Annotated in this window: 51 protein-coding genes (2 of these 51 cut by a window edge); 16 read left to right on the top strand and 35 right to left on the bottom strand. The window is 45.6% G+C overall.

Features of this window, described 5'->3' with window-relative positions; genetic code table 11:
• The 3 genes from ACYVD3_RS26820 to rpoB form a co-directional block, all read right to left on the bottom strand.
• Positions 1-66: the 5' end (the start) of a carbohydrate ABC transporter permease gene (locus tag ACYVD3_RS26820; RefSeq protein WP_460645563.1), read on the bottom strand. The gene continues 810 nt to the left of window position 1, outside the view; only the first 66 of its 876 coding nucleotides appear in the window; it begins with the start codon at positions 64-66; its stop codon lies beyond the left edge, outside the window.
• A gap of 193 nt (positions 67-259) precedes the next feature.
• Positions 260-3,922: a DNA-directed RNA polymerase subunit beta' gene (rpoC, locus tag ACYVD3_RS26815; RefSeq protein ID WP_460645562.1), complete on the bottom strand. Its 3,663-nt coding sequence runs from the start codon at positions 3,920-3,922 to the stop codon at positions 260-262.
• Between the two features lie 18 nt (positions 3,923-3,940).
• The gene (gene rpoB, locus ACYVD3_RS26810) at positions 3,941-7,843 is read right to left on the bottom strand and encodes a DNA-directed RNA polymerase subunit beta (protein WP_460645561.1); all 3,903 of its coding nucleotides are present in this window, start codon (positions 7,841-7,843) and stop codon (positions 3,941-3,943) included.
• Positions 7,844-8,052: 209 nt separating this feature from the next.
• On the opposite strand from rpoB, the gene ACYVD3_RS26805 reads away from it, so the two are divergent.
• The 3 genes from ACYVD3_RS26805 (at position 8,053) to ACYVD3_RS26795 (ending at position 10,121) form a co-directional block, all read left to right on the top strand.
• On the top strand, positions 8,053-8,502 hold the full coding sequence (locus ACYVD3_RS26805) for a hypothetical protein (RefSeq protein ID WP_460645560.1): 450 nt from the start codon (positions 8,053-8,055) through the stop codon (positions 8,500-8,502).
• A 541-nt stretch (positions 8,503-9,043) separates the two neighbouring features.
• Entirely contained in the window at positions 9,044-9,664 is a 621-nt protein-coding gene (locus ACYVD3_RS26800) for a superoxide dismutase (RefSeq protein WP_460645559.1), read from the top strand.
• 16 nt (positions 9,665-9,680) lie between these two features.
• Entirely contained in the window at positions 9,681-10,121 is a 441-nt protein-coding gene (locus ACYVD3_RS26795) for a Dps family protein (RefSeq protein ID WP_460645558.1), read from the top strand.
• Positions 10,122-10,285: 164 nt separating this feature from the next.
• On the opposite strand, the gene ACYVD3_RS26790 is transcribed toward ACYVD3_RS26795, so the two are convergent.
• Positions 10,286-11,986, bottom strand: a complete 1,701-nt coding sequence (locus tag ACYVD3_RS26790; RefSeq protein WP_460645557.1) for a cell wall-binding protein — start codon at positions 11,984-11,986, stop codon at positions 10,286-10,288.
• Positions 11,987-12,216: 230 nt separating this feature from the next.
• On the opposite strand from ACYVD3_RS26790, the gene ACYVD3_RS26785 reads away from it, so the two are divergent.
• The 3 genes from ACYVD3_RS26785 (at position 12,217) to ACYVD3_RS26775 (ending at position 15,226) form a co-directional block, all read left to right on the top strand.
• Positions 12,217-13,080 carry a tyrosine-type recombinase/integrase gene (locus tag ACYVD3_RS26785; RefSeq protein ID WP_460645556.1) on the top strand — a complete coding sequence of 288 codons (864 nt, stop codon included), beginning with the start codon at positions 12,217-12,219 and terminating at the stop codon, positions 13,078-13,080.
• A 6-nt stretch (positions 13,081-13,086) separates the two neighbouring features.
• Positions 13,087-13,932 (top strand): tyrosine-type recombinase/integrase, encoded by an 846-nt coding sequence (locus tag ACYVD3_RS26780; RefSeq protein ID WP_460645555.1) that lies wholly within the window; start codon positions 13,087-13,089, stop codon positions 13,930-13,932.
• Between the two features lie 73 nt (positions 13,933-14,005).
• On the top strand, positions 14,006-15,226 hold the full coding sequence (locus tag ACYVD3_RS26775) for an AAA family ATPase (protein WP_460645554.1): 1,221 nt from the start codon (positions 14,006-14,008) through the stop codon (positions 15,224-15,226).
• Between the two features lie 40 nt (positions 15,227-15,266).
• On the opposite strand, the gene ACYVD3_RS26770 is transcribed toward ACYVD3_RS26775, so the two are convergent.
• The 3 genes from ACYVD3_RS26770 to ACYVD3_RS26760 all read right to left on the bottom strand — a co-directional run bounded on the left by ACYVD3_RS26770 (position 15,267) and on the right by ACYVD3_RS26760 (position 17,882).
• On the bottom strand, positions 15,267-15,713 hold the full coding sequence (locus ACYVD3_RS26770; RefSeq protein WP_460645553.1) for a YwiB family protein: 447 nt from the start codon (positions 15,711-15,713) through the stop codon (positions 15,267-15,269).
• Positions 15,714-15,726: 13 nt separating this feature from the next.
• On the bottom strand, positions 15,727-16,545 hold the full coding sequence (gene murI, locus ACYVD3_RS26765; protein WP_460645590.1) for a glutamate racemase: 819 nt from the start codon (positions 16,543-16,545) through the stop codon (positions 15,727-15,729).
• 272 nt (positions 16,546-16,817) lie between these two features.
• On the bottom strand, positions 16,818-17,882 hold the full coding sequence (locus tag ACYVD3_RS26760; protein WP_460645552.1) for a D-alanine--D-alanine ligase family protein: 1,065 nt from the start codon (positions 17,880-17,882) through the stop codon (positions 16,818-16,820).
• 97 nt (positions 17,883-17,979) lie between these two features.
• Between ACYVD3_RS26760 and spoIIR the strand changes: the two genes are divergently transcribed.
• On the top strand, positions 17,980-18,627 hold the full coding sequence (spoIIR, locus tag ACYVD3_RS26755) for a stage II sporulation protein R (protein ID WP_460645551.1): 648 nt from the start codon (positions 17,980-17,982) through the stop codon (positions 18,625-18,627).
• On the opposite strand, the gene ACYVD3_RS26750 is transcribed toward spoIIR, so the two are convergent.
• From ACYVD3_RS26750 to ispE, 8 genes are all read right to left on the bottom strand, one after another.
• A complete protein-coding gene (locus tag ACYVD3_RS26750) occupies positions 18,608-19,804 on the bottom strand; it encodes a TolC family protein (RefSeq protein ID WP_460645550.1) in 1,197 nt (398 codons plus the stop codon). The genes spoIIR and ACYVD3_RS26750 overlap by 20 nt on opposite strands.
• Before the next feature lie 3 nt (positions 19,805-19,807).
• Complete coding sequence (locus ACYVD3_RS26745) at positions 19,808-20,959, bottom strand: TolC family protein (protein WP_460645549.1); 1,152 nt, start codon at positions 20,957-20,959, stop codon at positions 19,808-19,810.
• Between the two features lie 133 nt (positions 20,960-21,092).
• Entirely contained in the window at positions 21,093-24,134 is a 3,042-nt protein-coding gene (locus ACYVD3_RS26740; RefSeq protein WP_460645548.1) for an efflux RND transporter permease subunit, read from the bottom strand.
• Positions 24,135-24,146: 12 nt separating this feature from the next.
• On the bottom strand, positions 24,147-25,289 hold the full coding sequence (locus tag ACYVD3_RS26735; RefSeq protein WP_460645547.1) for an efflux RND transporter periplasmic adaptor subunit: 1,143 nt from the start codon (positions 25,287-25,289) through the stop codon (positions 24,147-24,149).
• A gap of 23 nt (positions 25,290-25,312) precedes the next feature.
• Positions 25,313-25,936: a TetR/AcrR family transcriptional regulator gene (locus ACYVD3_RS26730; RefSeq protein WP_460645546.1), complete on the bottom strand. Its 624-nt coding sequence runs from the start codon at positions 25,934-25,936 to the stop codon at positions 25,313-25,315.
• Positions 25,937-26,074: 138 nt separating this feature from the next.
• Complete coding sequence (locus ACYVD3_RS26725; protein ID WP_460645545.1) at positions 26,075-26,266, bottom strand: hypothetical protein; 192 nt, start codon at positions 26,264-26,266, stop codon at positions 26,075-26,077.
• 16 nt (positions 26,267-26,282) lie between these two features.
• Positions 26,283-26,957 (bottom strand): GntR family transcriptional regulator, encoded by a 675-nt coding sequence (locus ACYVD3_RS26720; protein WP_460645544.1) that lies wholly within the window; start codon positions 26,955-26,957, stop codon positions 26,283-26,285.
• Positions 26,947-27,852 (bottom strand): 4-(cytidine 5'-diphospho)-2-C-methyl-D-erythritol kinase, encoded by a 906-nt coding sequence (gene ispE, locus ACYVD3_RS26715; protein ID WP_460645543.1) that lies wholly within the window; start codon positions 27,850-27,852, stop codon positions 26,947-26,949. The genes ACYVD3_RS26720 and ispE overlap by 11 nt, the downstream gene beginning before the upstream one ends.
• Positions 27,853-28,132: 280 nt before the next feature.
• On the opposite strand from ispE, the gene ACYVD3_RS26710 reads away from it, so the two are divergent.
• Both ACYVD3_RS26710 and ACYVD3_RS26705 read left to right on the top strand, forming a co-directional pair.
• Positions 28,133-28,471 (top strand): P-II family nitrogen regulator, encoded by a 339-nt coding sequence (locus ACYVD3_RS26710; RefSeq protein ID WP_460645542.1) that lies wholly within the window; start codon positions 28,133-28,135, stop codon positions 28,469-28,471.
• A gap of 149 nt (positions 28,472-28,620) precedes the next feature.
• Positions 28,621-29,832 carry an ammonium transporter gene (locus ACYVD3_RS26705; RefSeq protein ID WP_460645541.1) on the top strand — a complete coding sequence of 404 codons (1,212 nt, stop codon included), beginning with the start codon at positions 28,621-28,623 and terminating at the stop codon, positions 29,830-29,832.
• A gap of 245 nt (positions 29,833-30,077) precedes the next feature.
• Here ACYVD3_RS26705 and ACYVD3_RS26700 read toward each other — a convergent pair whose 3' ends face one another.
• The 8 genes from ACYVD3_RS26700 to ACYVD3_RS26665 all read right to left on the bottom strand — a co-directional run bounded on the left by ACYVD3_RS26700 (position 30,078) and on the right by ACYVD3_RS26665 (position 40,504).
• Positions 30,078-32,021: a right-handed parallel beta-helix repeat-containing protein gene (locus ACYVD3_RS26700; protein ID WP_460645540.1), complete on the bottom strand. Its 1,944-nt coding sequence runs from the start codon at positions 32,019-32,021 to the stop codon at positions 30,078-30,080.
• Between the two features lie 30 nt (positions 32,022-32,051).
• A complete protein-coding gene (locus ACYVD3_RS26695) occupies positions 32,052-33,623 on the bottom strand; it encodes a response regulator transcription factor (RefSeq protein ID WP_460645539.1) in 1,572 nt (523 codons plus the stop codon).
• Positions 33,616-35,382 (bottom strand): sensor histidine kinase, encoded by a 1,767-nt coding sequence (locus ACYVD3_RS26690; protein ID WP_460645538.1) that lies wholly within the window; start codon positions 35,380-35,382, stop codon positions 33,616-33,618. Before ACYVD3_RS26690 ends, ACYVD3_RS26695 begins: the two co-directional genes overlap by 8 nt.
• A gap of 116 nt (positions 35,383-35,498) precedes the next feature.
• Positions 35,499-36,350 carry a carbohydrate ABC transporter permease gene (locus ACYVD3_RS26685; RefSeq protein WP_460645537.1) on the bottom strand — a complete coding sequence of 284 codons (852 nt, stop codon included), beginning with the start codon at positions 36,348-36,350 and terminating at the stop codon, positions 35,499-35,501.
• Positions 36,347-37,267: a carbohydrate ABC transporter permease gene (locus ACYVD3_RS26680; RefSeq protein WP_460645536.1), complete on the bottom strand. Its 921-nt coding sequence runs from the start codon at positions 37,265-37,267 to the stop codon at positions 36,347-36,349. The genes ACYVD3_RS26685 and ACYVD3_RS26680 overlap by 4 nt, the downstream gene beginning before the upstream one ends.
• Before the next feature lie 113 nt (positions 37,268-37,380).
• Positions 37,381-38,757 (bottom strand): extracellular solute-binding protein, encoded by a 1,377-nt coding sequence (locus ACYVD3_RS26675; RefSeq protein ID WP_460645535.1) that lies wholly within the window; start codon positions 38,755-38,757, stop codon positions 37,381-37,383.
• A gap of 223 nt (positions 38,758-38,980) precedes the next feature.
• Positions 38,981-39,559 (bottom strand): GTP pyrophosphokinase, encoded by a 579-nt coding sequence (locus tag ACYVD3_RS26670; protein ID WP_460645534.1) that lies wholly within the window; start codon positions 39,557-39,559, stop codon positions 38,981-38,983.
• 162 nt (positions 39,560-39,721) lie between these two features.
• Complete coding sequence (locus tag ACYVD3_RS26665; protein ID WP_460645533.1) at positions 39,722-40,504, bottom strand: YesL family protein; 783 nt, start codon at positions 40,502-40,504, stop codon at positions 39,722-39,724.
• Positions 40,505-40,760: 256 nt separating this feature from the next.
• Between ACYVD3_RS26665 and ACYVD3_RS26660 the strand changes: the two genes are divergently transcribed.
• Entirely contained in the window at positions 40,761-41,462 is a 702-nt protein-coding gene (locus ACYVD3_RS26660; RefSeq protein ID WP_460645532.1) for a hypothetical protein, read from the top strand.
• On the opposite strand, the gene ACYVD3_RS26655 is transcribed toward ACYVD3_RS26660, so the two are convergent.
• The 7 genes from ACYVD3_RS26655 to ACYVD3_RS26625 all read right to left on the bottom strand — a co-directional run bounded on the left by ACYVD3_RS26655 (position 41,398) and on the right by ACYVD3_RS26625 (position 50,221).
• Positions 41,398-42,147, bottom strand: a complete 750-nt coding sequence (locus ACYVD3_RS26655) for a GNAT family N-acetyltransferase (protein ID WP_460645531.1) — start codon at positions 42,145-42,147, stop codon at positions 41,398-41,400. The genes ACYVD3_RS26660 and ACYVD3_RS26655 overlap by 65 nt on opposite strands.
• A gap of 4 nt (positions 42,148-42,151) precedes the next feature.
• Positions 42,152-42,670: a peptidylprolyl isomerase gene (locus ACYVD3_RS26650; protein WP_460645530.1), complete on the bottom strand. Its 519-nt coding sequence runs from the start codon at positions 42,668-42,670 to the stop codon at positions 42,152-42,154.
• A 436-nt stretch (positions 42,671-43,106) separates the two neighbouring features.
• The gene (locus ACYVD3_RS26645) at positions 43,107-44,072 is read right to left on the bottom strand and encodes a choloylglycine hydrolase family protein (protein ID WP_460645529.1); all 966 of its coding nucleotides are present in this window, start codon (positions 44,070-44,072) and stop codon (positions 43,107-43,109) included.
• Positions 44,073-44,266: 194 nt separating this feature from the next.
• Positions 44,267-46,309: a thioredoxin domain-containing protein gene (locus ACYVD3_RS26640; RefSeq protein ID WP_460645528.1), complete on the bottom strand. Its 2,043-nt coding sequence runs from the start codon at positions 46,307-46,309 to the stop codon at positions 44,267-44,269.
• A 116-nt stretch (positions 46,310-46,425) separates the two neighbouring features.
• Positions 46,426-47,262 (bottom strand): ABC transporter permease, encoded by an 837-nt coding sequence (locus ACYVD3_RS26635; RefSeq protein ID WP_460645527.1) that lies wholly within the window; start codon positions 47,260-47,262, stop codon positions 46,426-46,428.
• Position 47,263: 1 nt separating this feature from the next.
• A complete protein-coding gene (locus ACYVD3_RS26630; RefSeq protein WP_460645526.1) occupies positions 47,264-48,184 on the bottom strand; it encodes an ABC transporter ATP-binding protein in 921 nt (306 codons plus the stop codon).
• A gap of 876 nt (positions 48,185-49,060) precedes the next feature.
• The gene (locus tag ACYVD3_RS26625) at positions 49,061-50,221 is read right to left on the bottom strand and encodes an MFS transporter (RefSeq protein WP_460645525.1); all 1,161 of its coding nucleotides are present in this window, start codon (positions 50,219-50,221) and stop codon (positions 49,061-49,063) included.
• A 173-nt stretch (positions 50,222-50,394) separates the two neighbouring features.
• On the opposite strand from ACYVD3_RS26625, the gene ACYVD3_RS26620 reads away from it, so the two are divergent.
• Positions 50,395-51,282, top strand: coding sequence for a helix-turn-helix domain-containing protein (locus tag ACYVD3_RS26620; RefSeq protein ID WP_460645524.1), 888 nt, complete (start codon positions 50,395-50,397; stop codon positions 51,280-51,282).
• A gap of 111 nt (positions 51,283-51,393) precedes the next feature.
• Here the strand turns inward: ACYVD3_RS26620 and def are convergent, their stop codons facing one another.
• Together def and ACYVD3_RS26610 are read right to left on the bottom strand one after the other, a co-directional pair.
• Positions 51,394-51,849, bottom strand: coding sequence for a peptide deformylase (gene def / locus ACYVD3_RS26615; RefSeq protein WP_460645523.1), 456 nt, complete (start codon positions 51,847-51,849; stop codon positions 51,394-51,396).
• Positions 51,821-52,084, bottom strand: a complete 264-nt coding sequence (locus ACYVD3_RS26610; RefSeq protein WP_460645522.1) for a helix-turn-helix transcriptional regulator — start codon at positions 52,082-52,084, stop codon at positions 51,821-51,823. The genes def and ACYVD3_RS26610 overlap by 29 nt, the downstream gene beginning before the upstream one ends.
• Positions 52,085-52,522: 438 nt before the next feature.
• On the opposite strand from ACYVD3_RS26610, the gene ACYVD3_RS26605 reads away from it, so the two are divergent.
• The gene (locus ACYVD3_RS26605; protein WP_460645521.1) at positions 52,523-52,999 is read left to right on the top strand and encodes a nucleotidyltransferase domain-containing protein; all 477 of its coding nucleotides are present in this window, start codon (positions 52,523-52,525) and stop codon (positions 52,997-52,999) included.
• A gap of 177 nt (positions 53,000-53,176) precedes the next feature.
• Here the strand turns inward: ACYVD3_RS26605 and ACYVD3_RS26600 are convergent, their stop codons facing one another.
• Complete coding sequence (locus tag ACYVD3_RS26600; protein ID WP_460645520.1) at positions 53,177-53,770, bottom strand: ATP-dependent Clp protease proteolytic subunit; 594 nt, start codon at positions 53,768-53,770, stop codon at positions 53,177-53,179.
• A 19-nt stretch (positions 53,771-53,789) separates the two neighbouring features.
• The gene (locus ACYVD3_RS26595) at positions 53,790-54,179 is read right to left on the bottom strand and encodes a helix-turn-helix transcriptional regulator (RefSeq protein ID WP_460645519.1); all 390 of its coding nucleotides are present in this window, start codon (positions 54,177-54,179) and stop codon (positions 53,790-53,792) included.
• 214 nt (positions 54,180-54,393) lie between these two features.
• Between ACYVD3_RS26595 and ACYVD3_RS26590 the strand changes: the two genes are divergently transcribed.
• The 3 genes from ACYVD3_RS26590 (at position 54,394) to ACYVD3_RS26580 (ending at position 55,855) form a co-directional block, all read left to right on the top strand.
• On the top strand, positions 54,394-54,588 hold the full coding sequence (locus ACYVD3_RS26590; protein WP_460645518.1) for a hypothetical protein: 195 nt from the start codon (positions 54,394-54,396) through the stop codon (positions 54,586-54,588).
• Positions 54,572-55,495 carry an AraC family transcriptional regulator gene (locus ACYVD3_RS26585; protein WP_460645517.1) on the top strand — a complete coding sequence of 308 codons (924 nt, stop codon included), beginning with the start codon at positions 54,572-54,574 and terminating at the stop codon, positions 55,493-55,495. Before ACYVD3_RS26590 ends, ACYVD3_RS26585 begins: the two co-directional genes overlap by 17 nt.
• A 120-nt stretch (positions 55,496-55,615) precedes the next feature.
• The gene (locus ACYVD3_RS26580) at positions 55,616-55,855 is read left to right on the top strand and encodes a ribonuclease HII (protein ID WP_460645516.1); all 240 of its coding nucleotides are present in this window, start codon (positions 55,616-55,618) and stop codon (positions 55,853-55,855) included.
• Positions 55,856-55,925: 70 nt separating this feature from the next.
• Here the strand turns inward: ACYVD3_RS26580 and ACYVD3_RS26575 are convergent, their stop codons facing one another.
• Entirely contained in the window at positions 55,926-57,311 is a 1,386-nt protein-coding gene (locus tag ACYVD3_RS26575; RefSeq protein WP_460645515.1) for an alanine/glycine:cation symporter family protein, read from the bottom strand.
• Positions 57,312-57,528: 217 nt separating this feature from the next.
• On the opposite strand from ACYVD3_RS26575, the gene ACYVD3_RS26570 reads away from it, so the two are divergent.
• Positions 57,529-57,671, top strand: partial view of a zinc dependent phospholipase C family protein gene (locus ACYVD3_RS26570; protein WP_460645514.1) — the start only. It continues 838 nt past the right edge of the window; 143 of the gene's 981 nt are visible here — the first part of the coding sequence; the start codon lies at positions 57,529-57,531; its stop codon lies off the right edge, out of view.

The following is a 57,671-nucleotide window of genomic DNA, read 5'->3' as shown; positions in this document are numbered from 1 at the left end:
CCCAAAAATCACCAGAGTCGGTGCCAGCAAAAGGTATGGAAACACTTTCTGTTCAAAACTTCTCATTCTTTTTACCTCCTCTTTTTCACAATTATAACATTAGCAATGAAAGAAAAACTCTATTTTTTTGTGCAAATATCACAAAATATTGTCATAGATAAAAAATCTGCAAAGCAAATTCTCTCGTCGGAATGCAACCGGCCCAACAATAAAAAAGTCCCTGGCAGTCTAATCTGCCAAGGACTTTTTATTTATCTATTTATTCTTCTATCACAGTATCATCAATATCCAGAACCTCTTCCGCCTCATCAAATCCATCGTCGGTCAGGAGAATCTCTTCATCAGGCTCTGACAAAGTGATCTCATCCTTTCCTTCGAAAGCGGCATCTGTATTCAGTCCGATGGTACGGTAACGCTTCATGCCGGTACCTGCCGGAATCGGCTTACCGATGATTACGTTCTCCTTCAGACCGATCAAGTGATCCACCTTGCCGTTGATGGCAGCTTCGGTCAGAACCTTTGTGGTCTCCTGGAAGGAGGCCGCAGATAAGAAGGAATCAGTTGCCAGAGATGCCTTTGTGATACCAAGCATAACCTGCTTTCCATCTGCCGGGTTCTTTCCCTCTGCAAGAAGGGATTCATTTAAGTCATTGTAATCCAGAACATCCATGGAGGTTCCCGGAAGCACATCGCTGTCTCCGCTTTCCTCGATCTTGATCTTCTTAAGCATCTGCCTTACGATCATTTCAACGTGCTTATCGTTGATCTCCACGCCCTGTAAGCGGTATACACGCTGAACTTCCTGGATCATATAATCCTGGACGGCGCGGACGCCCTTGATCTTTAAGATATCATGGGGGTTCACACTACCTTCTGTCAGCTCATCGCCGGCCTCAAGTACCTGGCCATCCTGAACCTTGATCCTGGATCCGTAAGGAATCAGATAGGTCTTGGAATTGCCGGTCTCGTTCTCCGTTATGATGATTTCCCGCTTTTTCTTGGTGTCCTTAATGGCCACCACGCCGCCAAACTCTGCGATAATCGCAAGGCCCTTAGGTTTACGTGCCTCAAAAAGCTCCTCTACACGGGGAAGACCCTGTGTGATATCGCCGCCGGCAACACCGCCGGTATGGAAGGTACGCATGGTAAGCTGGGTTCCAGGTTCACCGATGGACTGGGCAGCAATGATACCGACTGCTTCGCCTACCTGAACCGGCTGTCCGGTAGCCATGTTTGCGCCGTAACATTTTGCGCACACGCCCTGATGGGATCTACAGGTTAAAACGGTACGGATCTTTATGGAATCACGTCCAAGCTTCTTTAACACGTTCATAACCACAGATGCACGCTTTGGCGTACACATGTGATTTGCCTTGACAATGACTTCCCCTGTATCCGGATCAGTAATGGTCTCTGCAATGAAACGTCCGGTAATACGTTCCTGCAGGCCTTCAATGGTTTCCTGGCCGTCTGTAAAGGCCTTGATCTCCATAAACGGCGAATCCTTGCCTTCGCAGCAGTCGATCTCACGGATAATAAGATCCTGGGAAACGTCTACCAGACGTCTGGTCAGATAACCAGAGTCAGCGGTACGCAGAGCTGTATCGGAAAGTCCTTTACGGGCTCCGTGTGCGGAGATAAAGTACTCCAGTACGTCAAGACCTTCACGGAAGTTGGACTTAATAGGAAGCTCAATGGTGTGGCCGGTAGTATCGGCCATAAGTCCACGCATACCTGCAAGCTGTTTGATCTGCTTATCAGAACCACGGGCTCCGGAATCGGCCATCATATAGATGTTGTTGTATTTATCAAGTCCGGTCAGCAGGTCATGAGTCAACTGGTCATCAGTAACTTTCCATGTGTTGATTACTTCTTTATAACGCTCTTCCTCCGTAATAAGGCCCCGGCGGAAGTTCTTTGCGATCTGGTCAACCGTTGCCTGTGCGTCGGCAATGAGTTTTGGCTTGCTTTCCGGCACGGTCATGTCGGAAATGGATACGGTCATAGCCGCTTTTGTGGAGTACTTATAACCGATGGCCTTAATGTCATCTAAGGTTTCTGCAGTCTGAACCGCACCGTGGACATTGATAACCTTTTCAAGGATCTGCTTTAGCTGTTTCTTTCCTACATGGAAATCCACTTCCATCAGAAGCTCGTCGCCTGGAACAGACCTGTCAACAAAGCCAAGATCCTGAGGAACGATCTCATTGAAAATGAAACGGCCTACGGTTGATTCTACGGATCCTGTCATTGTGGTTCCATCTGCCATTTTCTTGCTCACTCTGGCCTTAATTCTGGAATGAAGGGTAACTGCCTGGTTTTCGTAAGCGAGAATGGCTTCATTAACGCTCTTAAACACCATGCCTTCTCCCTTGGCTCCCGGTCTTTCCTGGGTCAGGTAGTAGATTCCCAGAACCATATCCTGAGAAGGAACTGCCACAGGGCCGCCGTCAGATGGCTTTAACAGGTTATTGGGTGATAACAGAAGGAAACGGCATTCTGCCTGAGCTTCCACGGAAAGTGGCAGGTGGACCGCCATCTGGTCTCCGTCAAAGTCGGCGTTGAACGCGGTACAAACCAGGGGGTGAAGCTTAATGGCTTTACCTTCTACCAGGATAGGCTCAAACGCCTGGATACCAAGTCTGTGAAGGGTAGGCGCGCGGTTTAACATAACCGGATGCTCTTTGATTACATCTTCCAGCACATCCCATACCTCTGTCTGAAGACGCTCTACCATCTTTTTTGCATTTTTTATATTATGAGCGGTTCCGTTGGCAACCAGCTCCTTCATAACGAATGGCTTAAACAGCTCAATGGCCATTTCTTTGGGAAGACCGCACTGGTAAATCTTAAGCTCCGGTCCTACTACGATAACGGAACGTCCGGAATAGTCCACACGCTTTCCTAAAAGGTTCTGGCGGAAACGTCCCTGTTTTCCCTTTAACATATCGGAAAGGGACTTTAAGGCACGGTTTCCAGGTCCGGTTACCGGCCTTCCACGTCTGCCGTTGTCAATAAGGGCATCTACCGCTTCCTGAAGCATACGCTTTTCGTTGCGGACGATGATGTCCGGAGCGCCCAGCTCCAGCAGGCGGGCAAGACGGTTGTTGCGGTTTATGATTCTTCTGTACAAATCATTCAAGTCTGAAGTGGCAAAACGGCCGCCGTCAAGCTGTACCATAGGACGGATATCCGGGGGAATCACCGGAACCACCGTCATAATCATCCACTCCGGAAGGTTGCCGGAGCTGCGGAATGCCTCTACTACTTCCAGTCTCTTGATGATTCTGGCACGTTTCTGCCCTGTAGCTTCCTTTAACCCCTTCTTTAATTCCTCAGAATCCTTTTCAAGGTCAATGGAGTGCAAAAGTTCCAGAATGGCTTCCGCTCCCATTCCTACACGGAAGGAACCGTAGCCGTATTTTTCTACTTCTTCCCGGTATTCCTTTTCCGATAAGACCTGTTTGTACTGCAGTCCCGTATTACCGGCTTCCAGCACCACATAGGAGGCAAAATACAGCACCTTTTCCAGGGTCCTTGGAGAAATATCCAGAATCAGGCCCATACGGCTGGGAATCCCCTTAAAATACCAGATATGAGAAACAGGAGCTGCAAGCTGGATATGGCCCATACGTTCCCTGCGGACACTGGCTTTTGTTACTTCAACGCCGCACCGGTCACAGATAACGCCTTTGTACCGGATTTTTTTATATTTACCACAATGGCATTCCCAGTCCTTGCTGGGTCCAAAGATCCGTTCACAGAACAGACCATCTTTTTCCGGCTTTAAGGTCCTGTAGTTGATTGTCTCAGGCTTTTTCACCTCACCATGAGACCAGTCCAGGATCTTCTCCGGAGATGCCAGACCGATCTTAATGGCATCAAATGTCATTGGGTGGTAAGTTTCATTGTTTTCAGGCATGAGCGCTTCTCCCTTCTATTATTCTTCGTCTGAATCGTCAAATTCCACGTCATCGAAATCCTCAAGAGAATCGTCGACACCGTCTGCTTCCTCTACTTCCTCGACTTCCTCGACTTCCTCTATTTCCTCTTCTTCCTCAACAGTTACCAGTTCGTCATTCTTGAATTCCTGTTTCTGGTAACCTAAGTTGCTAAAGGATTCTTCTTCCCGGTAATGCTTATCGCCCTCGATGATGGACCTTAAGTCTGTTTCTTCATACTCAGTGCTTTCCGCGATCTGAACCTCTGTATTGTCATCGCGCAGCACTCTCACGTCAAGCGCCAGAGACTGAAGCTCTTTTAACAATACCTTGAAGGATTCCGGAATTCCCGGCTCAGGAATATTATCACCCTTGATGATGGCCTCGTAAGTTTTCACACGCCCTACCACATCATCGGATTTCACAGTCATGATCTCCTGCAGTGTATAGGAAGCGCCATAAGCCTCCAGAGCCCAAACCTCCATCTCTCCGAAACGCTGGCCGCCGAACTGGGCTTTACCGCCGAGAGGCTGCTGGGTAACCAGAGAGTATGGTCCTGTGGAACGGGCATGGATCTTATCGTCAACCAGATGATGCAGCTTCAGATAATGCATGTGGCCGATGGTAACCGAGCTGTCAAAAAACTCCCCGGTACGGCCATCGCGAAGGCGGACCTTACCGTCACGGTTAATGGGAACGCCCTTCCACAATTCCTTGTGATCCTGGTGATCACCCAGATACTGGATAACCTCAGGCTTCAATGTTTCGCTGTATTTCTCCTGGAAGTCTTCCCACTCCGTGTTTACGTAGTCATTGGCTACATCCAGGGTATCCATAATGTCGATCTCGTTTGCTCCGTCAAATACAGGAGTGGATACGTTAAATCCAAGAGCCCTTGCCGCCAGGCTCAAGTGGATCTCAAGCACCTGCCCGATGTTCATACGGGACGGCACGCCCAGAGGGTTTAATACGATGTCAAGAGGGCGTCCATTAGGAAGGAACGGCATATCTTCTACCGGAAGCACACGGGAAACAACACCCTTGTTTCCGTGACGTCCGGCCATCTTATCACCTACAGAGATCTTTCTCTTCTGGGCAATGTAAATGCGGACGGTCTGGTTCACACCTGGTGAAAGCTCATCGCCGTTTTCTCTTGTAAATACTTTTGCATCCACAATGATTCCATAGGCTCCGTGGGGAACCTTTAAGGAGGTATCCCGGACTTCTCTTGCCTTCTCGCCGAAGATGGCACGTAACAGCCGTTCTTCTGCGGTCAGCTCTGTCTCACCCTTGGGAGTAACCTTTCCAACCAGAATATCACCGGCACGGACTTCAGCACCGATTCTTATGATTCCTCTTTCATCAAGATCCTTTAAGGCATCCTCGCCCACGCCCGGAACATCTCTGGTGATCTCTTCCGGCCCTAACTTGGTGTCACGGGCTTCCGCCTCATATTCCTCAATGTGTACAGAGGTATAAACATCCTCTTGAACCAGCTTCTCGCTTAAAAGGACCGCATCCTCGTAGTTGTAACCTTCCCAGGTCATGAATCCGATCAGAGGATTCTTGCCAAGGGCGATCTCACCGTTCTGAGTGGACGGGCCGTCTGCAATAACCTCTCCCTTTTCCACATGGCTGTTCTTATATACGATAGGCTTCTGATTATAGCAGTTGGACTGGTTGCTTCTCTTAAATTTGGTCAGGCGGTAAACATCCCTTCCGCCGTCAGAGTCTCTCTTAATGATGATTTCATTGGAAGCGGAACGCTCCACAACGCCGGAATTTTTGGCAACCACGCAAACACCGGAGTCTACCGCTGCCTTGGATTCCATACCGGTTCCTACTACTGGTGTCTCCGTTGTTAACAAAGGCACGGCCTGACGCTGCATGTTGGATCCCATAAGCGCACGGTTGGCATCATCGTTCTCAAGGAAGGGGATCATGGCAGTTGCAACGGAAAATACCATCTTAGGAGAAACGTCCATAAGGTCAATGTTTTTCCTCTGGAACTCGGAAGTTTCTTCACGGAAACGTCCGGAAATATTCTTATGAACGAAGTGGCCTTCATCATCCAAAGGCTCATTTGCCTGAGCAACCACAAAATTGTCTTCTTCATCAGCAGTCAGGTAAACGACTTCATCAATGACCACCGGGTTCTGGGCATTGGTCTTATCCACCAGACGGTAAGGAGCTTCTACAAATCCATACTGGTTTACCCTTGCATAGGTGGCAAGAGAGTTGATCAGACCGATGTTAGGACCTTCAGGCGTCTCAATGGGGCACATACGGCCATAATGGGTATAGTGAACGTCTCGTACCTCAAATCCGGCACGGTCTCTGGAAAGACCGCCAGGTCCCAATGCGGACAGACGTCTCTTATGAGTCAGCTCTGCCAGCGGGTTGTTCTGATCCATGAACTGGGACAACTGGGAACTTCCGAAGAACTCTTTCACTGCTGCTGTGACAGGCTTGATATTGATCAGGGACTGGGGCGTGATGCCATCCATATCCTGTGTTGTCATACGTTCCCGTACCACTCTCTCCATTCTGGAAAGTCCGATGCGGTACTGGTTCTGCAAAAGCTCGCCAACGGCACGGATTCTACGGTTTCCTAAATGGTCGATATCATCAGCCGCTCCCACCTCTTCTTCTAAATGCATGTTGTAATTGATGGATGCCAGGATATCTTCCTTTGTGATGTGCTTGGGAATCAGTTCATTTACATTTCTGTGAAGGGCACTTTTAAGAGCCTCTTCATCTTCGTTTCCAGCTTCTGCCAGGATTTTTTCAAGGGCAGGATAGAATACTAATTCTGTAACACCTGCTTCCTTTGGATCAAAGCTTACAAAAGAGGACAGATCAACCATTAAGTTGGAAAGAACCTTCTGTTTGTGCTCCACTCCTTCCAGCCACACATAAGGAACCGCTGCATTCTGAATATCGGTTGCAAGCTGCTTGTCTACTGTGATTCCAGCCTCTGCCAGGATTTCGCCGGTCGTGGTATCAACCACATCCTCAGCAAGAACATGGCCTGTGATACGGTTTTTAAAATGAAGCTTTTTATTGAATTTATATCTTCCGACCTTTGCAAGATCGTATCTTCTGGGGTCAAAGAACATACTATTTAACAAACTTTCAGCACTATCAACAGATAAAGGTTCACCTGGGCGGATCTTTTTATACAACTCCAATAAGCCATCCTGGTAGTTATCGGACGTATCCTTACCAAAGCTGGCCAATAATTTCGGTTCCTCACCGAACAGTTCAATAATTTCTGCGTTAGTACCAAAGCCCAGGGCACGGATCAGAACGGTTACAGGAACCTTTCTGGTTCTGTCCACACGCACATAGAAAATATCATTGGAGTCTGTTTCATACTCCAGCCATGCACCTCTGTTTGGAATTACCGTACAGGCATAAAGCTCTTTTCCTACCTTATCGTGTTCAATACCATAATATATACCTGGGGAACGTACCAACTGGCTTACAATAACTCGCTCGGCACCGTTGATCACGAAGGAGCCGGTATCTGTCATAAGCGGAAGATCACCCATGAAGATCTCATGTTCATTAATTTCATCTTTATCTTTATTGCAAAGCCTTACCTTTACCTTTAAAGGAGCCGCATAGGTTGCATCTCTTTCCTTGCATTCTTCTATTGTGTACTTGATGTCATCCTTACATAATGTAAAGTTGACAAACTCAAGACTTAAGTGTCCCGCAAAGTCTGCAATCGGAGAGATGTCTTCAAAGACTTCCTTTAATCCTTCATCAAGGAACCACTGATAGGAATTCTTCTGAATCTCAATCAGGTTTGGCATCTCAAGCACTTCTTTTTGTCTTGAGAAGCTCATTCTCAGGCTCTTACCGGCTGGGACCGGACGCATTCTGCTTTTCTCCATTGACGTTTCACCCCTGTTTTCTTTCTAATCGTTTCTGTTTTTGGGCATAGATGTGCCTTTAAGGCACACAAATCCACAATAGTGCACATTCCATAATATCACGGCATTGTCAAGGTGTCAAGCATTTTTTACTTGTATTTTCCAAAAAAATGTGTTATACTATTGCAGATAGGCCCAATTTATAAAATGAACTATTGGAGGTATTCCCGGTGAGCACATTTTTAAACGTATTATTAGTGATTCTTTTTATCGCAGCCGTGGCTCTGGCAGTCCTTTATTTTCTTGGAAAAAGGCTGGAAAAGCGTCAGGTGGAACAGCAGCAGGCATTGGATGCTGCAGCACAGACCGTGTCCATGCTGGTAATCGATAAAAAGAAAATGAAGCTAAAGGATGCAGGGCTTCCTAAGATCGTGTATGAACAAACCCCCTGGTATATGCGCCGCACAAAGCTGCCCATTGTAAAGGCAAAGGTCGGTCCAAAGGTTATGACACTGATCGCTGACGCCAAGGTGTTTGAGGTGCTTCCGGTTAAGACAGAAGCCAAGGTTGTTGTAAGCGGTATCTACATAACCGAGATCAAGAGCCTCCGCGGCAAAGCGGTTCCTCCGGCACCAAAAAAGAAGACATTCTTGGACAGGTTTAAGAAGGGCGGAAAGTAAGATATCTGATTTCTGTATTTACCAATACATCAATACCCGTTTTTTAGAAAGTGATCTGCACTAAAAAAGATCTGAGCCCAATGCCGAAGCGCGATTAAAACCGCACTCCGGCATTTTTTATTAATGAAAAAGGATTCCCCAGGCATAAAATATGATCTGGATTCTTCCGGGAAATGAGTTTATGAAAAAAGCCTGTCCTGCCTCCTTATATATTAGGAAGAAACACCAACTAATTTACAGAATTTTCCAGAATGTATACTTGCTCTTGTCGGAAAATGTGTATCAATATTTTTCTGTTACCAAATAAAAATAGAGATCACAGTTTTCTTTTAATTCAGTTTTAATCTCATATTAATCTCAACTTTAAGACATTTTATTGATAAACATAATTATCATAGTTGTTTTCAATTAAATTTTAAAAAACCAATTGACAAAACCATATATATGATATACAATTAAGCCACAAGGTAGTTAGTTAAAACTAACCTTCTTACTAAGATAACTTTTTCAATATAAATTTAGAAACGAAAGGAGAACTACTATGTTTAATCAAATACAATTACCCTACGCATATGATGCTTTAGAACCCCATATTGATGCTCTCACAATGGAAACCCATTATTCCAAGCATCACGCAGCTTACACCAAAAATTTAAATGACGCAGCCCAGAAGGCCGGTGTTGAAGACAAAGAAATTACCGCCCTCCTCTCCTCCCTGGACAGCATTTCCGATGAAGCTCTCAGAAAGGCCATTCGAAACAATGGGGGCGGCTTCCACAACCATAACCTGTATTTTTCCACCATGAGCCCTGACGGCGGAGGACAGCCTGTTGGCCTCCTTAAAGATGAACTGGAAAAGACCTTTGGCAGCTTTTCTGACTTTCAGAATCAGTTAAGCGGCCTGGCTGCTGGCCAGTTCGGTTCCGGCTGGGGCTGGCTGTCGGCAAACCGGGATGGCAAGCTCACCCTATCCGCCAGTGCCAACCAGGACAACCCCCTTATGGAAGGCAAAGGTTTTGCCCCTATTCTGGGCATTGATGTTTGGGAACACGCCTATTACCTGAAGTATAAAAACCTTAGAGCCGACTATATTAAAGCATTCTTTAATGTAATTGACTGGAAGGCTGTTGCAGCTAATTATGAAAACGTAATGAAAGGTTAGATAAAGGAGGAATCTAATGAGCAAGAATTTATATGAAAAACTTAATGAGTATCTGGCTAACCAACAGGTCATGTATATCAAGCTCCACAACCTGCACTGGTATGTAAAAGGCCGCAGCTTCTTCACTCTCCATGGAAAGCTGGAAGAACTGTATGACCAGACCGCCGGGATAATGGATGATGTGGCGGAGCGGCTGCTGGCATTGGGCGGTTCCCCTGTCGGCAGTTTAAAGAAGGCACTGGCTCTCACTTCCGTAAAAGAACTGGAGGACGTTCCTATCTCTTCAGATGAAACCATTAAAAGCCTGATTTCAGATGTGGAATACTGGATCCGGGATACAAAGGAAATCGTTAAGCTGGCCGAAGAAGATGGCGATGGAGCAACTGCAGATCAATTTAACGGTTATCTGGCCGAATACCAGAAGCTTCTGTGGATGCTAAATTCATATATCAGTTAAATTCATATAATCTGAAAATGCCGCTTCCTGACTGTAATTTCGTCAGGAAGCGGCATTTTTTATTGAATTTCTCATAAAAACGGGGCCGCTGCCCCAGGTTGATTTCTCAACCATGGTACAACGGCCCCTGAAAGGCAACTGAAATTATTTCATTCAATGATGAATTAATCTTCTACAAATACTGCTGTGATCACTTTGTTGCTTTCTACCTTGTAGCAACGATCATCGCCATCTTTTGCTTTGCTCTTGCTCTTCTGAACATTACCAGAGGTATTAACCAGTCTATATACTACAGTTTTATTACCTTCTGTCTTGTCTGCAGCTTTAACCTCATAATACTCATCATATCCGGTTTTGTTTACTTTCTCAACTTCTACATCATCTAAGAACTTCTCTGTTGTCAGAAGCTTAATCTCTGTATATGCTCCATCGACTGTGGTAGCCTTAACTACAGAATACTTATCATCCTTATCAGCCTTTAACAACATACCTCCAAGGTAATACTTGTCATCATCTACGCCAAGTTTACCCTGTCCCTTTGTGCTTCCGGACTTGTTGAATAAGAACTGGAAAGAATCTCCGTCAATGGTAACGTTCTGCTTGCCGGTCTTCATAGCACCGTCATCGCCGCCGCCAAAATAATACAGTTTGTAATGCGCTTCCGTATAAAGATCGGATACATTATCCTTGAATTCATCTTCTGTATCAAAGTTGTAAGCAGATAAGTCATCATCACCTGCAACATCTTCAATGTCAGTTGTGCTGTTTCCAATAAACTTAATAGCAACCAGGCCATCCTTCATTACACCATAGGAATCGAATGCATATTTCTTGCCATTAATGGTCTTGATTTCAGATGCAACTAATTTCCCATCCTTATCAGAATAGTACCAGTTATTTTCATCATCATCATAATCATCTTTGCTTAAATAAGAATCAGGCACAACCTGGAACCAGCCCTTGGTTACTCTGGCGCCATCTTCAGGGTTTCCGTAATATCTGAATCCTTTGGTATATACAGCATTTCCCTGGCTGTCAGTAGCAGTGCTGTCTGTTGCTTTTGTCTCGCTAGGAGTAGCCTCCCAGTTAACCCATTCAGCATTCATACGGCCATCTGCATCAAAGCTGTACTTCTTACCATTAATGGTCTTACCTTTTTCGCTGGTCATCTTCTTACCGTTGGTCTTGAAATAGAAATAACGGGTCTGATCTTCATCGTCAAATAAATTGTCACTGGAAACACCAGGATCAACAGTGCCATCATAACTATTATCTACGATATCCAGATACTCCCACTGGCCGATTCTCTGAGCACCATCATTCTCATCGCCGCAATAGTAAATGCCGTCGCGCCACTTGTCATCACCAGTTACCCGATCTCCGCTTTCGTCAATCCAGCCGTACAGCATCTTGCCTTCATCATCAAAGACATATTTCTTTCCGTTGACAGTCTTGAAAGAAGCACTGTTTCCGGTAGTAGAGCTCTTGAAAGCTTTTCCGTTAGATCCGAAGTAGTACCAGTGATTCATGGGCTCTTCATCATCATCATCGCCGCCGTCATAATCATCGTTCTCAACGGAAACCCACTTATTGGTTGCCATAGCACCGTTCTCATCTACATAATAGTAGTTGTCACTGTATTCAACAACAACATCGGTAGCCATCTCGCCGTCTTCATTTAAGTAGAACCAGTTATCTCCTGATTTCTCCCACTTCTCTGTCTCCAAGTCGCCGCTCTTATTATAGTACACCCATGTGCCGTTTTCTTCCTGCCAGCCGGTTGCTGCGAAAGAGGACATGGAAGCGCCTAATGCAAGCAATGCTGCTGTGGATAATACAGCAACTAATTTTGTCTGCTTTCTCATAATTAATGCACTCTCCTTTTTTCTTTTTGAAATATTTTTTCGAAATTCCTAATTGCATTACGAGGTAATTATACTTCTAATATTGGAAATTATCGAAAGCAACAGGCATTTTTCAAGTATTTAATCAATATTTTTTACTGTTTTTTCGAAAATTTCTTGATTTATTTACACATTGCTTATATACTTGTGTTAACCTATTTTTGCATCATGAGACAAGGAGAAAACATAATATGACAACCCAAAATACTGTAACTTGTTCAGAAGCAGAGAGTAAGAGTCCCGTGGAGCAGAGCCTTGATGATTTCCATGACTATCTGGAATTCAACAACATGTCCTCCAATACCATTCATGTGTATTTATACGCAGTAAAACAATTTCTCGGATTATATCATGTGATCAGCCATGATAACCTCATGCTTTATAAATGTTACCTTATGGAGCATTACAAACCCCAAACTGTAAACCTAAGAATCAGGGCCCTCAATTGCTACATGGAGTCCTTAAAGCTATCTTCTACCAAAATGCTGATGATACGGATCCAGCAGAAAACATTCCTGGAAAACGTCATCAGCCAGGCGGATTACGAATATTTGAAAAAATGTCTGATTCGTTCCGGTAACATGCTGTATTACTATGTCATACGTTTTATGGCAGCCACAGGCGTCCGGGTCAGTGAACTGGTCCAGATCAAGGTGGAGCATGTAAAATGCGGATATATGGATATTTACTCCAAGGATAATAAAATAAGAAGAATCTACATACCCAAAAGCCTTCGTGTGGAGGCGCTGAAATGGCTGAACCAGATTGACCGGGTAAGCGGATACGTATTCCTAAACCGATATGGAGATCCCATTACGCCTGCCGGGATCCGGGGACAGCTAAAAAAGTTTACCATCCTCTATGATTTGGATCCCAATGTGGTTTACCCCCATTCCTTCCGCCACCGTTTTGCAAAGAATTTCATCGAAAACTGCGGAGACATTTCCATGCTTTCCGATATTTTAGGACATGAAAGCATCGAAACCACAAGAATCTATCTTCACCGAAGCAGCACAGAACAAAAACAGATCGTAAATCAAATTGTGAATTGGTAGAATATTATGGAAAATGAAGAATTACTCAATGATTTTAAGAAATATCTGAAGAAAAAGAATTTATCAAGCAATACGGTCACAGCCTATGAGGGCAGTGTCCGGCTTTTTTTCAGCATGAATAAGGAAATTTCACCGGAAAGTCTCCAGCGATATAAGAGCTACTTAATCAGCCACTATCGCCCGGCAACCGTCAACCAGCGGATCCATGCCATGAATCACTACTCGCGTTTTCTGGCGGAAACCAACGGAGAGGAATACATATTAATCGCCTCTTACCATCTTCCTTCCGTGAAAGTACAGCAAAAAACATTCATGGATTCCGTTATTTCAAATGAAGACTATGAGCTTTTAAAAGGAAAATTAAAAGAAGAAAAGAATTACTTCTGGTATTTCATTGTCCGCTTTCTGGCCGCAACGGGAGCCAGGGTCAGTGAACTGATTCAGATCAAGGTGGAGCATTTAAACCTGGGGTATCTGGACCTTTATTCCAAAGGAGGAAAGGTGCGCCGCATCTATTTCCCGGATTCCCTGTGCCAGGAGGCTCTGGAATGGTGCCATGGCCAGGACAAGCAAAGCGGTTTTCTCTTTTTAAATAAAGAAGGACGCCTGATCACTCCCAGAGGCATTAATTTTCAGCTAAAACATCTGGCTAAACGCTATGGGATCAATCCTGACACGGTTTATCCCCATTCCTTCCGCCACCGTTTTGCAAAAAACTTTTTGGCCTGCTTTAATGATATCTCACTTTTGGCCGATCTAATGGGGCATGAAAGCATTGAGACTACAAGAATCTATCTCACCCGTTCCAGCCAGGAACAGCAGCAGCTTCTTGACGAGATTATCACATGGTAGTTAACTTTTTTTGCATTCTTGTTTATTTTTACATGTTTTTACAGTATAATTTCGAAAAGGAGGATAATATACCATGATAATTTCTTTTCGCTTTAAAAACTTCCGTTCCTTTCTGGATGAAACTTATATCGATATGAAAGCGGTTAATTACAAGGAACACCCAAATCATCTGGTAAAGGCGGGTAATAAAAAACTGATTAAGACTCTGGCAGTATATGGAGCAAACTCCAGCGGGAAAACCAATCTTTTTCTCGCTTTTGCCAGCTTTCACTCTTACATCTTCTGGCAGCTTTTTTCACTGAAAGATGTTCCCAGAAGACATTTTATGTCCATCCTGCAGTGCAGCGCTTTGGACAAGATCCTTCCATTCCTGACGGAAGATGCAGATTCCACTCCCACGGAAATGGAGTTGTCCTTTATCAGCGGGCAGCAGATCTATGAATACGGCTTTTCCGTCTCCAGCAGGAAAGTTCTCACAGAAACTCTGGCAGTGGATAACCACGTGGTATTCACACGGGACGGCGATGAAATATCCATTGGACGCCAGTATGAAAAGGTCTTGCGCTCGAAGGCGGGAATGCGCCCTCTCGGAGACCGGTTATTCAGCTCCGTTCTATCGTGCCTGGATATCCCGGAGATCACAGCGGTCATGGAGCCTTTTGAAACTTTTTTTTCCAAGCAGATCGGTTATTACTGTGACTTCCTTGAGCCATTCCAGCTTGCAGGGCATCTGATCATGGATGGAAGGGCATACAAAGCCCTTGAAAACCCGGACGCTCTTAATTATGCATTGGCGCAGCTAAGAAAGCTGGGAATCCCGGCAGAGGAAATTATTATTGATAAGGGAATCCCAAAGCTTGGATACCTGATCAAATCCAGGGACACCGGCGAATACCGGATGCAGTATATGGACTACACAAAGGTATCCCTGGGTACAATGAAATACCTTCAATTATTCATACAGGTTTATCATCTGTCCCAAAGAGGCGGCGTTCTGATCATTGATAACATATCAAACGAATTCCATCCGGCTGTCACAAAGTTTTTTATAGATTCTTTTCAGCAGGAAAAAAATTCAAACATACAGCTCCTTTTCACCACCTATGATATCTCCATATTAAATAACCAGCAGTTCCGCCGGGATGAAGTAGCTTTTGTGGATATGAACGAATATCAGGAATCCAAGCTCTACACCTTAGCAGACATAAAGGTCCGGTCTGACGCCAGCTTTTCCAAGGACTATCTTTTAGGCAAATATGGTGCGATCCCTCTTTTTAAAGACTGCATTCTCTAAATGATTGAAAAAGGTATAGTGCCAACGGTACTTGCCTTTTTTAATTTAAAAGGCGGAAATCCGCTGTGGCCTTGGAGTGAATGTCCAGCATAATGTTGCATTCCGATACGTGCTGGTAATTGATATCAAGAGAATAGGCCACCCGTACTTTTAAACTGTCCTCTTCCTCATTAATCTGGATATCCTTTGTGCTGATCCCGATCATGAGCTCTCCAAAGGGCGTTGCATAGCAGGACATATTTTTTTTATCCTTTTCAAACGTCATATGAACGCTGGAGCTGCCGCGTTTGATGATATCCAGCCCCGACCGGTGGATCTTAATGGTGTTCCTGGTCACTCCACCTGTATCTTCCTGGATCTCGTCATACAGGATGTAGTGATTGCCGTTCTTCAGGAAATAATCGCCGGCCGTTATCATCTCAACGGAATTGCTGTCATCTTCTGCAATCTGCATTCCGCTGATACTGATGAGAACATCTCTTGTCATAGTCAAAACTCCTTTAGTACTCCTCAATGTTTATTTGCTTTGTCTCTTTTACCTGTCCCGGAATGATAGATGTCGCAAAGCTGGTGAACTTCTCTGCCAGGTCACTGACATAGAAACGGTATTTATCCCCATCATTGCTTTCCGGTCCGCATAAAAGGTCCTTTTCTTCCAAAACCTGTTTTAATTCCAAGGCAGTTTCATAGGCAGGATTCACCAAAATCACCTCCGGCCCCATAAGCCTTCCTACAGTGGAACGTAAAAGAGGATAATGGGTACATCCAAGGACCAGTGTGTCAATATATTTCCCTTTTAATTCACTTAAATATCTGGAAGCGATCTCATCCGTAACGGAATCATGCAAAAGCCCTTCCTCCACCAGGGGAACCAAAAGAGGGCAAGGCTTTCCGGTCACCTCAATATCCTCTCTCATTTCCTTCATCACTCTGGTGTAAACTCCGCTGCGTATAGTCCCTTCGGTTCCAATGATGCCGATCTTCCCGTTTTTCGTGGAATCGACAGCGGTCCTGGCCCCTGCATGGATCACGCCTACAATGGGAATATCCACTTCCTTTTCCACGGCCTCAAGGGCACAGGCAGTGGCGGTATTGCAGGCAATTACAATCGCCTTCACATCCTGGGTCAGCAAAAAACGGATGATTTGCCTGGTAAAGCGGATCACCGTGCTGCCGGATTTGCTGCCATAGGGCACTCTTGCCGTATCTCCAAAATATACAATCCTTTCATCCGGCATCTGACGCATGATCTCCCTGGCAACCGTAAGCCCGCCTACGCCGGAATCAAACACCCCTATGGGCGAATTTCTGTCTGCCATCACATTTCCTCTTTTCTGCCCTGCTTTCTGGGCATAAAGGTATGCCCAAGGGCGTTCCTCTTTCCCGCCCCGCTTTTTGGGCATAAAGGTATGCCCCAGGGCGTTCCTCTTTTCTGCCCTGCTTTCTGGGCATAAAGGTATGCCCCCAGGGCGTTCCTCTTTTCTGCCCTGCCTTTTGGGCATAAAGGTATTCCCCCAGGGCGTTCCTCTTTTCTGCCCCGCTTTCTGGGCATAAAGGAATGCCCTCAGGGCATTCCTCCTTCCCGTATCTTCTATATCCGGTAACGGTCCATCGCATGCTCCATAAGGCGGCCCACCAGCTCATCCTTATTCATTCCGGCGGATTCCCAAAGCATGGGATACATGCTGATGGCCGTAAATCCGGGCATGGTATTGATCTCGTTGAATACTACGCTTCCGTCCTCTTTCACGAAAAAGTCCACTCTTGCCAGGCCGTAACCGTCCACTGCCTGAAAAATAGCCTTGGCAGCTTCTCTCACCCGCTCTGCGGCTCCCTCCGGCAGCACCGGGTCTACAACCGTTCTGGAATCAGAGTTGTAATATTTGGCATCAAAATCATAAAATTCCGCTGCAGCAAGGATCTCTCCTACTCCGGAAGCTTCCACCGGCAGGTTTCCGCCTCCAAACACAGCGCATTCGATTTCCCGGCCCAGGATCATCTCTTCCACCAGGATCTTGCGGTCATGGTCTGCAGCCTCCACCAGGGCCTCTATAAGCTCCTCCCGGTCATCAGCCCGGCTCACGCCCTTGGAAGATCCTGCATTGGAGGGCTTTACAAACACAGGGTAAGAAAATTTCTTCTCCACCTTATTTACCACCGTCTCCATATCCTTTAAGTCATGGCGCATCACCGGCACATAGGCTGCCTGAGGGACCCCTAAGTCATCTACAATGATCTTTGTATATAGTTTATCCATAGAGACAGCGGAAGCCAGCACTCCGCAGCCCACATATGGTATTCTCGCCAGCTCTAAAAGCCCCTGGACGGTTCCATCCTCTCCCAGCAATCCGTGAAGCACAGGGAATATCACATCAGCCTTAAGAACCTCTGTCTTTTCCTCATCCATTAAGATGATGCCGCCCATGGTGGCATCAGGGGAAATGACAGCAGAAACGGACCCGTTTTTCCATATGCCCGTTTCAATATCTTCTTTGGTCTCCGTCTTGATCCACCGGCCCTCTTCTGTGATTCCGATCAAAGCTATATCATACTTCTCTTTATCAATATGGTTAATCACATTGGCCACCGACATACAGGATACAATATGCTCCGATGACTGGCCGCCAAATAATACAACCGCAGTTTTTCTACCCATTTTGATCTCCTTACAAATTTCTCAGCTTTACAGTGTTTATATTATAGCACATATGGTAACAATTACAAATAGATTCCAGAAAAAAGGAGGAACACCAATGAAACAAAGACGTGATTTATTTTTATGTATTACCTGTTTTCTGATTGCATTTTTACTGACCCTGTCAGGGGGAAGGCGGGAAGAGGAAGCCCTGGCCGCACGGATCGCTCCGGAAATCCTGCGCTTTCATGTATTGGCAAACAGCGACAGTTCACAAGACCAGGCCCTGAAATTAAAAGTGCGCACCATGCTGCTCAATTCAATATATGAGGAACTTGGAGAAAAAGCATCCCTTGAGGATACAAAAAGCTATGTCCGTTCCCACAAGGACAGCCTGGAAAAAAAGGCAGAACACTACATGAAAAAACTGGGATATGATTATCCTGCACATATGGAACTGACCAATTGTTACTTTCCTACCAAAACCTATGGAGACATGGTATTTCCCTGCGGTAATTATGAGGCCGTCCGGGTAAAAATAGGCGAAGGAAAAGGACGCAACTGGTGGTGCGTCCTTTATCCTCCTCTTTGTTTTACAGATTCTTCTTATGCGGTTGTACCGGATACTTCCAAGGAAATCTTAAAAAGCTCCATGGATGAATCTGATTATAAGAGGATCAACCGGGAAAGCCCGAAGATCCATATCCGTTTTAAACTGGCCGAACTGCTTTCCAAGAAGCCGGAGCCTACTGTTCCGAAGCAGTAACGATCCCCTCCACCGCCCACTGGTATGTATTATAGGCCTGATACAAGGTGTTATAAGCGCTCTGCTTTGCACCCTCTGCCTGTAAAAATGCCATCTGAGCTTGGAGATGACCCAGCTTGCTCACCATGCCAAGCTGATAGGAACGGTCTGCTTTATTCTTTTCCAGGACCGCTTTCTCATAAGCAGTACAGGCGGCGTCATAAGCCGACTTCGCCTGAAGGATTCCCTGGTAATAGGACTGCATGGCAACCGTAACATTCTGCTCTCCCTCGGAAAGACCGGCTTCCTTGCTTTTTATACCGGTTGTGGTCTGGCCGGAAGCCCCGCGGCGCTTTTCAATCAGGTCGTAATTATTTCCCACCGCCTTTGCCGTATCTGCCTCTAAGTTCAGGGAAGAAATAAGAGAAAGATCCAATTGAGGGACCCCTCCGATTTGAACCTCTGCATCCGCCGAATAACCGGTCATGAGGCATAAGGAACGTTTCAGGCCGTCAATGGTGTTGTCAAGCTGTTCCAGTGACGCCTGTGCCGACAGCACCCCTTTATTGGCTGCCAGCATATCTGCTTCCGTAGCCATACCCTGCTGAAAGCTTATGGACTGAGCCTCATAACCAGCCTTGCTGACCTCCAGCATCTTCTGGAGCATTTCCCGGTTAGCAAGGGCACTGTTATAGCCTATCATGATCTGACCTACGGCAGAAGAGAAGGTTTTTGAATAACGGTCAACGTTCTTATTAACCCCTGAATCAATCCGTTTGATCACTTTGTCCAGAGTCTCAGCACCGTCACCCAGAATCTTTGCCGTGGTTTTCAATTTCATGTATTCTGTCATACCCTCGACGCTGTCTGTAGCGCCAGAATCTTTCAGGGACTTGGCATTGTCGTTAAGATCCCGGATATATATTTTTATCTCGTCATAGACATACTGCTGATTGCTCTTCTCATTTCCGGCGGAATCAACAATGTTCTGTAAGTCAGGGTTAAAATACCTTACCCGGTCTGAAAGCTCATCAAATTCTATGGTCTGATCCTGGAGTTTGTTCCATTTCTCCTCCGTCATCCCGTCTGGCATGGAAATTCCCGTCTGTCCGGGTCCTGCTGCCCCATAAACTGGCAGCACAGCGGATAGAGCAAGAGTCACTGCCATGCAGGCAGATAAATAGCCTTTCTTTCTCATATCTTATAAACCTCCTGCCGAAGCCAGTCCGTTTACCGCATTATCATAATTCTGAACCGCCTGGAACAGAGTAAGCTCTGCTGTCTTTATGGCGATGTTTTTTGTGTCATAGGCATTTTTCTGCTTTAAATAATCCAGCCTGCTTAAAGTACCCAAGTCGAATTTCCTCTGGGCTGTATCCATATTTTTACTTTCCAGGGCAAGTTCTGCTCCTGCCTGGTCGTAAGCTGCCTTTGCCTGAAGAACAGCCCGGTAGCATTTTGTCACATCGGAGCCGATATTCTGTTCATTGTTGGCAATCGTCCGGTTCAAGGTCTGCTTAGTCACATCACCCACGGCATTTTCCAGCTTTCTCTGATTGATCTTTAAGGTATAGTTGCTGCTTAAGGCGGCTTCCTTATCTGTGTCTGGATTCATGGCCGCAATGCGTTCCATGCTCACCACCGGAATTTCCCGGATCTCAGGCATATCGTTGTACTTCCAGCCCAGCATGACGCAAAGCTTCTGTCTGGTCTCCTCTACAGAGGAAGTCATCTTCTCAATCGAAGCCTGGGTGCTCTGAACGCTTTCCAATGCTCCCAGCACATCTGCCTGGGTCGCCATGCCTGCGCTCTGTCTTACAAGCGTAGACTGGTACACTGCCTCTAAAAGCTCCAGGCTGCTTTTTGTGCTCTCCAGCTCATACTTCTGCTGAAAATAAGTGATCATGGAAGACTGGGCCGATGCCACCAGATTGGCTTCTTCCTGGTCATAGGTAAGCTGGAATACCTTTATATCCTCCACATTGGAATCCGCCGCAGCTTCCGCCCGGTTGGCACCTGCCGCATTGCTGGCATCGCTATAGGGGTCATCTCCTGTGATGTTGTTTCTGTAATCATTGGCCGCATCCCGGTAATACTGGGCATTCTGGTCACTGGTGACCCGGTCATCCTTTTTCTTGTCATTAATATCCAACTGGTTTTTCTGGACCGTCACATTATATTCACGGATCAGGCCAGCCAGTTCCTCGTATTCCATCACATTGTCCTTAAGCCTTGCCCACTCTTCAGGAGTTCTTGCAAATTCCGGGCTGCCTGCCCAGGCTGTGGCTGCCGGTCCCATGACAGCAAGCACTGCTGCAAGACAACATGCTCCGATCTGTTTCCATTTTCTCATCCTTAATCCTCCTTAACTGGGATTTTTATGCTGTATTCCTGTCATTATTTTAACATATCCTGCTAAGAACATGAAATCCACTTTCTTCCAACAGGAAACCGGATTTATGGAAAACCCGGCTCCCTGCTGCCTCTTAATCCGGCAATAAGCCCTTATCCGTTTTACCGCTCATAATGGAATAATATACCGGAAGCATGAGCAGTGACAGGATGGTGGAAGCTGTCAGACCGCCTACGTTTACCAGGGCAAGGCCCTGCATGGTTTCTCCGTTCCTTCCGATGGCCATTGCCATAGGGATCATGGATACCACTGTGGTAAGGGTCGTCATAAGGATGGGACGAAGTCTGGTAGCTCCTGCTTCAATCAGAGCCGTCCGCTTATCCATGGTGGCCCGGTACTGGTTCACCGTATCCACATATAAGATTCCGGAGTTTACTACCGTACCGATGAGCATCAGAAAGCCCAGGAGGGACGGCATGCTGATGGCAACTCCCGCAGCCGCCAGGAACCCAAAGGAACCGATTAAGCTGAAGGGAATGGTGGTCATGACCATCAGTGAGAATTTAGGCGATTCGAACTGGGCGGCCATAACGATGAAGATCAGGAATACAGCCGTAGCAATTGCCTTAAACAGACTGCCAAACTCCTCCTGCATGGACTCATCCTCACTGTTCTTTGCCCTTATAACCATATCACTTAAATATTTATTTACAATCTTTTCATCAATATCCTTATTTGCCGCTTCTTTATCCTTTGCCGTCTTGACCACATCGGTAAAGGATCCTGTTATAGTAACCAGATATTGTTTGTTCTTCCTGTTGATGGCGGAAGGACTGTCTTCATAACCGATATCAGCAATATCCGTAAGAGCCACAGAGCCGCCGGAACTGTTCGGAATCATGATTCCCTCTACCTTATCAAGAGTATCATAGGAATCCTCTGGATATTCCACTTTAATATCAACTTCCTGGCCGGCCACATCCATGGTGGATGCCTTCGAACCGCTGAGCATGCTGTTTAACAAGCCGCCCACGGTGGAAGGGGCAACACCTTCAGCCGCCGCCTTGATCGGGTCAACACGGACCTTGATAACAGGTGCCGCATTTTCTAAGTCCGAATGGACCTTGATCAGTTGGGGGCTTTGGACCAGCTCTTCCACCATCTGGTTTGAAACGCTTTTCAGTTTATCCAACTGGGAGCTTTGAAGGATTACCTCAAAATCATTCTTACTGCTCATACCGCTCATGCTGGAAGTGGACTCCACAGTAACATTACAGTCAGGAATCTGGTTCATTTCTTTTTTCCACTTATTGACCATCTGGCTGGTGGACAGCTTCCGGTCGCTTTTTAGATAAGCGGTCAGGGATCCATTCTTGGCTCCGCTGAAGCTTAAGGCGCTTCCGCCATAGCTGACCATATAGGATTTTAAATCTTCTTCGCTGGTAATGATTCCTTCCAGCTCCTTTAAGATTTTATCTGCCTCTTCCACCTTAAGTCCCGGCTTCATTTCTGCAGTAATGGTGATCGTTCCCTGATCCACCTCCGGCATCAGCTCAAAGCCCAGCCTGGCGGCAAAAACAAAGGAAGCGATCAAAAGCAGAACCGACACGATCATAACCGCTGCACGCTTATTTAACAGCTTATCTACGATCCTGCGGTAGCCGTCCTGCATGGCCTTTACAAGTCCGCCCATAGGAGAATTCTGTTTTTCAACAGGGCGGAACCGGCTGTAGCACAGAGGAACGATGGTGATGGCTGAAAGCAGAGAAGCCAGCATACAGAATACAATGGTATAGCCTAAGGGCTTAAACAACTGGCCTGTAAGACCTTCCAGGAGAGCAAGAGGAATGAATACCACACAGGTGGTAATGGTACCGCCAAGAATGGACTGCAGTACTATTCCCGTACCTTCCAGAGCCGCTTGCATATATTCCCGAAAGCCGGTGCCCTTTTGGGACCGGAAGCAGCTCTCCATAACAACGATGGAGTTATCCACCATCATTCCCACACCAAGAACAATACTGCTCATGGTGATTACGTTCAGAGAAAAGCCCATGGCCGCCATTAAAATCAGCGACACCAGAATGGATACGGGAATGGAGCTTCCTACAATGAGAGATGCCTTGAGGTCTCCAAAGAACAGGAAAATAATGATCATGGAAATGACAACCGCCATGATCATGGTATTTTTAACACTGTTAAGTGCGGATGTGATCTGGTCGCTGGTATCTTCAACAACTACGATATCCAGGTTTGGGAACTCCTTTTTTAAAGTTTCAATGGTCCTGGTCATGGACTTGGATACATCCACCGCACTGTTTTTCTGCTGTTTATTAATGGATAAGGTAATGGTATCTTCTCCATTATACCGTCCGATGGTTTCCTGACTTTCAGTGGCTGACGTAATATCGGCGATGTCCTCCATGTAAATGGTCTTTCCCCCGCCTGCCACTACAGGAACCTTTTTAAGACTTTCAACACTTCCTACTTCTACACCCGTACTGACAGACAGCTCCCTTTTACCTACTCCCGTATTTCCTGCCGGATAGGTAAAATCAGCCGCTTTGATCGCCTGGCTGATGGAATTCATGGTAAGATGATACTGGTTCATCTTTTCCGGGATCAGCCGGACGCTCACATAGCCTTTCTGGCCTCCGCTCATGCCTACGCTGGCAACGGAAGAAATCTTCTCAAATTCCGGTACGATCTTATCGTTCACATAGTTATAAAGATTGTTCTGTGACGGATCCTTAACGGCCAGAGTCACCACAGGCATTTCACTGATGTTAAATTCCATGACACTGGGAGTTTCCACGTCATCAGGAAGATCAACATTATCCATCTTCTTTTTTAAGTCTGAATATGCTTTATTCATATCCGAACCATATTCATACTCTAACACCACGATGGAAACATTCTCCTGGGAACTGGACTGGACATTCTTAATGCCGGACAGTGTTCCCACAGCCTCTTCCACCGGCCTGGTGACCAGGTCATTTACATCCTCCGGATTCGCTCCCGGATAAACGCTGCTGATTAACAGCATTGGAAAGTTCATTTCCGGCGTCAGCTCCATTTTAGAAGATAAAACAGAGGACAGACCGAATACGAGCAAACATAATACCACTAAGACGGTGGTTACGGGCCTCTTTAAAACGCCTTTAGTAATTCCCATTCTACCGCCCCCCTACTGTGCAGGACCGGAAGTTTCCGTCTCGGTTCCTTCTGCTTCTGCCGTGTCCTGTGCTGCCTGGGATTCATTTCCATTGTCACCTATAAGGGTAACCTTAGAACCCTCATACAATTCGCTGGTCCATGTGGTCACTACCTGATCACCGGCAGTAATGCCGCTTTGAACTTCTATGTACTCATTGTCTGCCAGCCCAACGGTCGCTGCATTTTTCTTAAGAACTCCATCTGCATATGTATAAATGAACGGGTTACCGCCCTCATAATAAATGCTGTCAACGGGAACCGTCAGGACATTTTCCGCCCTGCGGGAGATGACGTAAAGCTTTACGGAAGTTCCTGTTGCCAGGGAATCCCCGTTGGGAATGGAAGCCTTTACCTTGAATAAGCCGCTTGCCGGATCGATCATTGTACTCACTTCCGTAATGGCCGCTTCATGATCGGTTCCATTTTTTTCTACCCTGATGGTATCTCCTGCCTTCAATCCTCCTACAATGCGTTCCGAAACATAAAAGGTCAGGGATTTCCCTCCTTCTCCTGAAATAACACAAAGGGTGGTCTGAGGGGATACCATATCGTGAACGCTGATGTCAAAGCTTTCCACCCGGCCTGAAATAGGAGCAGTTACCTGGCTGCTTTCTGTCTGGATCTTATAAGCGATCTTGGCATTCTCATATTGGAGCCTTGCCATTTCCACCTTATCAACCAGAGACTGATAATCTGCTTCCGCCACATCGCCGGCCGCATAAAGAACCGTAATCCGGCCTAAATTCTTCTTGGCGTCCTCATAGGTGATTCTGGCGGTTTCCGTGGTGATCCGGGAGCTTTCCACCTGCTTTGTGTCGATAACACAGAGAAGCTGGCCGGCAGACACCACATCGCCGGTCTTAACCCCTACGCTTATGACCTCTCCGGCTCCAAGGGGGGTAACGTGGACAATGCTGTCCGGCTCAATGGTTCCGATCAGTTCACTGCTTAATTCAATGGTCCTGATCTCAGGTCTTTCTACTGTTACGGCAGGCGGGACTTCTGCCACAAGCTCTTCCTTCTTTCCTTCCAGTATCTTTGGAAGAGTCAGGCCTGCCACAGCCGCCACAATTACAACCGCCCCTGCAATGATGAATATTTTTTTCTTTGTCATGTTAACTCCTTAATTTAGCCATACTAAGATTGTAATGGTTGTTTACGAATTCCATATTGCAGAATTTCTAATTTTTCCCGGAAAAGTTTCTTAATTTTTTCTTCATCTTCCGGATGGTGATAATACCAGCCCATGCAATGAGCAAGTTCAAAGAAAATCATGGTTACCAGTGTTCCAAAGGTTTCAATGCTCTGGTCTTTAAAATCAGATGTATCAATGGAACGATACATCACCTCCTGCATTTCCTTCTGGCCCTGGTTGTTTTCCCTACATAAGCGGTGGGTCACGCCAAACATCTTTTCACTGTCAACAATATTCTTAACCAGCTGCAATACATTTTCCTCCGTATTGACTATGCTGTAATACAAAAACGATTCCGCAGTCTTCCACAGATCGCCGCCGTTTCTTTCCGCGCAGCTCACCCAGCCATTCTGAAACTTTTCAGCGGCATCTTCAAAAATGTATCCAAGGACATCACGCTTATCTTCAAAATAAGTATAAAAGCTCCCTCTTGATATTCCTGCGGCCTGGATTATCTTGTTAATCGAAGCCTTTTCAAACGGCACCCGTGTGAACTCTCCCACTGCGGCGTCTCGGATTATTTTCTTTTTTGCTGCCGGAAGATGATAAAACCGCTCCGTTGGCATTTTTTCACCTCTCCTTTCTGCTTTCTTCATGTGAGTCCATGGAAACACATCAAGGTGACAATATGCCATTTATTATAATGACACGTTGTCACCTTGTCAAGAAAGGTTATATTTATTTAATAATTTTTCCCGTTCTGTTTATTTTTTGCTGTCTAGAAGCTCCTTTAAGGCTTCATCACTTTCCTCGATCCACAAATCCTCTTCCTCTTCATCAAGGCCGAGAAACCGGGCAAGGCCTTCGGGCATGCTGCTGTTATTCCATTCTTCAATAAAATCGTCAATGGCTTCAAATTCTATCTCACCGGCCAGATACTTCTCCTTAAATGCCATAAGCTGCCTCTCCTTCTTATTCCTGTTCCTTGATATTTTTTGATACTGTGATCTCCTGATTGTCAATATGCTCCCGCATGGCTTCCTTTGCTTCCTGAACCTTCCGCTGCCTGACCGCCCTTAAAATGTTGTCATGCTCCAGCAGAAGGATCTGGCGTTTGTCCTCATCCTTGATGTATTCCAGACGGTAACGGTACATCTGCTCCCTTAAATTATTGATCATCTGCACCAGTCTGTCGTTGCAGGTACCTTTATAAATCACGTCATGATATGCTTCATCTGTTTCCGCAATATCCATGGCGCTGCCGTTTTCAACCGCACTCTTAAACTCCTCCTGCTTCTTTTCCAGTTCCTCTATAGCCTCCTGGCTCATGCGCTGGCAAGCCAGTTCAATGGCCAGTTCCTCTAAGGATCTGCGAACCTCCAAAACATCCCTTAAGCTTTTTTCTGAAATCTTTGCGACTTCAGCTCCCTTCCTGGGCACCATTAACACCAGACCTTCCAGCTCCAGCTTTCTGATGGCCTCCCGGATGGGGGTACGGCTGACTCCAAGGCGTTCCGCAAGCTGGATCTCCATAAGCCGCTCTCCCGGCGCCAGTTCTCCTTTTAAAATAGCCTGCCTCAGCGTGTTAAAGACCACGTCCCGAAGGGGCAGATATTCATTCATATTAACCTTTAAATCATTGCTCATTGGTAACCTCCCTGGTATTGTAAAAATTCGTCAGATAAACCTGCTTTGCCAGGTTCTTTGCTTCGCCGTATCTCAGTTCCTCATAAGCCATTTCAGCGGCCCTGGGACTGGTAAAAATACCGAATACCGTGGGACCGCTTCCACTCATCAAGGCATTCACCGCTCCCAGTTCTTTTATTTTATCCTTGATCTGGGCGATCACCGGATATTCCGGAATGGTAACCGTTTCAAGCACATTTCCCAGGCGTTCCGAAATCTGGTATATGTTACGGTTCCCAATGGCTTCGATCATGCCGTCAATATCCGGATGATCCTCTTTTCTTAAGGCAGATAAATCCAAATGCTCATAGACAAACTTTGTGGATACGCTTATCCCAGGCTTTGCTATGAGGACCTGGCACTGGGGCATATCAGGCAGAGGAGTCAGGATCTCTCCGATCCCTTCACTAAGAGCAGTTCCTCTCATGAGACAGTATGGTACGTCTGCCCCGATCTTTACGCCCCGTTTCATCAGCTCTTCTCTTGTCAGCCCAAGCTGGAACATCTTGTTGACCCCAAACAGAACGGCAGCCGCATCGCTGCTTCCGCCTGCCATACCGGCCGAAACCGGAATGAATTTATTTAAGTGAATGCGGACTCCGTGGAGAACATGAAACTCATCCATAAGAAGCTTTGCCGCTTTATAGACCAGATTATTTTCATTCACCGGAAGATAATAAAGGTTCGTAACCACCTCGACTCCCGGAGTCTCTTTCAAGTAAATATCGATCTTATCATAAAGGCCTACGGTCTGCATGATCATCCGTACCTCATGGTATCCGTCTTCCCGTTTTCTCAAAACATCAAGCCCCAGATTAACCTTTCCGTATGCTTTTAATCCCAGATGTCTTATCATAGGCAAACGTCCCTCGCTTTTTATTTCTTCGGATTGTATTTTCTTATTTTTTTGTATACAGTATTTAGTATATACCAAAATAAGAAAAAGTACAAGTGTTTTATTCCCGCCAGTATTTCATATTCTTGTTTATTATTTACAAAATTTTCGTTCATCCCTTTAAAAAAATTTATTTGACAGAAAGAATCAGTCGTGTATAATGTTGATATACCGAACAAGGGCGTTCCAAAACTGGAATCGCCCTTTTTTGCTGTAAACAAGATAGAGGAGGATGCGCTGTATGAAAAAGTTGGAAATTATTATCAAGCCGGAAAAGCTTGAAAACCTGAAGGCTATCCTGGAAGGATGCAAGGTCAACGGACTTATGATCAGCAACGTCATGGGGTATGGCAATCAGAAAGGCTACACTCAGATGTACCGGGGTACCAAGTACAATGTGAATCTGCTTCCTAAGGTCAAAGTGGAAACCGTTGTGCCCAAGGAACTGGCTGATCCCATTATTGATGCGGTGGTAGAGGAGATCAATACGGGCAATTACGGGGACGGCAAGATTTTCGTTTACGATGTACAGGATGTGGTGCGGATCCGGACCGGTGAACATGGCCGGGAAGCACTGTAGTTCCCAAAAAGAGCAGACGTTTAATTTCATACAGAACAAAATAGAAATAAACTATCAATGGGGATAATTGCTTTTTAAGCGGTTATCCCCGTTTTTTATTCCTGTGATTCTGTATGATACCATCAAAAATTATTGGAGGAGCAACGATTATGGAAAATACAACCTTACTATTGAATATTATATGGACCATGCTGGCCGCAATTCTGGTCTACTTTATGCAGGCCGGTTTTGCCCTGGTGGAAACAGGGTTCACAAGGGCAAAAAATGCGGGAAACATCTGTATGAAAAACATGATGGATTTTGTTCTCGGTTCTCTCTTCTACTTTATCCTGGGGTTCCCTCTCATGTTCGGGAACAATGTGGCAGGCCTTTTTGGAGGTTCAGGATTCTTTGATCCTTATTCGCTGGCTGACGGAAACGGTTTATTCAACGGCCTTCCCATTGCCGTATTCATGATTTTCCAAACCGTATTCTGTGCCACCTCCGCCACCATCGTCTCAGGAGCTATGGCAGAACGCACAAAATTTTCCTCTTACCTGGTCTACTCGGCAGCCATCAGTGTGGTCATCTACCCCATAACCGGACACTGGATCTGGGGAGGCGGCTGGTTAGCTGACATGGGATTCCATGATTTTGCAGGTTCTACCGCAGTCCATATGGTGGGCGGCATCTGCGCCCTGGTAGGCGCTAAGGTGGTAGGTCCCCGCATTGGGAAATACAACAAAGACGGAACTGCAAACGCGATTCCCGGCCACAACATTCCCTTAGGCGTTCTCGGCGTATTCATTCTCTGGTTCTGCTGGTTTGGATTTAACTGCGGTTCCACAACTGCTGCCACCACCACGCTCGGCAACATCGCCATGAACACCAATCTGGCTGCTGCCGCTTCTACTCTGGCCACCCTTTTGTTCACCTGGGTGCGTTACGGCAAGCCCGACGTATCCATGACATTAAACGGCGCTCTGGCCGGTCTGGTGGCGGTCACTGCCGGCTGTGATGTGGTGACCCCTTACGAATCCATTATCATCGGGGCAATTGCAGGTTTTGTAGTGGTTCTTGCCATTGAATTCATTGATAAGACCGCTAAAATCGATGACCCGGTAGGCGCAGTAGGCGTCCATGGGTGCTGTGGGCTGCTGGGTACCCTGCTGACCGGTATCTTTGGAGAAGGATGCAATTTCCTGACACAGTTGCTGGGCGTTGCTTCCGTTCTGGTGTATACGGCCATAACCGCATTTATCATCTTTACTCTGCTTAAGAAAACCATAGGCTTAAGGGTTTCCGATCAGGAACAGTCAGACGGCCTGGATCTCCATGAACACGGCATGACCGCCTATTCAGGCTTCCGGATCGATAAATAATCCAGCTTCCCCATATTCATGTACATACTTCTTAAGTTCCCCGGCAGAACACTGCCGGGGGATTCTTCCTGTTGATCCTTTTATGTGATTTTTTCTGTTTTAAATCCCATCATATCCCTTATCCCCCTATAATCCCGGATCATGCCACATCATCTGTACGGTAAGCCGGAATGCCAAAAGGCTTCCGTAAATTTTAACAGCCGTTTGCTCAGATGAATGCAAACGGCTATGTAAAACGCGGTTTTCTACCTTCCCCACACCTTTATCCTGTTATATCCTTCTTTTAAGCCCTCCAGGGGGCCGGCCACAGGGCTTGCCTTTCTTGGATTACCGAAATAGTCCGTATTAATGGCAACGGGATTTCCATTGGGATCGTCATAAGGAGCTTCCACGATCCGTACCATCCCCAGCTTCTCTGTGTCTATAATCTCTGTCTTGATTTCAAACAGCCCCTTTTCCGCCTCCATTTCCAGATAAGTGCCGTCGGCTTCTTCCACGATCCTGATCTTTGGATCCTTATGACTTAAGAAATGATTTATTTCCCGTTCAAAAGCCGGTGCTCCCTTTAAATATCCATTGCCTTCAATATACGCAGGCTGTGCCGCCTGCTCAAACAGCTCCACATCCCCGTTTCCAATGGCCAGTACCCTTTCGATATATTCTTCCAGAGAGGTGGGGCAGCCGTCATATCCTGCCGTTCCCGAAATAGACTGCTCCGTATAGGAAGGCCCTCCCCCTGCAAAAATATTCTGGTACAGCCTGTCATCGCCGCTGTAAACGAGAGCCGTACCGGCCACCTGTGTGGTATGGGGGAAATGATAGGGGGTAGAACGGTTTAACACCGCCTCCCTGCGCATGGTCCCGCAGCATAAATTATTTACGTAAGCTCCGCCCTGGGCGATGTTGTCAAAATTATATTCCGAGGCAAAGATATTATTGTCCACCAGATATGGGCCATGGGTCACCTCCACCATAAGATCCCTGTCATTGCAATAGTAAAGGTTCCCGCTGACCCTGGTTCCCTGAGCCTGCCAGTCCAGCCAGGTGCCTAAGGTACAGTGGTGGATGTTATTATTGCATATCTGTACGTCAATGGCAGCATGAAGCTTGATCCCTGCAATCTCATAGCCAAAAAATTCGTGCTTGACCGCAATATTATAAATATGGTTGCCGGTAATGCGGCTGAATACGCAGCCCATATGGCCTACAATACCGTTCTGTCCGCAGTCGTAAATCACATTATTCCTTATCACATGGGAACCAATGGTCTCTTTGCTCCAGCCTATCTGGATGGCACGGAAAACAGCCTCCATCTGATACTGGTAACCAGGCTTTCTGTGCCTTCTGGAGCATAAATTATGGCCTGTGGAGGCCTCTTTTCCAATGCTGATGCCGCTGCACTTTGCATCATGGATAATATTATTCTCAATCACCCAGCCCCTGCTCCAGTGAGTGCCCAAAAGCCCCGGCTGGTCTGCCGTAGGCGGAGTCCAGGGACAGGCTGCCTGGGCCATCTCAAAACCCCGGACCGTAATGTAATTCATGCCCGGCCGTTCCGGATAAAAACAGCACTTGCGCACATTGATCTCCGTCAATTCCCGGTTGGGATCAGCCCCATGGAAATTGGCATAAATGGTAGTTGTCTCCTTATCCACCTGGCCATACCACTGGTAGACAGAGTCCTCCGGGTGAAGCAGAGGCTCCCTGTGGCGGGTCCAGGGCGGATTATATCCTTCCAGTCGTATAACGGGACTTTTTACCTCTTCCAGTGACCTTGCTTCATAAAAGGATTTTCCGTTTAAATAAACGTCCCCTGGATGAAGGCCCTCTTCCGGATAGACGAACCAGTCCCCTTCCAATGGCTCTTTATAAGGATTATAGTCTCCAAACAGCCCGTTGGGGATGACGGCTTTCCATACCGTCCCCTCCACTCTCTCCCAATGATCGATCTGTTCAGAACCTTTGATGACCACTTTTTCTCCTTCAGCCGCCTGGTAAGTGATCCTGTTTATATGGCTGTAGCCGCTGTGAAGCGGTTTTACCCATTCCCGGTATACTCCTTTATGTACCGTGACCAGGTCCCCTGTCTGTGCAATGGCGGCCGCTTTTGAAATAGTCCGAAACGGCGCTTCCTTTGTCCCGGCAGCATCGTCACTGCCGTTAAAGGCTACATGATATTCCCTTCCCATATTGCTACCTCCTGATATGTATTCCTTTTGTTACCTGTTGTTTTTTCCCTTTGACCTCTCCCTGTACTTTGTGGGAGAAACCCCGGTCTGTTTTTTAAATGCCAGGGAAAAATAATTAATATCGTGATATCCGATCATGCCGGCGATCTCACCGGCCTTTAAGGATGTGGTCTCTAAAAGAAACTTTGCTTTTTCAATGCGCTTTTTAACGATGTATTCGTTGCAGCCCTCTCCTGTCACCCGTTTGAATATCCTGGACAAATAGTTAGGTGTCACATATACCTGATCCCCCAGGCTGGAAATCGATAAATCCCCTGATAAGTCATTCCGGATCAGCGTCTTTACCTTCCGGATCAGTTCATACTCATCCCCCCGCTCCTTTGTTAAAAGCTTCTGGAAAAACGCCGTGGCAAGACAGGCGGAATTCTTCCTGTCCATACCGTTTAAGGACTGAAGGAACACATTCAGCCTGTCATCTACCCTGTCTCCCGTTTCACCGATATAGGTGAAGTAAACGGCAGAAGCCAGTTCAAAAAGGCAGCGGCCTGCATAATGGCTGGACACATTATAAGATTCCAGGGACTGGAGGAAACGCTCAAACACATGCATGAACAGTTCCCCATCACTGACGGAAGCCAGCAAGGCCCGTTTAAATTCGCCGTAAGCCTCCCGGAACATATGGTCCCTCCGCTCTTCCCACTCCACTCTTGCGATCCTGTCCGGCTCCTTTGTTTCGTTCTTCAGGATATGCACCGCATCATTATAAGAAACATTCAACCTGTCAAATCCTTTCTGGCTGCTTCCCAGAACAATCCGTATCTTACTGCTGCATTCGCTCTCCAAAAGATCGATCAGCTCTCCGGCCCGGTCCTCAGCCCCCACGCCGGACTCCTTGCCAAACAGCACAAGGAGAATCTGCCCCTCTCCGTCGCTGAGGGTAATGCCCTCCTGCTTTTCATCAAGCACTCCCATGCAGATGCTCTTGATGGTCCAGATGCGGAAAAACCGGCTGTCACTGTTATCGGATGCAGGAATGTCCGGAAGCAGGATCCCGGCGCGCATCTCCTGATCCGGGGAAAAGGGATACTGGGAAAAGAACTCTTTCTCCTCCTGTTGATCCCATTTTTTCCCGCTTATTACCTCACACATGAGCATTTCCAGCCTCGTCTGCTGGTAAAATCCTCTGGTGCGCTTCACCAGCTCCGCATTTTCCCGCTCCTTTCTTAAGCGCTCCAGCTCTCCCACCTGGCGGTAAATGCATGTTAACAGCTCCTGTTCATCAATGGGCTTTAAGAGGAAATCCTGAGTTCTAAGCTTTAATGCCTGCCTGGCATAGTCAAAGCGGTCATAGCCGGTCAGCACGATGATCCTGCAGACTTCATTTTCCTTCCTGATCTCTTCGATCAATTCCAGGCCAGTCATTTCCGTCATACTGATATCCGTAATAATAATTTCCGGGCGATGGGTTTTGGCAAGCTCCAGGGCTTCCCTGGCTGAAGCAGCGGTGTACACCTCCCCGATCCCGATGGCATCCCAGGGCATGGAATTCTTAATCCCCATGCGGATCATTTTCTCATCATCCACAATCAATATCTTATACATCTTCCGGCCTTCCCTCTTTTTTCAGGCGGATCGTGACTTTCACGCCCCCCTCCTCATTCAGACTGTAATGCAGGCCACAGCCCGGACCATACAGAAACTCGATCCTCTTGTTCACATTGTTGATCCCGTAGCCGATCTGCCTGTCAAATTCAGAAATATGGCTGTTAATATAATTCACCTTTTCCGCTTTCATGCCCTGTCCGTTATCTTCCACGATCAGGTATAAGTCCTGGCCTTTCTCCCGGATATGGATGGATACGCTCCCCTTTCTCCCCTCTTTTACCCGGATCCCATGGTAAAGGAAATTCTCCACCAGGGGCTGCAGGGTGATCTTGGGGATCCGGATACTCATATACTCATCCGGAATGCCTATTTCCAGTTCAATGATGTTGCCGTACCGCATGTTCTGGATGATCAGATAATTTTTCACATGCTCCAGTTCCTTTTCCAGGGAAATAATATCCTTCCCCTCGCTTAAACAGATGCGGTAATACTGGGCCATGGCCTTTACCATGGTGGAGATCTCCTCGCTTCCATCGGAAAGGGCCTGCCAGTGAATGCATTCCAGGGTATTATAAAGAAAATGGGGCTGGATCTGGGATTGAAGGCTGTTAAACTTCATCTGGGCGATCTGCCTCTGTTCCTCTGCCACCTGTTTCATCAAAACGTCGATCTCATCCATCATGGTATTAAAGCCGTCCGCCAGCTTCCGGCTGTCCCTGTCCATATCCTCCGTATTGATTCTTGTTCTCAAATTACCGGAGGAAACATCGTTCATCTTGGTTATCAGCTTATTCATTGGCTTTAATAATACCTTTGCCATCCGGCCGGAGGCGGAAAGGGATATCCCTGTAACAAACACCATGACGCACAGCAGAAGCACCACAATGCGGTAGCAGTTCTGGTAGAGATATTTCATGGGAACCTCGTGGACCAGGTAATAATTCCAGTCCCCGATCCTCTGGTAATTCACCAGCCTGCCGCCGTACCAGAAGCTTCCCTCTTTTCCTCTTAAGCGGTCGGCAAAGGCCAGTGTTTTTCCCATCTCCACTCTGTCCGTGTTGGAAACCACGGTTCCCTGGATATCCGTTAAATACAGGCTGGAAAGATTGTAGCGGGTCCGGTTGTTTAAATGCTCCAAAAGGCTGTCTTCCAGGTTAATGACCAACATGCCCTTTTCCGTCACCATGTTTGTCACGGAATAAATGGGAAAATACAGGGTAAGGGTGTATTTGTGATTCCGGTAATAATTGTCCCCAAAGCTCAGCCGGAGAGCCCCCTTTTCCTTGCCCTTTAAGCTTTGGTCATAATCCTTTTCCCAGACCTCATCAAACCGGGACTCCATGATGGACATATCTCCATTGTAGATAAAGGAACCGGCCTTTTTATTGAATACCACAATAAAATTGGCATTGTTCTGCATATACAGCACATTGAGCAGGGTCGTGTATACATTGCCTGCTTCCTCATTCATATTCCGGTTTGCCTCGGAGAAGGAACAGTACTTCTGGATGTGTTTATCCATGACCAGGGAAAAAACCACCGCCTTGTACTGCTCCAGGATGCTGTCGTATTCCGAGGTCATGGCTGACAACTGCTCCGACACATACTGCTCATTCTGTTTCGTAAGAAAGGAAACTGAGGAGACGATGGAAACGATGATGGCCGATAAGGTCACTGTCAGAATAATTATAATAAGAAAGAACTGAATCTTTTTTAAGTACGTCCAGCTCTGGGCCCACTTTTCCTTTATCCCCATAATCATTTCCCCCTTATTTCACATACTAAAAGTACTATACAGAAAAAGGGAATACCTGTCAAACAAAGGCTCAGCCCCCCTTGCTCCAGGCAGTCCGGCCCTGTCCCGGACGTGGTTTACCCCTTTACGGCCCCGCTTGTCATGCCCTTTATAAGCTTATCCTGGGCAAAGATGAACAGCAGAATCATGGGCAGCACCGTCAGGGTGAGAACGGCCATGATCATAGGGGTATTCATGGCATACTGACCCTGGAAATCCCATACGGCAAGGGGCAGGGTCCTGTTTTTCACGGACTGGGTCAGGGTATAGGAAAAGCTGAATTCGTTCCAGATATTTACACCGTTGTAAATGGCCAGGGTGGATATTCCCGGCTTTGTAAGGGGAAGTATGATTTGAAAAAACATCCGGTATTTACTGCAGCCATCCATCTCAGCCGATTCTTCGATCTCCACGGGAATTCCCTTCATAAAATTCGTAAGGATGAACACGGAAATAGGAAGGGCAAAAGCTACATCAGGCCCGATCAAAGCCCACAAGGAATCGTAGATCCCTGCCCTTTTCGTCATCTGGAAAACAGGGATCAGAGTGATGTGGATCGGGATAGCCATACAGGCTACGATCAATCCGAAAACCAGCCCGTTGAGCCGGAACCGGAACCTGGCAAGAGGGTAAGAAGCGCAGGCAGCGATAAAGAGGATTAGAAACAGGGACAGGAGAAGCACAAAGCCGCTGTTTCCGAAGTAACGGACAAAGCCTCCTTGCAGCACCCCCTGGTAATTTTTAAAATTCAGGGATGCGGGTAGGGAGAATACCCCCTTTGTCAGCATTTCAAATTTCGTCTTAAAGGAGTTTAAAACCATGAAGATAAAAGGCAGAATGCCGGCTATGACCGCAGCGGCGGCAAAAACATAGGCTCCTGCCCAGCACAGCAGACTTTTTCCCTTTATTTTATTATGATCCTGGTTCATGTCTGCTCCTCCTTTCCTCCACTGATCAGTCCCATGGTCATCAGGGACAGGGCCGTGATCAGAAGGAACATTCCGCCTGCAACGGCAGAGCCGTAGCCCATATTAAACTGGCTGAAAGAATTTTTATACATATAGGTGGCCATTAACTCCGTGGCTGTTCCCGGCCCCCCTCCTGTCATGACATAAATTAAGTCAAAGTACTTTAGGGACCCCACCATGGATAAGATGGCCGCGCTCTTTACCGACGGCATGAGAAGGGGAAGGGCGATCCTCCAGAAATACTGTCCCTTTGTGGCCCCGTCAATGAGAGAGGCCTCATAAACATCCAGGGATATATTGGTATAAGCCGCCATGGAGTAAACCATGTAAAAGGGGATAAACTGCCAGGCGATCACCAGGATAACTGTCATAAGGGCTGTTTTCCGGTTGCCTAACAGATCGATATTTCCGCCTCCCAAAAGGTGAGAGACCCAACTGATCATGCCTCCGTTGGCTGCCAGGGCATAGGTGAACAAAAAACCGATGGCAACCGACGACATGAGCATGGGAATAAACCACAATATCTTGAAAACGGTGCCTCTTCTCCCCAGGAATTCAATAAACGTGGCCTCCGCCAGGCCCATGGGAATCTGAATCCCAATGGACATTACCATGATGATGATGTTATTGCGGAACGCAAACCAGAAATTTCTGTCTCTCACCAGCTTCCCCCAGTTGGCAAGGCCGATGAACTGTTTATCAGCGGCTATTCCATTCCACTTGTATGTACTGATAATAAAGGAATCCATAATGGGGTAGAAAATAAATGCAATCATGATAATTGCTGCCGGCAGCAGAAAGATAAATGCCGCCATGTTTGTGCTTCTCTGCCTGCGTATTCCAATGGTCTGTGCCTTGCCTTTCATGTTACCAACCATACCTTTCCATTCCCGTCCGTTTTATTCGGACAGGATTTGTGCCTGTTAACGGCGAAACCCCCGGGACCCATCCTTTTAATTTTTAAGGCGGCTGCGAAGAACCGCCTTATCTCTTATTTTTCACCGGAAAGAATTTCCTGCTGTGCCTCCTGCATCTTCTTGTTTGCATCCTGAGGCGTCATGGTAAGGCCGAAAACCTCCTGGTTGCCATCTAAGTGGGCGTTGGCAACACTTGGACTTAAGTACTGATCGTACCAGAGCTGGACAGCAGACGCTTTGTTGGCCGCTTCCACGATCTGCTTGGATAAAGGATCCGTGATCTTTGCTTCGATTCCCTTTAAGGGAGGAATCAGGCCTGCTTCCACAAACTGTTCCACCGTGTCTTCATCAGAGAGACCTGCAGCAAACTTAAATGCAGCCTCCAGTTTTTCCCCGGTACAGTTAAAGGAAATGAACTGGTCTCCCAGGGTCCCGCAGAGAATGGAAGCATCCGCAGACGAGCCATCTACGGCAGGAACGCTGAACCAGCCTACCTTGCTGTAGAAATCACTTCCCCCCTCTTCACTGTCGGTTTTAAAGGCAGCCGTATTCCAGGAGCCTGTCAAATACATGGCTGCAGCCTCCGTATAGAAAAGCTGCTTTGCCTGTCCGTCATCCTCGCTCATGGAATTAAAGCCATCAGGAAAATATCCTTTGTTTACCCATTCCTGAATCTTTTCTCCCCCATAGACAAAACATTCATCTTCAAAGCTTCCGCTGCCGTCGCATGCCTTTTGGAATGGTTCTAAGCCGCCCTTTCTGGCTGCCAGACACTGAAAATACATGGAGCCGGTCCATTTTGGCCCGTTGGCAAGAGCAAATGGTATGATGCCCTCAGCCAGGAATGTATCACATGCTTTTTCCAGCTCTGATAAGGTGGAGGGAACCTTTACATTGTATTTATCAAATAAATCCTTATTGTAGTAAATACCTGCTATGGAGATGTTTTTTACGGGTATGCCATAGATTTTCCCGTTATAACTGGCCTGTTCCAGGGCGCCTTCCATAAAGCGGTCCTTCAGTCCATATTTTTCATACAGCTCATCAAGGGGCTGGGCAAAGCCCGATTTTATGTACTCGTTCATAGGTCCGCCGGACCATGTGGTATAGGCATCCGGACACTCCCCGGAGCTCATGGCGATCACAAGCTTTTCCTTGTATTTATCATTTTGTGTGGGCTGGTTATCGATTTTATAGCCATTGCCTGCTTCCGCCTCAAATTTGTCCATGGCGTACTCGTAAATCTTCTTGTCTGCTCCCTCTGTCCCCACATTCCAGAACACAATATTCTTGTCTTCGCTGTCAGCCTTGCCTGTGTCTGTGACGGTTCCGCCGGCCTGAACTGCCCCTTTCCCGTCTCCCCCAGTTGCATTGCTCCCGCATCCGGTCAGTGGCATCCCCATTATGGCCGACATGACAACTGCTGCTATTGCTGCTGTTCTTCCTTTCATAGCTCCCTCTCCTTTTTGAATTTTATGATAGTATTATAGTACTAAAACAGAATTCGGAAAGCTATTTAATATTCTGTCTGAAATCTATAATATTCTTACCTTATTGTCTGCCTGTGCCAAAAAGCACGGCAATTCATGGTCTGAAGATAAAATAAAAGGGCATGTTCCAAAGCTATGGTCTTTAGACTCATAACTTTGGAACATGCCCTCACTCTTTTTTATCTCAGAGAAATTCCTCCATCTCTTCTTCCATCTTTCTTAAGGCCATGGCATATTCCCTAAATTCCTCTGCCGCCTGTTCTTTTTGTTCTCCCTTATAGCAGATGCGGTGCTCCATGCTGGCCCATAAGTCCATGGACATGGTGCGAAGCTGTATTTCCACCGGATAGTATTCCATGCCGTCGGTGTGATAAACCGGAACCCCAAAAACCATGTGAAAGCTTCGATACCCATTTGGCTTTGGACCGGCAATATAATCGCTTTCCTTTATGATCACAATATCCGACTGCTTCTTTAACAGGCCGACAACGGCATAAATATCCCTTACAAAATAGCAGATGACCCGGATTCCGGCAATATCCGTCAGATAGTTTCTGGCCGAATCCGCGCTGGCATCATATCCGTTCTTCTCCAGCTTATTCTCAATGCTTTCCTTTTGCTTGATTCTGTGCTGGACATAGTGGATGGGGTAATTCTGATACTTCCTTCTGTAATCATTATTCAGCACCTCCACTCTGACACGGATGTTCTTAAGGGCATCCTCGTAGGGCTGGATAAAACAGAGATACTCTTCTTCAGTCATATTCCACCTCCCAGGCATTTCCTTGTCCAGTTATCAAGTATATCTTTTTTTTGTGAACATATGGTGTCCATAATATGAAATCCCCATAAAATGCCATAATCCAGAGATTAAAAAACAGCCGGACAGGGAGCTGTGTGCGTCCCTGACGGCTGCGGGCAGAAATTATTCCTGCCAATCTTGTGTGTTTTCAGTCTCTGTTACTTCTTTCCCAGGTGCCTCTTCCCCAAGCTTGTCACCCTTTGCCATCAACAGGCTGCTTACAGACTCATCCTCATCTGCAAACAAAGGTCTCAGCTCGTCGCTTCTTTCCTCCTCCTTTGGCATGTACAGATTGAACACAGGAGCCAGGATATAGGAATTGATAAACGCCAGCAGGGGGAAACCAAACAGCATGAATATCATCAGCATGGGCGGTACCATGAATACGAATGCCGCCGCCACCAGGACCCCGTCAATGGCAATCATTCCAATGGTGCGGAATAAATGGCGCAGGGACATGAAAAATGCATTGAAAAAGGTGCGCTTTACTGAGTTGACAAACCTGGCCTGCAATGGGAAAACATACGTAAAAACAGCCCCATAAATAAGTACCATTGCCAGAAACACCGTAAGCATCACCGTCCGGAAGGACCCGGAGCCTGTAAACAATCTGGTAAAGAAGTACACATCAATCCCAAGGATCACTCCCACGGCCAGAAGAATGAGCCAGATCACCGTGGACTGCTTAAAGTTTTCTTTAAAAGATTTAAAAAAAGAGCGGATGGTATATCCATCATCATCTCTTACAAGCTTCAGGGTCACATAGTATACGGCTGTGGTAGAGGCTCCTATGGTAAAAATCGGGATGCTGCACACCAGCCACAGGATATTCAAAAGAATCAGATCTCCAAATTTACCGATAAACCGCCATACCGGATTATCATAATTAAAAAAACCAGAAAACATACGTTTTTCCCCTTCTCATAATGACATTAAAGGATATTATAGCGGATTTGCTTTTAAAAAGCAAACGTTCTCCCTTATTTCACCAAAATTTTATAATTATTTTAATGAAAATCCAACATTGTGTGATATAATGAGCCCAAGAAAGCAAAGGTGAGCCTGCTCATCAGCGCGAAGGTTGAATGTTGATCATCATGAATCCCAGGTTCATGATATAATCAGAAAAGTACTTGCAATAAAAAAGAAAGAGGCATAAATCATGACCCCATACGAAGACAAAACCCTAAAGGACACCCTCCATGAGGAAGGTCACAAGCTGAAAAATATGAGCGCAAAAGACAAGTTTTGGTACATCTGGGAATATTACAAAATCCCTATCATCATTGTCATTGTGGCCGTTGCCCTTATTTTTTCCATCGGTTCCGCCGTCTATAACAACCGGTTTGAAACCGCTCTTTCCTGCGTCATTTTAAACAGCAGCCCCGCCGGCGAAGCCGATTCTGTAGATGATTACTTTAACCAGGGCTTCCGCCAGTTCATTGACCTTAAGGAGGATGTAAAGATCGATGTGGACTACTCCATGTCTCCTACCTTTGACGAATCCTCCATGAATGAATTTACCTATGCACAATTGGCTAAAATAACCGCCATGATATCCAGCAAGGGACTGGACGTTATGATCGGAAAGCCGGATACCATGGACCACTTTGGGGAAATGGGCGGATTTGTGGACTTAAAGGAACTCCTCCCTGCCGACCTTTACGACAAGATGAAAGAGAACCTCTATTTTATTACCGATCAGGAGACCGGCGAAAAAATAGCCTGCGGTCTTCTCATAAGCGGCACGGATTTCAGCGGGAAAACCGGCCTGATCATCGATGACCCGGTTCTTGCCGTTATGAGCAATTCCACTCATACAGACACAGCCCTGGAACTGATCCGCTATGTGTTCGGGCAATAAGCCTAAACCCCAGATCCTGTGCAAGCTTTATTGACCCCAGATTTCCCTCATGGATCCTTGCATAAATCTTCTCTGAAACAGCAGAGGTGGCATAGGAAAGGATGGCCCTGCAGGCCTCCTTCCCATACCCTTTCTGCTTATATGGTGAAAAGATATGATATCCCAGTTCCACCGGGGTATCATTATTTTTTATTGCCTTTAAAAGCTCGTCCTGCCCGTCAAGCTCTAAATTGGAGACGCCTGCCTTTCCCACAAGCTGCCCGGTGCCATGGTCTACTACCGCCCAGATGCCGTACTCATAGAAGCCGTATTGATGCCTGATGTAATCTTTTAGGGATTCTTCCTTTAAAAACAAGGCTCCTGACGTCCCGGCCTCAGGCTCATCCGGTATGGAAGCAAAGTCACTGGGCATAAACTCCCGGATGGTCAGACGCTCTGTTCTGGCAATATTCCAGGGCAGCCCCTCTTTTCTCCTGACGACCCGTTCTAAAAATGCTTCGTCAATGTCCTCAAGGGATTCCACCACATAGGCGGCAGGAGCAAGATTCTGATCTGTCCGCCGGCTGTCCCATAAACCAACAACAGCCCTGCCTTCCGCAAAAGCAGAACGCAGGGCCTCATGATCGTCGGATATGGTAACCTGGAAGACATTTCCTTCTATTGTGATCTCTTGTTCCCAGGTCATGGCCTTAACAGGTCTCAGGTTCCTGATATTCTTCTCCAAAGGTTTCCACAGTCATGGACTGGATCTTCTGCTCGGTCATGGGGCGGTCATTGTAATCCGTTTTCACATCGGCAATTTTGTTTACAATATCCATGCCCTCGGTGATCTTGCCGAATGCGGCGTAGGAACCATCCAAATGGGGAGATGCCTTGTGCATGATAAAAAACTGGGAACCGGCGGAATCGGGGTGCATGGCCCTTGCCATGGAAAGCACTCCCTCTGAATGCTTAAATGCATTGGAAACACCGTTCTGGCTGAACTCTCCCTTAATGGAATAGCCGGGGCCGCCTGTTCCGCTTCCTTCCGGACATCCGCCCTGAAGCATAAATCCATTGATGACCCTGTGGAAGATCAGTCCGTCATAAAAACCTTTTTTTACCAGACTGATAAAATTATTTACTGTGTTTGGTGCAATTTCCGGATAAAGCTCTGCTTTCATTACATCGCCGTTATCCATTGTAATCGTTATAACCGGATTTTTCATGTTTTTTCCCTTTCCTCTCTATTGCCCATGTGTTTGGGACATAAAGGTATGCCTGTATAGGCATTGCCTGCGTCAGGTTCCGCATATGGCTATATTTTATCAAATACTCCTGTGTTTGTACAGCCCCATTTGAAAACAGATCTTGTCCTGGAATTTGGATCCGTTCATACTTTGTTTAAATTTCATTCAAAAACCTTTTACATAAACAACATGATTTCTTCATGTTTCATGGATATACTTAAAATGTAAAAACAAATTGCTTATAAGATTTTTTTTCATAATACTCGAGCTGATAATTTATTATCAGCTCTCCTCCCTTTTTGGAATAACTTTTTGATGGTGTACTCCATGACCGGCTCCCAAAGCCAGTCATAGAATATGCCATTTTTTTTGTGCATTCCGTTTAATGGAGGTTGTGTTTGTGATGGGTCACTTTCTATAATCCTCCCAGGCTCACAAGATCCGGGAATTGGATGTGGTCTTCAAAAAGGCTTGCCGTTCCCACCTGGATATTGTCATAGGTCTTAAAAAAATATTCACAGGTAGCCGTATTGATAAAGGCCGTATACTTTGTGTAATCATAAGTATTCAGCCTTGTTATGACTGCCCCCTTTGGTATGGTAACGCTCTCCATCACATGAAAGCAGGAAACCACTGCTTCCGTGCGGTCTTGAGGGATTGGAATAAATGATTTTAAATAAGCGGCCCTGACAAAACGCTCCGGAGATGTAAATCCTCCCGGCAGAAGCTGGGTGCCTCCCGCCTGTCCAAATGGAGTCAGGTGGACACTTCCCCAGTAAACCTCCTCAGACTGATAGGGGGAGGCCTCCATATAATTTCTTAAGTTCGTCATATGCCACTGAAAGTCAGGACTGTTGGCCATAACGCCTATGGGATTTCCAATTACTTCCATGCCTTTTTCCGTCAGCTCAAGGACAACGCATTCCCCGCTTCGGTCAACTGCGATCCAGTGCAATGGGGCAACGGTCTGTGTTACCGGATCTTCAAAGCCCACAATGGAAAGATTCTCTAACAACTGCCGCAGATCATCGATATCTGCGCATCTTCCCAACATATAATGAAGAAAATCAAAGGATGCGATTTGCTCCCCTGATTCTTGATCCGGCATGGTATCATATTTTGCATAGCCTGCAAAATAAAGGGTGGCCGCCGCAAATCCCATTTCATTGACTCCGTCAAAAAATGCAAGGATCCCATCCAGTTCCTGTCCAATGCCAATAAAGCGGTAGGTATTGCAGATTTTTTCCATGTTTAAAACATTATCCCATTGATAATTCTTTGGAACAATGTAAAGATGAGGGTCAATGTCATAAGAAAAATCCATATTTCTTCCAAAAAAAGTCTCTCCTTGCTGGGACTTCAAGGTGATTGCCGTGCACATACAAACTACCTCCCATTTTGTAAACTGCTTACTTATTTATATGGGAGCCTATAGTTTTTATGTATGTAATATGCCAGGAGAAGGACGGGGATGCCGTAAAAAAGCCCCTCCTTAAAATGAAATACAAAAAACAAGCCCTGATTCGTCTGAAATGACATTTCAAGGCTCATTTATTTTGCAGCACACCTTACATCCTACAGGGACCCCAGCACTTTTATTAATTCTTGCATACTTTCTACAGGCTTCCTGCATGTCCCATTGCGGCATACATAATAATTACTTCCCTCAGTGGGAATGGGATAATCCGCCGTAAAGGGAGCGGTCTCAGACAGGACTTCCTCGTTCAGAGGAGTTTTTAATATCACGCTCACATCAGGCGTCCGGCTTCTTTGTAAGTCCTGTATGTCTTTTAATATAGAATCTTCAGCGGAAACACAAACAATTTCCGTAGACGGATACAGAAGTCTTTGGAGTGCCAGCAGGGAAAAGCAGTAGTTTGCAGGGCTTTTCTCCACTTCCTGGGTCAGGTAAGAAACCTGCTTTTCAAGAACGCTCTGCCATTTGACTTTTCCGGTCAGATGGTAGAGCTTGCCCAGCACATAGGCTGCCACGGAATTTCCCGAAGGAAGAGCGCCGTCGTAAAGCTCTTTTGGACGGCTGATCAGCTTATCCCGGTCATGGGCATACATATAAAAGCCTCCCTGAGCTTCATGAAAAAACAGCTCAAGCATCTTTTCCGAGATTTCAGATGCAACAGTAAGATACCTGATATCAAAGGTGGCTTCATAAAGCTCCAGCAGGCCAAAGGCATAGAATGCGTAATCGTCAAGCTGGCCATCGTGAACTGCCTGCCCATCCCTGTAGCGGATAAAAAGCCTGCCCATATCAGAGGTCAGATTCTTCTCTATAAACCTTTGTGCCTTCTTTGCCCCTTCAAGGCACCATTCATCTCCCAGGACCTCATAGGATCTTGCAAGGGCCCCTATCATAAGGCCATTCCAGGAAGTCAGTATCTTATCATCCGTATGAAGAGTTGTCCTTGTTATCCGGTAATCATAAAGCTTTTTACACAGGTCTTTTATTTCTTCGCTGCTGGTTTCGTAATTTTCATTTCCAATGAGATTTGGAATGTTTTTCCCCTCAAAATTGCCCTTTTCTGAGATTCCAAACCATTTGCAGAACTCATCTCCATGGCTCTGAAGAACCTGTTGGATTTCGTCTTTCTGAAAAGTATAAAACTTTCCTTCCACCCCTTCGCTGTCAGCATCCTGGCCGCAGTAAAATCCGCCCTGTCCATCAGTGAGCACATCCCGGACATACCCAAGGATCCCCTTAGATACCCGGGCATAAATGCTGTCTCCTGTTATGGCAAAGGCTTCCGTATAGGCGTACAGCAACAGCGCATTGTCATACAGCATTTTTTCAAAATGCGGCACCAGCCATTTTTCATCAGTGGAATAGCGGGAAAAACCGCCTCCAATGTGGTCATAAATGCCGCCCCGGTACATCTGCCTGAGAGTTTTTTCCGCGGCCAGAAGGGCTTCCTTATCCTTTTCAAAAAAATAATGTCTTAAGAGGAAAATCAGGTTATGGGCCATAGGGAATTTAGGGGCACTTCCAAAACCGCCCCATCTCTCATCAAAGGACCGTTTTAATAAGCTGGCGGCTGAAAGAAACAAATCTTTTGAAGGTTCCTTTTCCCCGCCTTTTAAGGATTCGTCTTCCCTGTTCAGGTATCCGGTTATCTCATCCCCTGCTTCCAGCAGCTTATTTCTTTCATTTTCCCAAAGAGTCCGGATGGAGGATAAAACATCCAAAAGACCGGCAGATCCCCATCTTGAATATTTAGGCAGATAAGTCCCGGCGTAAAAAGGTTTTTGTTCCGGCGTCATAATGATCGTAAGAGGCCACCCGCCGGAACCGGTGAGCGCCTGGCACACCGACATATATACCGAATCAATATCCGGCCGCTCTTCCCTGTCCACCTTTATTGCCACATAATACTTATTAAGAACTTCCGCCGCTTCCTGGTCTTCAAAGGACTCATGAGCCATTACATGACACCAGTGGCAGGTGGAATAGCCTATGGAAAGAAAAACAGGCTTATCTTCTTCCATGGCCTTTGCAAATGCCTCCGGTCCCCAGGGATACCAGTTCACGGGATTATACATATGCTGTAAGAGATAAGGACTCTTTTCATTTATCAAATGATTAGAAACTCTATTTGGGTCAGTCATATTATCACCCTCCCTTCTTAAAAAGTATTTTTATTATTATACCCTGAAATAAAAAAGATAAAAGGACGCTTGTTCCAAAATGTGCGTCACACTTTATGGAATATTTGTTCCAACTGCTAACCCCAGAGCTCATTGGCATCGGTGGCGCTTCTGTTCAAGCGTGAGAAATCTGTTTTAACGAATGAACTGGTAGATAACAATAGAAACACCAATCCAATGATTAAAATGATAACAAAAGTCATAAATGGGGTAACTGTAAAGCCGTTAATATCAACTACCAGCCCTTCATTCCTAAGTTCAGCAATGGAAAGATTAGTTTTTTCCAAAACAATCATGCGGAAAAATGCGGTAGCATAAGTCATGGGATTCATGTAAGCAACAAACCTAAGGGTATCGGGCAGCATCGATAAGGGAATATAGGCCCCGGAAAGGAAGGTAAGGGGCATTGTCACAGCGGTCTTGACGATCTGAAAGGTTTGACCGTTACGAACCTTGGTTGCCATAAACAGCCCTGCACCGGAAAAAGCAATCCCAATAAAAATCATTGACATGAGAATATATAACGGGGTAGTCCAGGAAGTGAACTTAATTCCGATCAATAACCCTACCACCAATATCAATACCCCTTGTAAGGTAGAGACTGTAGCCGCAGATAATAATTGTCCCATTGCAACAGCAATTCTTTTAGCCGGAGAAACCAATACCTCTTTCATAAACCCGCTGACCATATCGTCAACGGTTGATGAGGCTAAATTCAGTGCGCTTTCAAACACCGTGGTTATGATAACGCCGGAGAGCATATAAGCAATAGGATTTTCAATAAAATCATTTTTAAAGATAGCCCCAAATACATAAACAAAGAAAAATGGGAATATCAGGGAAAAAACCAGCCCTGTTTTATTTCTCACAAAGGCTTTCAGCCCTCTTTTCCACAATGCAAACACAGTATTCATCTTAAGCTTCCTCCCTTATCTTTTTGCCTGTTATCTCCAGGAAAACATCATTAAATGTACCTTTCTTTATCTCGATATTGGTAACGTATTCTTTATGAGCACTGAGAACCTCCAACAAACGATCCAGGTGTTCGGCCTCCACTCTATAATAGCCATTTCTTTTTATATAATTTAAATCATATTCTGCCAGCAGACCTTCAAGCTCTGCTTCATTTTTTGTATTAATATATGCCTTGTCCCTTGTGTGCTTTTTCTTCAAAGCGTAGGGCGTATCATGAGCCACGATCACACCACCGTCGATGATTGCAACTTTATTGCATATTTCTGCTTCTTCCATATAATGTGTTGTAAGAAAAATTGTAATATTTCTTTCCTTCTGAAGCTTAATAATATACTCCCAGATATGGGCCCTGGTCTGTGGGTCAAGCCCTGTTGTGGGCTCATCGAGAAATAAAACTTTGGGATAGTGAATTAACCCACGGGCAATTTCTACACGCCGTTTCATTCCGCCGGACAAGGCCGCAACCAGCTTTTTTCTTTCGTTCACCAAATCCACCAGCTTTAAAACAAATTGTATGCGTTCTTCTACTTCTCTGTTAGGGATATTATAAAAAACGCAGTGCATTTTTAAATTTTCTTCAATGGTCATTTTTGCATCCAGAGTCGAATCCTGGAACACCACCCCTATGGTTGACCTGACCTCACTTTTTTGTCCGGTAACATCTTTTCCATCGATCAAAAGTGACCCTGATGTTTTTTCAAATATGGTACACAACGTATTAATTGTTGTGCTCTTTCCGGCACCATTGGGTCCCAGGAAAGCGAATACACTACCTTCTTCTACATCAAAAGATATATTATTTACGGCAGTAAAATTGCCGTATCTTTTGGTGAAGTTTTTAACTTGGATTATTGGGCTCATACGATTTTAGCTCCTCTATCGATTATATTGTGTTGAATGGGAATTTACATTTTGCCTGATTGTTATTATTTTACACTAAACTGTATTCTTATCTGCAATCTTCTAACTCTTGAAGTATCAGCATTTTTCATTCTGTAACAGAGAGAAAGTTTCAACATGGTTCGTACACATCATTCTGGTGGTTACAGTATCTGGTTCCACCTTGGAGGCAGGGTATATTTTCAAAAACCCCACCACTCCAGCTTGCTCCTTTTTTGGCAAAATCATGCTCTATTATAACATGGAAAACCACATTTTTCGATGTCTTATTAAAAAAATAATGTTTTAAAAAGGAATTTTCAAACTTTGAATGAAGCTGGAAAAGCCTCGCTTTCTCGCTCATTGCGGACAGAAGATTTGTAAAGAAATTTCCCTTGGTATCACTTTTACTATTTTAATACCTTAACTCCAGTAAACGAACTAAATTCTATATCTTCCGTTATTGCATAAGAATCAATTATTTGTAGGTATTTCTGATATGGTTGTGGCGTGGGCATCACTTCTTTTCTATTTTCTAATTTGAGTCAAAAAAAAAGGCGCCCATTTCTGAACGTCTTATATATACGAATTGGAATATTTATATTGTTTTATTTGTCTGCAATGACAAAATTGGTACCAGTGACATGTGCGCATGTAAACCTGCCATGACTTGAGCATCCCTTTCCTCATATAATCTGGCAGCTTATACAGAATCGGATTTTATTTCCATGGAGTACTGCACTTTACCATTGATACTTAGGTTTTACTTAAAGTTGATTTTTATACTGATATTATCTTCATTTCTGTACTTCATGGCCGCTTCCCTTTTGCCATATTTTACATGATGGTGACGATTTTCTATTTATTCTTAATGCGGTTTACATGTTCAACCAGCAGAATCATGGCCACTGCAAATACCATAAGGTAATAGGGGTATAACCGGATGGTCACGTGCTCCGCAATAAATCCCATAAAAAGAGGCATAAAGGCGGCACCTACGTATGCGCAGGCCATTTGAATGCCCATAATCGCCTGTGATAAATCCTTGCCGAAATTTTTTGGAGTTTCATGAAGCAGGCAAGGATAAACAGGCGCGCAGCCCATGCCGATCAAAATGAATCCGGCCCACAGGAACCGGCTTCCCTGAACTACCAGGATTGACAGGATCCCCAGAATGATAACCCCCTGTCCGATGCGGATCATTACCTTATTGGATAATTTCATGGCAGCGAACCCATTTAAAAACCTTCCAAAGGTAATGCCAAAGAAAAATAAAGAAGCCCATGTTGCCGCTGCCTCCGGGGAGATCCCCTTTTCCATTACCATATAGCTGCTGCTCCACAGCCCTGCAGTGGCTTCCAAAGCACAATAGCAGAAGAAAGCAGCAAGCACAGGCTTTGCTCCCTTTAGCCGAAGTAATTCTTTTATGGTTACAGGCTGGCTTTCCCTGGCTTCTTCTTCCGCTTCCACATGGCTTTTCTTCCAGAGAGGCAGAGAAAATATCAGCATTCCGGTCAATGCCATCTGAATAAAAGAAATGGAACGGTATCCCATGGACCATGACATGCCGCCGGTCAGAAAATATCCCATAATGTATGGTCCCGCGGTTGCCCCGACACCCCAAAAGCAATGAAGCCAGCTCATATGCCTTGCCTTGTAATGAAGGGCTATAAAATTATTCAGCGCTGTATCCACAGAGCCTGCTCCTAATCCGTAGGGAACCGCCCACAGACACAGAGCCAAAAAAGAGGGGGAAACGGAAAATCCCCACAAGGCCCCAGCAGTCATTCCCACACTGACAGCCGTTACTTTTCCCGTACCAAACTTCTTAATAAGGCGGTCGCTGTTTAAGCTTGAGAGAATCGTGCCTCCTATTATAATGGTTGAGATAATACCTGCATAGGATAAAGGAACTTCAAGCTGCCGGTACATGGCAGGCCATGCAGACCCCAGCAGGGAATCCGGCAATCCCAGACTGATAAAGGATATGTAAATAATAACAAGTAATACGGATAGCATGTGTTTTCCTCCCGCAAAAATAGTGATCCGCCGGCAAAGCTGAATCATAATCGTTTGCTTTTCATTTCATATTTTGATATTATAACATGGGATATAAGTATTTTCCTATATAATACTATTGAAATATGATATTATCATATGATTTTCTCATATAAGTCCAGGAGGGATTTGCTTTGGAACCCTATTTGCTGTCATCACAAAGGCAGGATGTGAACCACGGAACCATCCTTTCGCCCTATGCCCATTACCACTGTATCATACCCACGGTTTTGCCTGATGTACTGCTTCACTGGCATGGGGAAGCTGAAATAACCCTTGTTTTAGAAGGAAGTGCCATTTATAAAATCGGTGAGGAAACCTTTCAATCAAAAAAAGGCGATTTCATTTTTGTGGCACCTAACACCCTGCATTCTGTCCAGCCATTGCCGGGCATCATTCATATTTCCGATACTTTAGTTTTTCATCTGGACATGCTGGGTTATTCCCTTATGGATCAGTACAGCCTGGCTTATCTCCATCCCATATATAATGGTTCTCTTCGTCCCCTATCCCACATAAGCCTGGGCCAGCCTTTCTATGGGGAATTTTCTGAGTGCATAAACCAGATTTTTCGTTGTGTAAAAAATAAAGACAATTACTTTGAAATGGCCCTAAAAGAAAAATTACACCATCTTTTTTACCTGCTATTTCAGCATCAATGCTTTGCCACCATGGATACCGGAGTTCCCATTCCTGCACATGTTGATAAAGTTAAAAAAGCGCTGAAGTATATTCAGGAGAATTATCAGAAATCCATCTCCATCTGTGAATTAGCGGATTTATGTCATTTCAGCAAAACCCATTTTATGAGCTTTTTTAAACGGAGTGTGGGAATTACCTGCGGAGAATATATGATCCAGCACCGGCTTAAGGTAGCCGAAAACCTTTTAAAGGCTACTGGGCTGTCGATTTCGGATATTGCTTTTGAAAGCGGATTCCACAATCTGTCCAACTTCAACCGTAAATTTAAAAGCCATTATCATATGACGCCTTTGGAATACCGCCGGCAGCATATCTCCTGATTGATCTCAATAAGGAGTTATATATGGGTAAAAAATACATTCAATATCTCCATATCGTCCCATAAACCACCTAAAAAGGCCGGCTTTTTAAAAGCCCGGCCTCTCTTTAGCTTAATCTTCGTTCATTTCCTCCGCCTTATGAGTAAATACAATCCCATCTAAGTGATCAATCTCATGACAAAGGCATTTTGCCATGAGATCGGAAGCTTTTATTTCAATTTCACAGCCATTCTCATCCAGGGCTTTTACGACAACCGATTGGGGACGGCGGACCCTGCCCCACAATCCTGGAAAGCTTAAACAGGCCTCCGGCTCAAATTGTTCCCCATCTGACCATAGGATCACTGGATTAATGAGCTTTATTACCCCATCTCCCAGATCAATAACAACCAATCTTCTCAGTATTCCGATCTGATTGGCTGCTAATGCCCCGCCATTGGGAGTATTGTGTAAAGTTTCAACCATATCATCAAGAATGGTTCGTATCCGGTCATTGACCTGTTCCACTGGTTTGCATTTTAGCCTTAACACGCTGTCATCAAAAGTCCTTATTTCTCTCAACGCCATTTTTTACACCTCTGCTTAAATCTGAACGAGATTTCCTTTCACTATCTTCAAACAGAAACACATCTTCAATGGACTCCTGAAATACCTGCGCGATATCATAAGCCAGCCATATAGATGGTTCATTTTTTTCTGTTTCCAATGCATTAATAGCCTGGCGGGAGGCACCTACAAGCTGTCCTAATTGTTCCTGAGTGATGCCAAGCTTTTCCCGTAATTCTTTCATGCGATTTTTCATGAATATCCCTTTCATATGTAATGTTTACCTTACATGAAGTATATTATATTTTTTTCAATATGTCAAGTTCTCCTGACATTTTTTTCAGCAGAATGCCCGCCAGTCCATTTCCTCATCTCACAATAATCAAATGGTTTTTTAACTGCACATATGGTAAACTGTGATCAAAGGAAGCTTACTGCAAAAATACACCCTTTCAAGGAATGGTCAATGGAAAACCCTGTTCTGTATCTGCTGATCTTTATGATGAGGTGCTTCATAAGTGATATCCATATCCCCCGGTATGGGGCGTAAAATCCTTGGACATGCACTTGCAAAAGACCCTGAGGTTTTAACCATAAAAAGCCTTTTTATGATTCCTCCGTGGTAAAGAAAGCGATATGGGTACTGCACTGTGGATTTTTTTTGGAAATGGAACAAAATGAACGAGGTGATAGAATGAACGATATAGAAAACAAACTGACTGTACTGTCGCATATTGCAAAAGAACTGAATCACAAAAATGTCACATGGGCCGTTGGAGCCTCAATGCTGTTATACTTTAAAGGAATTGTATCGGAATTTCACGATATAGACATCATGGTTGCTGAGGAAGATGCGGAAACATCAAAAGATGTTTTATTATCCCTGGGAAACCTTCAACACCCTGACCCTGATCCCAATGCAAATGCCAATGGCAAATACAAAACAAAATGCTTCCTGGAATTCAATGTTGACGGTGTGGATGTGGATGTAATGGCTGGTTTTATAATTGTCAGCAAGGGGAAAGAGTATTATTTTCCGTTAAAAAAGGAAAATATTATTGATTACACAGAAGTTCACGGTATTACAATCCCTTTGCAGTCACTGGGAGAATGGCGCAGGTACTATGAATTGATGGGACGGGATGAAAAAGTAAAAATGATCCATACATAACTGCAAACCGCAATGATTCAGGCATTTCGGGCGAAAAAACAGGGGGCGGATGCCGGTCAGCGGCAGCGGCTCCCTGTTTTGCACAGATTCTGATATTTGCAGTTGCCGGACAGTATAACGCCGGTTTCAGAAATAAGGGCCACCCGTAAGCGGAATGGTTTCGCTTATCTTCCGGCACTACTTTTGGCGTAATAAAATTTCATCAATTAATCCATACTCCTTTGCTTCCTCTGCCGTCATATAATGATCCCGTTCCATATCCTCCTGGATTCTTTCCAGCGGCTGGCCTGTAAGCCCGCTATACATCTCATTAAGCTTTTCCTTTGTTTTTTCAAGCCACTCACTGTGGATCCTGATATCTGTAGCCTGTCCCTGGAGCCCGCCGGATATAGAAGGCTGGTGGATCAGTATTTCACTGTTTTTAAGGGCAAAACGCTTTCCCTTTTTCCCCGATGCCAGCAGCAAAGAGGCCGCGCTTCCCGACTGTCCTATGCTAATGGTGGAAACATCGCATTTGATATAGTTCATGGTATCCATAATGGCGAAGCCGTCCGTTACGGAACCGCCGGGACTGTTGATATAAAGATGGATATCTTTGCTGCCGTCAGAAGATTCCAGAAACAGCATCTGCGCCATGATCAGGCTTGCCATTTCATTGGTTACCGTGCCGTTAAGCATGATAATGCGGTCATTCAGCAATCTGGAAAAAATATCATAAGACCGCTCTCCCCGGGTTGTCTGCTCAATTACCATAGGGATAAGATTATTCATATTCACCTCCATAAGCCGTTTATGCGGCCATATTCGTAATTTTATTGAAGCGGCAGTTAAGATCCATCACCTGATTGGAATTGCCGCCATACCTTCTCCTGTATTTCCCCGGTGTCAGCCCATAAATCTTTAAAAATGCCCTTGAAAAGGATTCCTGAGAACCATACTGATATTCCAGGGCGATATCAATGATTGGCTTATTTGTCCGGGCAAGCTCTTCCGCAGCTTTCTCCATCCGCCTTCTGGTGATATATCTGGTAAGGGATTCCCCTGATATTTTGTGAAAAATTCTATGATAGTGATATTTTGACAGATAAGCCTTTTTTGCAAGATCGTCAAGATCAATTCTTTCGTTTAAATTTTCCTCAATATATTTAAGAGAATCGCGCACCTTTGAATGATAATCCATATACCTGCTCCTTTCCCAAACCGTATTATCATTATATACTCTCTTGGAAATTAATTCTTGATAATTTTTGCTTTCCTCCGGTCTTTTTCCTTTCATTATATATCAGAAATGTTTCAATCCATACCAGCATAAGGGCGATGGAATTGTGCTCCGGTATATGGTATGATAACGACAAACGAAAACCCATATAAGCCATCAAGGAGAATAAACTAAAATGAACATTGAAGTAACTGACAAAATCAAAGAAGAGGACAAGGAAATCATTTACCAGGGCTTATTAAGCTATAATCTGGCCAGAATTGAAGACAAGAATCCAAGGGACTTAGGTGTCTATCTCCAGGACGAGACAGGGGGAAAAGTCGGAGGACTCATGGGGAAAGGGGAAACAATCCTTGAAGAACATTTATAGAATAGAATTTCATTCAGGAAGCAAAGAGGAATTACTGCCTGATTTCACATCAGATTTTCCATACATTGCCTCCTGCTCCCAATTGGATCAATTTATGGGGCGCTTTGTTCCATGGCACTGGCATAAAACCGTGGAGCTATTTTATATGGAAAGCGGGAGAATGGAATATTGCACACCAAAAGGAGCCATGATATTTCCTGCAGGTTCCGGGGGAATGGTCAATTCCAATGTGCTTCACATGGCAAGGCCACAGGCGGAATCAGAAAAAAACATTCAGTTCCTTCATCTTTTTGACCCTTCTTTCATTGCCGGACACCATGGAAGCCGGATCGAGCAAAAATACGTTACACCCATTACAGCAGCTCCCCAGGCAGAGATCATCCCATTATATCCTGATGATCCGGTACAAGGGAAAATTTTAGATACCATTCGTGAATCTTTTCGCCTTTCTGAAAATGATTTTGGATATGAAATAAAACTGCGGGAAATATTATCTGACATATGGATCCAGATTTTTGCCATGTCACGCCCTTTGTTGGAGCAGAAGGGGGGACACAGCAAATCAAATGATAAAATAAAATCCATGATGGTATATGTCCATGAGCATTATGGGGAAAAGTTTTCTATCCCAGAAATTGCCGCCGCCACCTTTTCCAGTGAACGTGAGTGCTTCCGGGCATTCCATGACTGCCTGCATATGACACCGGTGGAATATATCAAAAGCTACCGGTTACAAATGGCCTGTCATATGCTGGCAAACGGCAGGGACCCCATCACGTCCATCAGCCAGGCCTGCGGACTGGGAAGCAGCAGCTACTTTGGAAAAGTTTTTCGGGAATATATCGGCTGCACACCTTTGGAATACCGCCGCAAATGGCAGGATAATGATATATCTGGGCAGAAATAAGATATTTTCTTTAAAGAGATTGCACTATAATGATATTTGTAACGGTGATAGGGCAATCTTTTGATTATTCATTCATTGCACACACCATAGGATCACTGTCTTTTCAACGGAGGTGTTGTTATGATAAAGCTGAATATCCTGGATATGAAGAATTTTTTACAGACTGTAAATGAGTGCAATAACCCGGTCCATTTGCTATACCCGGACGGAAGAAAAGAAAACATCAACAAACAGTACGGAATCCAGAACCAGCTTCTGGAAAAGTACAGGGAAAATAAAAATTTCCTTTGTCTTTCATTGGATATTCCGGCTCCAAAGGATTATATGAGCATTGTCTCATACTACACTGGGGACTGCTGACCATCTGCTTGCAAGTATTTCATCATAAAGGGGGGGCTGACCATCTATTTGGTCAGCCTCCCACCCTATTTTATAGACGGGAGCCTTTCAGCGCCTGTTTTTTTGTATTTCTCGGAACCGTTACTTCCTTCATGAGGAAAATCAGGGCAATGATATTGGGAAGCGCCATCAGTCCGTTCCAGATATCGGAAAATTCCCATACTGTCTCCAGCTTAGCCATACACCCAAGGAATACGGCCCCCAGATAAAGCACAGTATAAACCTTTCCTCTTAAAATACGCTGCAAAAAGTAGAGGGCTCCGCGTTTTTTTAAGCTCTCCGCCAGATAAACGGCAGCCTGACGTCCCAGATAATACCATGCAATGATGGTCGCAAAAGCGAACACCAGCATGGCACCTGATACCACATACTCCCCAAGAATCCCCATACGTTTGGAAAAGCAATAAGCGGTCAAAACCGCTCCGTCATAACCGGAGCCGGCAGCGTCCCCGTCTGTCATGCACAGGATCACAAGGGCTGTCATGGTACAGATCATAATGGTATCAAAAAATACCTCAAACATGGCCCACATTCCCTGCTGCTCAGGTGTCGTATCCTCTGCCGCGCCGTGAAGGACTGCCATGCTTCCAAGTCCTGCTTCATTGGAAAACACGCCTCTGGATACGCCGTATTGCAGGCTTTTGCTGATTTGATAGCCTGCGGCCCCGGAAAAAACGGATACCGGACGGAAGGCATCCTGAAAAATGCATTGAAATATGTATGGGATCCTGTCATAACAGGACATAATGACAACCATGGAAAACAGCATATAGGCACCGGCTGAGATGGGAATGAGCCGCTCGGAGACAAAGGCGATCCTTGCAATTCCTCCCAGAATCACCAACAATACGATCCCCGTAAGCAGAAGCCCTACGGGAATCGGTGAAATGCCAAAAGAGTATTCCAGAGTTTCCGCAATGGAATTGGACTGCACCATGCTTCCCATTCCAAGCGATACCATGATGCAGAGAAAGCTGTATATCATACCAAGCACCGGAAGTTTAAGCCCCCGCTCCAGATAAACCATTGGCCCGCATATCCAGGCGCCGTTTCGGTCCCGGTAGCGGTAGCGGATCCCCAGCATGGTTTCTGCATAGCCTGTCATCATACCGATTGCGGCAGAAACCCACATCCAGAATATGGCCCCCGGGCCCCCGGCCGTAAGTGCGGTGGCAACACCGGCAATGTTTCCGGTCCCAATGGTAGCTGCCAAAGCCGTACAGGCTGTCTGGAATTTTGTCACTTCCCCTTTGTCTTCTGCTTCATCCTCCTTTATGCTTCCAATGGTCTGTTTCCACCAAAAAGGGAATTTCCTGATTTGAAAAAATCTGGTTTTTACCGTAAAAAAGATTCCGGTTCCCAGAAACAAAACCAAAAGCCATGGGCCCCACACCAGTTCGTGTATACGATGTATCATAGGATCAGCTCCTGAATGCTTTCCTTAACACTTATTCGTTCCAGCCGGGTAGTATGAAAATTTCCAATGATTTTTATACAAAATTAAATATCCTATGGTATAATCTAATTATATGGCTGCTGTTCAGCCATGGGATTCACAGCCTGGCGGTTAGAATTTATTTACGAAATTCAGGCTGATCTGTAACAAATTGTATCTTTCATATGAGGTGAACAATATGCCCGGTTTTACCACGCACTACCTGCTGGGAGTCAGAGTTTATAATGATATGCCCAACAGCCCTTTAAAGCGTATAATCTCCAAATATCGCTGGCTTTATCAGTTGGGCCTTCAGGGACCGGATATGTTTTTTTATAATAT

This window comes from Lacrimispora brassicae, assembly GCF_054772055.1.
The sequence above is the reverse complement of the archived record's forward strand: the minus strand, read 5'-3'. Positions and strand labels throughout refer to the sequence as shown.

Coding starts and splice junctions, on each gene's coding strand:
- ACYVD3_RS26600 (WP_460645520.1), bottom strand. CDS start 53,770: ATGAATAATCTTATCCCTATGGTAATTGAGCAGACAACCCGGGGAGAG.
- ACYVD3_RS26675 (WP_460645535.1), bottom strand. CDS start 38,757: ATGAAAGGAAGAACAGCAGCAATAGCAGCAGTTGTCATGTCGGCCATA.
- ACYVD3_RS26580 (WP_460645516.1), top strand. CDS start 55,616: ATGATAAAGCTGAATATCCTGGATATGAAGAATTTTTTACAGACTGTA.
- ACYVD3_RS26595 (WP_460645519.1), bottom strand. CDS start 54,179: ATGGATTATCATTCAAAGGTGCGCGATTCTCTTAAATATATTGAGGAA.
- ACYVD3_RS26660 (WP_460645532.1), top strand. CDS start 40,761: ATGACCCCATACGAAGACAAAACCCTAAAGGACACCCTCCATGAGGAA.
- ACYVD3_RS26725 (WP_460645545.1), bottom strand. CDS start 26,266: ATGGCATTTAAGGAGAAGTATCTGGCCGGTGAGATAGAATTTGAAGCC.
- ACYVD3_RS26705 (WP_460645541.1), top strand. CDS start 28,621: ATGGAAAATACAACCTTACTATTGAATATTATATGGACCATGCTGGCC.
- ACYVD3_RS26665 (WP_460645533.1), bottom strand. CDS start 40,504: ATGTTTTCTGGTTTTTTTAATTATGATAATCCGGTATGGCGGTTTATC.
- ACYVD3_RS26645 (WP_460645529.1), bottom strand. CDS start 44,072: ATGTGCACGGCAATCACCTTGAAGTCCCAGCAAGGAGAGACTTTTTTT.
- ACYVD3_RS26575 (WP_460645515.1), bottom strand. CDS start 57,311: ATGATACATCGTATACACGAACTGGTGTGGGGCCCATGGCTTTTGGTT.
- ACYVD3_RS26800 (WP_460645559.1), top strand. CDS start 9,044: ATGTTTAATCAAATACAATTACCCTACGCATATGATGCTTTAGAACCC.
- ACYVD3_RS26735 (WP_460645547.1), bottom strand. CDS start 25,289: ATGACAAAGAAAAAAATATTCATCATTGCAGGGGCGGTTGTAATTGTG.
- rpoC (WP_460645562.1), bottom strand. CDS start 3,922: ATGCCTGAAAACAATGAAACTTACCACCCAATGACATTTGATGCCATT.
- ACYVD3_RS26695 (WP_460645539.1), bottom strand. CDS start 33,623: ATGTATAAGATATTGATTGTGGATGATGAGAAAATGATCCGCATGGGG.
- murI (WP_460645590.1), bottom strand. CDS start 16,545: ATGGCAGACAGAAATTCGCCCATAGGGGTGTTTGATTCCGGCGTAGGC.
- ACYVD3_RS26655 (WP_460645531.1), bottom strand. CDS start 42,147: ATGACCTGGGAACAAGAGATCACAATAGAAGGAAATGTCTTCCAGGTT.
- spoIIR (WP_460645551.1), top strand. CDS start 17,980: ATGAAACAAAGACGTGATTTATTTTTATGTATTACCTGTTTTCTGATT.
- ACYVD3_RS26745 (WP_460645549.1), bottom strand. CDS start 20,959: ATGAGAAAATGGAAACAGATCGGAGCATGTTGTCTTGCAGCAGTGCTT.
- ACYVD3_RS26610 (WP_460645522.1), bottom strand. CDS start 52,084: ATGAAAAATCGCATGAAAGAATTACGGGAAAAGCTTGGCATCACTCAG.
- ispE (WP_460645543.1), bottom strand. CDS start 27,852: ATGATAAGACATCTGGGATTAAAAGCATACGGAAAGGTTAATCTGGGG.
- ACYVD3_RS26670 (WP_460645534.1), bottom strand. CDS start 39,559: ATGACTGAAGAAGAGTATCTCTGTTTTATCCAGCCCTACGAGGATGCC.
- ACYVD3_RS26680 (WP_460645536.1), bottom strand. CDS start 37,267: ATGGTTGGTAACATGAAAGGCAAGGCACAGACCATTGGAATACGCAGG.
- ACYVD3_RS26590 (WP_460645518.1), top strand. CDS start 54,394: ATGAACATTGAAGTAACTGACAAAATCAAAGAAGAGGACAAGGAAATC.
- ACYVD3_RS26630 (WP_460645526.1), bottom strand. CDS start 48,184: ATGAGCCCAATAATCCAAGTTAAAAACTTCACCAAAAGATACGGCAAT.
- ACYVD3_RS26625 (WP_460645525.1), bottom strand. CDS start 50,221: ATGCTATCCGTATTACTTGTTATTATTTACATATCCTTTATCAGTCTG.
- ACYVD3_RS26640 (WP_460645528.1), bottom strand. CDS start 46,309: ATGACTGACCCAAATAGAGTTTCTAATCATTTGATAAATGAAAAGAGT.
- ACYVD3_RS26750 (WP_460645550.1), bottom strand. CDS start 19,804: ATGAGAAAGAAAGGCTATTTATCTGCCTGCATGGCAGTGACTCTTGCT.
- ACYVD3_RS26690 (WP_460645538.1), bottom strand. CDS start 35,382: ATGGGGATAAAGGAAAAGTGGGCCCAGAGCTGGACGTACTTAAAAAAG.
- ACYVD3_RS26740 (WP_460645548.1), bottom strand. CDS start 24,134: ATGGGAATTACTAAAGGCGTTTTAAAGAGGCCCGTAACCACCGTCTTA.
- ACYVD3_RS26685 (WP_460645537.1), bottom strand. CDS start 36,350: ATGAACCAGGATCATAATAAAATAAAGGGAAAAAGTCTGCTGTGCTGG.
- ACYVD3_RS26780 (WP_460645555.1), top strand. CDS start 13,087: ATGGAAAATGAAGAATTACTCAATGATTTTAAGAAATATCTGAAGAAA.
- ACYVD3_RS26790 (WP_460645557.1), bottom strand. CDS start 11,986: ATGAGAAAGCAGACAAAATTAGTTGCTGTATTATCCACAGCAGCATTG.
- def (WP_460645523.1), bottom strand. CDS start 51,849: ATGGCGTTGAGAGAAATAAGGACTTTTGATGACAGCGTGTTAAGGCTA.
- ACYVD3_RS26775 (WP_460645554.1), top strand. CDS start 14,006: ATGATAATTTCTTTTCGCTTTAAAAACTTCCGTTCCTTTCTGGATGAA.
- ACYVD3_RS26720 (WP_460645544.1), bottom strand. CDS start 26,957: ATGAGCAATGATTTAAAGGTTAATATGAATGAATATCTGCCCCTTCGG.
- ACYVD3_RS26710 (WP_460645542.1), top strand. CDS start 28,133: ATGAAAAAGTTGGAAATTATTATCAAGCCGGAAAAGCTTGAAAACCTG.
- ACYVD3_RS26785 (WP_460645556.1), top strand. CDS start 12,217: ATGACAACCCAAAATACTGTAACTTGTTCAGAAGCAGAGAGTAAGAGT.
- ACYVD3_RS26795 (WP_460645558.1), top strand. CDS start 9,681: ATGAGCAAGAATTTATATGAAAAACTTAATGAGTATCTGGCTAACCAA.
- rpoB (WP_460645561.1), bottom strand. CDS start 7,843: ATGGAGAAAAGCAGAATGCGTCCGGTCCCAGCCGGTAAGAGCCTGAGA.
- ACYVD3_RS26760 (WP_460645552.1), bottom strand. CDS start 17,882: ATGGGTAGAAAAACTGCGGTTGTATTATTTGGCGGCCAGTCATCGGAG.
- ACYVD3_RS26700 (WP_460645540.1), bottom strand. CDS start 32,021: ATGGGAAGGGAATATCATGTAGCCTTTAACGGCAGTGACGATGCTGCC.
- ACYVD3_RS26605 (WP_460645521.1), top strand. CDS start 52,523: ATGAACGATATAGAAAACAAACTGACTGTACTGTCGCATATTGCAAAA.
- ACYVD3_RS26650 (WP_460645530.1), bottom strand. CDS start 42,670: ATGAAAAATCCGGTTATAACGATTACAATGGATAACGGCGATGTAATG.
- ACYVD3_RS26730 (WP_460645546.1), bottom strand. CDS start 25,936: ATGCCAACGGAGCGGTTTTATCATCTTCCGGCAGCAAAAAAGAAAATA.
- ACYVD3_RS26770 (WP_460645553.1), bottom strand. CDS start 15,713: ATGACAAGAGATGTTCTCATCAGTATCAGCGGAATGCAGATTGCAGAA.
- ACYVD3_RS26635 (WP_460645527.1), bottom strand. CDS start 47,262: ATGAATACTGTGTTTGCATTGTGGAAAAGAGGGCTGAAAGCCTTTGTG.